A 57,186-nucleotide genomic window follows, 5' to 3' on the forward strand; every position below is an offset into this window, starting at 1 on the left:
AGACCACCCGCCACGGCGTCCGGATCACCGCGGACGACCCCTGGGGCTTCGGCCGCTCCCTGGAGTGGGCGACCTCCTCGCCGCCGCCGCGGCACAACTTCACGACCCTTCCGAAGATCCGTTCCGAGTCCCCCGCGTTCGATCTGCACCATCCGGAGGTGGGGAAGCAGCCGACGGCGGCGCCGCCAGTGCCCCGGAGAGCCGGTCCCTGATCTCCCGTATGCGGTCGAGCAGTTCCGGCGGCTCGCGGACCTCGAAGTCGAACCCCGTCAGCACGATGTGGAGCACCATCAGCTCCAGGCTGTGTGCCCCCGTACGCAGCAGACAGGACCGCTCGTCGACGGCTTCCAGCGTCCCGGCGGCCGGGCCGATGCGCTCCGCGGCCCGCTCCAGCGGCGCGTGCAGCAGCACGACGGCCTGCCGTGCGTAGACCCGGGTGGAGATGCCCTGGGAGACATACGCGGCGAGATCCGGGGCCGGCGGTGGGCGGGGCGTGAAGCGCGGCCCGTGCGGCGGGGTGGGGGTGAGGCGGTCGACCCGGTAGGTACGCCAGTCCGCGCGGTCCACGTCCCAGGCGACGAGGTACCAGTGGCGCCGGGCGCAGACGAGGCGGTGCGGCTCCACGATGCGGCGGGAGACCGTGCCGTCGTGGGTGGTGTAGTCGAAGCGGAACCGCCGGCAGTCCCGGCAGGCGTGCGCGAGCTCGGTGAGGAGGTTCGGGTCCACCCGGGGGCCGCCACCGCCGGACAGCGGGACCGTGAAGGCGTTCAGCGCACCGACCTGGCGCTGCAGCCGGTGCGGCAGCACCTGCTCCAGCTTGGCCAGCGCGCGTACGGAGGACTCCTCGATGCCCTCGACGCCGCCGACCGCGGCGGTGCGCAGCCCGACCGCGACCGCCACCGCCTCCTCGTCGTCCAGCAGCAGCGGCGGGAGCTCGGCACCGGCGCCGAGCCGGTAGCCGCCTGCCGTCCCCCGCGCGGAGTGCACGGGGTAGCCCAGCTCGCGCAGCCGGTCGATGTCCCGGCGCACCGTGCGCGGGGTGACCTCGAGCCGGTCGGCGAGCTCCGCGCCGGACCACTCCCGGTGGGCCTGCAGCAGCGAGAGCAGGCGGAGCAGACGTGCCGAGGTCTCCAACATGGCCCGAGTCTCGCAGCCTTTGCGGACAGCCGCGGTCCTCGATGCGTCACCGGGACCGCGGGCGCCGCTCCGTCAGCTCCCGTCAGGTCCCGCGACCCGGACGGCCAGGTCGTTGTCGAGCGTGTAATACGGGCCGATCCGCAGCTGTTCCGCCGCGGCCGGCACCGGCAGCGCGGGGTAGCTGAAGACCTGCTTCTTGTCGGCGACATCGTCCAGGAGGCGGGCGATACGCACCGGCCGGGCGCCCTCGGCGGGGCGCAGCCACAGGTCCCAGGGCTCGCTGCCCTGCTGCCACCGGCCGGCCAGCTCCTCGTAGGGCAGCGTGAAGGTGAACCGGGAGCCCTCGACGGTCAGCGGAACGGTGACCGTGACCGGTACGGCGTCCGGTGAGTCCGGGGCGCGGCGCGACCGTGCCTCGGCGTGGGCGCCGGAGCCCGGCACGGTGCCGTAGAGCCGGCCGGAGACGGTCATGCCGTCGGGCGCGACAAGGATGTCACCGGCTTCGGCATGCGGGCCGCGGAGCCAGCTGCGCAGCGCGAGGTTGCCGAACTTGGTCGCGTACGGGATGCGCACACCGAGCCGGCCGATGCCCGCCAGCGGCCGGCGGTCCACCAGTGACCGCAGGTCGTTGAGGCCTGGCAGCAGGCGTCGCGGGTCCCGGCCGTCGCCGAGGTCGGCGTAGGCGTTCCAGCGGCCCTCGGCGAGGGAGACGGTGCTGGGCAGCACGGCGCGCAGGCGTCCGGCGCCGTTCGGGCCGAGCGGCAGCCGCACCTCGTCGTCCGCGCCGTCGCCGCCGCGCAGCCGCAGCACCAGCGCCGCGCTCCAGGCGGTGGGGGTGTCCGGGGGGACGTTCAGGTCGAAGGTGAGGCCGCCCGCGGAGTCGGCGATGCAGTCGGCCCGCAGTTCCGCCGGCTCCGCCTCCGTCCTCCGCTCCCCCGTCCGTTCGGGGCCCGGGGTGTGCGCACTCACCGGAACTCTGGGTTCCTGATCGATGGCAGAGGACTCCTTCATCTCGTCTCCGGTCACGGTCAGCTCGCTCGACGCCGTCATACCGTCCGCACCCCTCTCATCGCGGCGCGGGCCGCATCCTTGGTGGCGTATGCGCCGCCGAGCAGGGCTCCCCGGGCGCGGTGCAGGCTGCCGTGCAGCCGGTGGCCCCGCCTGCGGGCGAGCAGTTCACCGAAGAGCTCTTCATAGCGTCCGGCGACCGTGGCGGGGTCGAAGCGGGCCGACGAGACCAGCGCGGCCCCGCCCATCCGCTTGCGGGCGGCGTCGTCGTTGATCAGCGTGAGCAGCGAGCCGGCCAGCGCCTCGGGATTGCCGACCGGCACCAGCTTGCCGTCCACCCCGTCGTCGATGATCTCGCCGGGACCGTGCGGGCAGTTGGTGGCGACGACCGGCAGACCGCAGCGCATGGCCTCGACGATGGTCATCCCGAAGGACTCCAGACTGGAGGAGACCGCCGCGATCGAGCCCTTGGCCCACTCGGGCTCGAGGGGGTTGGCCGGGCCCATCAGGAAGACGTGGTTGTACAGGCCGAGTTCGTCGATCAGGGCGCGCAGCGCGGCCTTCTCGGCGCCGCCGCCGTATATCCGCAGCCGCCAGTCGGGGCGCTCGGCGGCGACGTGGGCGAAGGCGCGGATGAGGACGTCATAACGCTTGACGCGAGTGAGCCGGCCGGCCGCGACGACCCACTTGCCGCTGCCGTCGGCGGGCGCAAGAGCGGACGCCGGCACGCTGTTGGGCACCGACTCGACCCGCACACCGGGCAGCCGCAGCGTGCGGCGGTAGGCACGGGCATCGGCCTCGGTGACGGTGGTGACCGCGTCGAGGCGCGGATAGGCGCTGCGCAGCGCGAGTTTGAGCGCCCGGCTGTGGGTGTCCAGGGTCAGGTGCTCCTGGCCTATCCGGACCGGGCCGCGGCGCGCCTGCTTGGCGATGTGCACATTGAGGCCGGGCCGGGTGCCGACCACCACGTCCGTCTCCATCCGGCGCAGATGCTGGGCTATCCGGCCGTCGGTGAGCTCGCTGTACTGGCCGGACCGGTTCTCGGCGGCGGGAAATATCCTGGCGGGGCGGGCGTGCGCGGGGTCCGCGCCCTCGTAGGCGGGGCTGTTCTCCCTGAGGTCCACGAGGTGCCGCAGCGCGACCCGGGGGCCGAGGTCGAAGACCGGGTCGTCGCGGTGGCGCAGTACGGACACGATCTCGACGTCGTGCTGCTCGGCGAGCGTACGCGCGAGGTTGAACGTCGTCCGGATCGTCCCCCCGATGCCGTAGGCATTGTGAATCAGGAATGAGATGTGCATCCGTCCCCGTGTCCCTGGTCTTTCGTTCCGGTCTCGCCGTGGGACGCGTCGCGCCCCCCTCCCGACGGCGCGACGCGTCCCCCTGCTGAACGGTAGGACCGCGAAAACGGGTTCCTGGTTGGGCCTTTCGCCAAGTTGTTCCGCAAAAGTTAGGTCATCGGTAGCCGGGTCATGGAACCTCCCGGACCCGGATCCCCTCCGCTCCTGCCGCGGGACCCCCGCTGCCGAACTCCCGCCACCCTCCCGTCAGTCGTCGTAAGCCGGACGGGAGTGCTTCTTCGGCGCCTCCGGGAGCCGCAGCTCGGTGCCGGCCAGCAGCTTGCCGGGGTCCGGTCCGATGGTCGAGCGGTTGGCGCTGTACAGCGCCTTCCAGCCGCCCTTCACCCGGTACTTCTCGGCGATCTCGCCCAGCGTCTCCCCGCTCCGTACGACATGGGTCCGCGCGGGGGCGAGCAGCCCGTAACGCCGGGCGCACACCGGCCAGGCGCCCCACCCCTGGGCGGCCTGCACCCGCTTCGCGATCTTGATCTGCTCCTTGCGGGTGGCGAGGTCGGCCCGCTCCGCGAAGTCGAGGCCGCCGAAGGCCTCCCAGGTGGGCTGCCAGAACTGCAGCCCGCCGTAGAAGGTATTGCCGGTGTTGACGTGCCAGTCCCCGCTGCTCTCGCACTCCGCGAGGCAGCCCCATGGCCACTGGTCGTCTGCGCAGGCGTGCGTGGCCTTGCCGCCGGGGCCGCCGCCGGTCCCGTCGGCGGCGGCATCGCCGGGCAGGCACAGCACCAGGGCCGCGGCCGCCGCGGTGAGCAGCCCGACGGATCCCACGAAGCGCCGAGGCGCCGAAGAGTTGTCCGACATAGCCGGTGACGGTAAGCAGCCGTCGGCCGCTGACCAGCGCGCCACGCCCTCAGGACCCCGCTCCCACCCGGTCCGGTGTACGGAACACCGCCGACTGCACCAGGTTCTGCGCAAGAGTTGGCGTTATGTGACCACTTCTGGGACGGCTTTCCACGGTTTTCCGCTGTGCGGGGATTGGTTCGATTCCGTTCCCGCCCTCGCGTGACTCCTGCCGCAGGTCACCCGTTGTCCTTGTACGAGCCGGGAGACCACCCGGCAGACGCACAGAGATCGAGGAGCCACCCGTGCCGCGCATGCTCGACGTCAGCGACGACGTTCGCGCCGAGATCGGCGACGAAGAAGCCGACCGCCTGCTGGCCGGTGGCGACGCCCCCGGCAACTACGACTGCACCTCCTGCCGGACCCCCGGCGACAGCGAGCAGGAGCGCACCAGCACCGTCCTGTTCGTGGGCGAGGAGACCGCGGTCCTCGCGTTCGCCCATGCCACCTGCATCCCCTCGCAGGTCGTCCCGGTGTCGGAGGAGCAGCTCCAGGGAGCCGTGCGCTCCATCACCGGCGAGGACGCCGCCCCCGCGACTCCCGCACCGGCCGTCCCGCTCCCCACCACCCCACGCCAGGCGACCCTCGGGATCACCTGCGGTCTGGTGCTGGTCGAGGGCGACCTGCGCCCGGCCCTGGTGGTCGAGCCGGACGGCCCGATCGCCCGTCCCGGCTCGGTCGGCCCGGACGACGACTTCCTTCCGCTGCTCCTGGAACAGGGCTTCCACCCGGTGACGGACATGAACCAGCTCCCCGGCCCGAACCCCGGCTGGTCCGCGCTGCTGGCCATGGGCAAACTGCACGCCGTCCTGCAGCCGGGCAGCACCGGCCAGCAGGCCGCCTGGTGGCAGGCCCACCAGCCGCTGGCCGTCTCCGACGGCTGGCGCGCCGCGGCCAACAAGGCGCAGTCGGTGCTGATGTACGCGGCGCCCGCGGGCTCCATCGGCCACCAGCCCCGCGAGGACCTGATGCGCGAGGCGCTGGAGAAGGCCGCGGCCAAGGGCACCCTGGTCGCCGCGGAGATGCCGCTGGCCGGCACCTGACGGCCCCCGGCACCCGATCGCGGGGGCGCGACCGCCATTCCGGACGGTCACACCCTCGCGATCAGCCATTTCCGCACGAAAGCCGCATCCCGCGGCCGTCGGGGTCGTTGGCACAGACGTGCACGCATACGACCCCTCCTCCCGCGCCCCGTACACCCACCCGATCCCCGGCATGCGTCCGTCCTACGAACACCGGACGACGCACACCCCGGACCACGGTTCGGCCACGCCGATCTACGACGCGCTGTACGCCGAGTACCGCCGCGCCTTCCGGGCCCTGCCCGGGGACCGTACGGACGAGCCGGAGCTCCCGGAGTCACTGCGCGGTGCCGTGAACTGGAACCGTACTGCGGCGTCCGCGGGCCACTGGGAGGTCGTGAGCCGGCAGCCGTACCACCCGCGGGGCCATGTCCCGGCGGCACTGCCACCGGGACAGCGGGACGCCCGGCCGCACGGACACTGAGCGGTCCGCGCGGCCCGGGCCGCCGCTACTACTTCTTCCTGCTGCGCTTCTCGCGCACCCGCACGGAGATGTGGATCGGCGTGCCGTCGAAGCCGAACTCCTCGCGCAGCCGCCGCTCGACGAAGCGGCGGTAACCGGCCTCCAGGAAGCCGGAGGCGAAGAGGACGAAGCGCGGCGGCTTGGTACCCGCCTGGGTGCCGAAGAGGATGCGGGGCTGCTTGCCGCCGCGGATCGGGTGCGGGTGGGAGGCGACGATCTCACCGAGGAAGGCGTTCAGCCGCCCGGTGGGAATGCGGGTCTCCCAGCCGTCCAGCGCTGTCTCGATCGCCGGGACCAGCTTCTCCATGTGCCGGCCGGTGCGCGCGGAGACGTTCACCCGCATCGCCCAGGGGATCTGCACGAGGTCCCGCTCGATCTCCCGCTCCAGGTAGTAGCGGCGCTCCTCGTCGAGGGTGTCCCACTTGTTGTAGGCGATGACCAGGGCGCGTCCGGCCTCCACGGCCATCGTGAGGATGCGCTGGTCCTGGACGCTGATGGATTCGGACGCGTCGATCAGGACGACCGCGACCTCGGCCTTCTCGACGGCCGCCGCGGTACGCAGCGAGGCGTAGTAGTCGGCGCCTTCCTGGAGGTGCACCCGGCGGCGGATACCGGCGGTGTCCACGAACTTCCAGGTCTTGCCACCGAGTTCGATCATCTCGTCGACCGGGTCACGGGTGGTGCCGGCGATCTCGTTGACGACCACCCGCTCCTCGCCGGCGACCTTGTTCAGCAGCGACGACTTGCCGACGTTCGGGCGGCCGATGAGCGCGATCCGGCGGGGGCCGCCGAGCGCGGTGCCGAAGGTCTGCGCGGGCGCCTCGGGCAGGGCGTCCAGGGCGGCGTCGAGCATGTCGCCGGTGCCCCGGCCGTGGAGGGCGGAGACCGGGTGCGGCTCGCCGAGGCCGAGCGACCACAGCATGGCGGCGTCGGCCTCGCCCGACGGGCCGTCCACCTTGTTGGCGACCAGGACCACGGGCTTGCCGGCCCGGCGCAGCAGCTTGACGACGGCCTCGTCGGTGTCGGTCGCGCCGACCTTGGCGTCGACGACGAAGACCACCGCGTCGGCGGCCTCGATGGCGAACTCGGCCTGCAGCGCCACGGAGGCGTCGATGCCGAGGACGTCTTGCTCCCAGCCGCCGGTGTCGACGACCTTGAAGCGGCGGCCGTTCCAGTCGGCCTCGTAGGTGACGCGGTCGCGGGTGACGCCCGGCTTGTCCTCGACGACCGCTTCCCGGCGGCCGATGATGCGGTTCACCAGGGTCGACTTGCCGACATTGGGGCGGCCGATGACGGCGAGGACGGGCAGCGGGCCGTGGCCGGCCGCGGCGATGTCGCCCCCGACCTCCTCGAGGTCGAAGCCCTCCTCCGCGGCGAGCTCCATGAACTCCGCGTACTCGGCGTCGCCCAGCGCACCGTGCTCGTCGCCGGCGGGGATCTGGTCGTTCATGAAGTCCGTTCCTCGTTCATCATCGTGATCGGTGGGCCGCTCGTCCGCGGCCCACTACTCAAGTCTGTTCAGCGCCCGGTCAGGCGCCTGGCCTGTGCCAGGTGGGCGGTCAGCCGCTCCTGGATCCGTACGGTCGCCTCGTCGAGCGCCTTACGGGTGCGCCGGCCACTGTTGTCGCCCGCCTCGAAGGCGTCCCCGAAGACGACATCGACGCGGGAGCGCAGCGGCGGCACGGCCGGGGTCAGCCGGCTGTGCCGCTCCGTGCTGCCGAGCACCGCCACCGGCACCACGGGGGCGCCGGAGCGCACCGCGAAGTACGCCAGGCCCGCCCGCAGGGAGGCGAAGTCGCCCTCGCCGCGGGTGCCTTCCGGGAAGATCCCCAGCACTCCGCCCTGGGTCAGCACCCCGAGGGCGTCGGTGATCGCCTTGCGGTCGACGGTGTCGCGGTCCACCTTCAGCTGCCCGATGCCCCGCAGGAAGGGGTTCAGCGGGCCGACGAAGGCTTCCTTCTTGATCAGGAAGTGCACCGGCCGCGGCGCGGTGCCCATCAGCATCGGGCCGTCGATGCCGTGCGAGTGGTTGACGGCAAGGATCACCGGGCCGGCCGAGGGCACCCGCCAGGCGCCCAGCACCCGCGGCCGCCACAGCCCGTACATCAGGCCGATGCCGATCCGCCGGCCGACCGCGGCGCCCGCCTCGCTCGGGGCCCCGCCGCTTTCGGTCACCGGGCGACCCGCCCTGCCTTCTCGGCGCCGGCGCCCTCGATGAGGGTGACCACGCACTCGATGACCTGCTCCAGCGTCAGCTCGGTGGTGTCGACCTCGACGGCATCGTCCGCCTTGGCCAGCGGGGAGGTCTTGCGGCCGGAGTCGGCGGCGTCCCGCTTGATCAGCGCCTCGCGGGTGGCGGCCAGGTCGCCGGCCTCCTTGCCCTTGAGCTCGCCGCTGCGGCGGGCCGCCCGCGCCTCGGGGGAGGCGGTGAGGAAGACCTTGAGGTCGGCGTCGGGCAGGACGGTGATGCCGATGTCCCGGCCCTCGACGACGATGCCGTTCGGCGCCTCGGCGGCGATGCTGCGCTGCAGATCGGTGATCAGGGTCCGCACCTCGGGCACGGCGCTGACGGCGCTGACCGCGGCGGTGACCTCCTGGGTGCGGATCGGGCCCGCGGCGTCCAGGCCGTCGACCGTGATGGTCGGGGCGGCCGGGTCGGTGCCGGAGACGATCACGGGCTTGGCGGAGGCGTCGGCCACCGCGGTCGCGTCGTTGACGTCGATGCCGTTGGTCAGCATCCACCAGGTGATCGCGCGGTACTGGGCGCCGGTGTCGAGGTAGCCGAGGCCCAGCTTGGCGGCGACGGCCTTGGACGTGCTGGACTTGCCCGTGCCTGCGGGGCCGTCGATGGCGACAATCACTGCTGCCGGGGCGGTCCGAGCGGCGGTTTCCACGGTGACGAACACCTTTCTTGTACACGGGGCGGGGGTCCAAGGCCACAAGGGCCTCGGACAAGGTTACTGGCTCACCCGCACCGCCCCGTCCACGGTCTCACTGCCGGATGGACCAGCCCCGCTCCCGCAGCTCCGCGGTCAGCACCGGCACGGCCTGCGGCTCGACCATGAGCTGGATGAAGCCCGCCTGCTGGCCGGTGGCGTGCTCGATGCGGACGTCCTCGATGTTGACCCCCACCCGGCCGGCGTCGGCGAAGATCCGGGCCAGCTCGCCGGGCTGGTCACCGATGTGCACGGCGACGATCTCATAGATGGCCGGGGCGGCGCCGTGCTTGCCGGGCACCCGCTCCCGCCCGGCATTGCCGCGGCGGAGCACGTCCGCGATGCCGCCGGCGCCCCCGCCGCGCTTCGCGTCGTCGGCGGACTCCAGGGCGCGCAGGGACCGTACCGTCTCGTCCAGGTCGGCGGCGATCTCGCCCAGCACATCGGCGACCGGGCCCGGATTGGCGGAGAGGATGTCGATCCACATCGCCGGATCGGAGGCCGCGATCCGCGTCACATCGCGGATGCCCTGGCCGCAGAGCCGTACGGCGGTCTCGTCGGCACCCTTGAGCCGGGCGGCCACCAGGCTGGAGACCAGTTGCGGGGTGTGCGAGACCAGGGCGACGGCGCGGTCGTGCGCATCCGCGTCCATCACCACCGGGACGGCCCGGCACAGGGCGACCAGCTCCAGTGCGAGATTGAGCACCTTGGTGTCGCCGTCGCGGGTCGGGGTGAGCACCCAGGGCCGGCCCTCGAAGAGGTCGGCGGTGGCGGCCAGCGGGCCGGAGCGCTCCTTGCCGGCCATCGGGTGGGTGCCGAGGTAGCCGGACAGCTCGCAGCCCATCGCCTCCAGCTCGCGGCGCGGGCCGCCCTTGACGCTGGCGACGTCGAGGTAGGCGCGGGCCGCCCCACGCCGTATGGCACCGGCCAGCGCCGCCGCGACATGGGCCGGCGGCACGGCCACGATGGCCAGATCGACCGGGCCCGGGGGCGCCTCGGCGGTGCCGGCGCCGAGCGCGGCGGCCGTCAGGGCCTGGGCCTGGTCGTGGTCCTCCAGGAAGACCTGGACGCCGCGGGCGCTCAGCGCCAGCGCGGCGGAGGTGCCGATCAGGCCCGTTCCGATGACGAGTGCGCTCCTCACTGCGCAATGTCCTTTCGCAGCGCCCCGGCCGCGCCGAGGTAGACATGGGCGATCCCGGCCTTGGACAGATCGGTCTCCACATGGGCGAGCACCCGCACCACGCGCTCCATGGCGCCGGTGATGTCCAGCTCCTGGGCGCAGATCAGCGGGACGTCCGTGATGCCCAGGGCGCGCGCGGCGGCTGCCGGGAAGTCGCTGTGCAGATCGGGGGTGGCGGTGAACCAGACGCTGATCAGGTCGTCCGCGCCGAGGCCGTTGCGTTCGAGGACGGCGGTGAGCAGTTCGCCGACCTGCTGCTGCATATGCTCCGCGTCGTCCCGCTCCAGCTGGACGGCCCCGCGGACCGCTCGTACCGCCACGTCGCTGCTCCCCTTGCGTTCTGTGCCGCGTCACGCACCTGTGCGCGCACTGATCAGCGTAACCAGCCGCACCGACAATCCGTACGCGGCGGCCGCCCTGCGGCCCTTATGCGACGGCGGCGGCGCGGCGGCCGAAGGCGCACGGGCCGCGGTCCCTGCGCGTCGCGACCGGCCGCCCACCGACAGTGAACAGGCCGCCGGAGTTCAACATTCCGCTTTCAAAACCTGGTGACATTCACCATCCCACCAGCGACAATCGCCGCCATGTCCGAAGCCGCCGAAGGTCACACCCTGGTCGCCGAGCACACCGTCTACGCCTGTGTGATGGGCTCGCGCGCCTTCGGTCTGGCCACGGAGACCAGTGACACCGACCGGCGCGGGGTGTATCTCGCGCCCACCCCGCTCTTCTGGGGCTTCGAGAAGCCGCCGACCCATGTGGAGGGGCCGCGCGAGGAGGAGTTCTCCTGGGAGCTGGAGCGGTTCTGCCATCTGGCCCTGCGCGCCAACCCCACCATCCTGGAGTGTCTGCACTCCCCCCTGGTCGAGCGGGTCGACGCCACCGGCCGGGAACTGCTCGCGCTGCGCGACGCCTTCCTGTCCCGGCAGGCCCACCGCACGTTCACGGGCTACGCCGGCGGTCAGCTCAAGCAGCTGCGGGCCGATGTACGCCAGCACGGCGCGCCCCGCTGGAAGCACGCCATGCATCTGCTGCGGCTGCTGGCCTCGTCCCGCGATCTGCTCCGTACCGGCCGGCTCACGCTGGACGTCGGCCAGGACCGGGAGGAGCTGCTGGCGGTCCGGCGCGGTGAGGTGGCCTGGGAGACCGTGGAGCGCCGGATGGCGCGGCTGGCCGAGGAGGCGGAGGCCGCGGTGTCCGGCTCGCCGTTGCCGGCCGAGCCGGACCGGGGCCGGGTGGCCGACTTCCTGTTCCGGGCCCGGCGGGCATCGGCACTCGGCTGAGGCCCGGCCGTCCCGGTCCCGGACGATGCGTCCTGGCCGGACGATTGGTTCCGGCCCGGACGGTCAGCCCCGGCCCGGACGGTCGGTCCTGGCCCGGACGACGAGGTCGTGCAGCGCCTCGCGGGCACCGGGGGCGTCCGGCAGGGCCGTCGCTTCCTGGGCGGCGTCGAGCCGGGCGTGCAGCGCGTCGACGTCCTCGCGCAGCCGCTCCGGGGCGACCACCTCGCCTGCCGTGCCGTGTTCGGCCTCCTCCTTGGCCGCTATCAGCTCCGGTATGTAGGCGGGCGCGGCCAACTCACCCACCAGCGTGGGCAGATGGGGCTGCACCCGGCCGCTGTCCATGAGGTGGATGCCGGTGAGCAGCACCCGCAGCGTGTACAGCAGCGGCTTCAGCTCACCGGTCTTCTCGAACAGCCGCCACTGGGTCCCGGCGAAGCCCCGGTAGTGGTGGGCGTGGTGGGAGGTGAGCAGGTCCGGCACCAGCGCGAGCAGTTCGTCGTGCACGGGAGTGGTGTGCACGACCAGGGGCGAGACCAGCTGCTCCAGCACGTAGCCGTTGCGCCGCAGCAGGAGCCGGGCGAACTTGCGCAGGTCGTGCGAGACCAGGTCCAGTTCGGTGCGGTCCTGCTCCCACATCCGGGTCCGCGACTCCTCGGGCTCGTGCAGGCCGAGGAGGGCGGCGGCCGGCAGGAGGTGGGCGCCGCGCAGGTCGACATCGGAGTCCCGGGACGGGAAGCCGTACAGGTGTGCGCCGGAGACCGTCGCGAAGACCAGCGGATCGTCCTGCCCGGCCACCACGGCGTCCAGGTCGACGGCGGGCAGCCCGGCCGCGCGGAGGACGGCCGCCCGCTCGGCGGCCGCACCGGGAGCGGTTCCGGGGCCCGCTCCGGCCGCCATAGAGTTCTCAGGCATCCCAGGCCTCCCCCAGTGCCAGCAGCTCCGAGCGGTACTCGATACGGGCAGCCCACTCCCCGGGCCAGGCGCCGGCACCCAGGTAGGCACCCGCGAAGGCGCCGGTGAGGCAGGCGATCGAGTCGGAGTCACCGGAGGTGCAGGCGGCCCGGCGCAGCGCGGTGAGCGGTTCGCCGGGGAAGAGCAGGAAGCACAGCAGGCCGGTGGCCAGCGCCTCTTCGGCGATCCAGCCGGCGCCGGTGGCCAGGCAGGGGTCGGCCTCCGGGTCCGGGGCACCGAGCGCCGCGTCCAGCCGGTCCAGGACACCGAGGCACTCGTCCCAGCCACGCGCGATGAAGGCCGCCGCGGAGCGGTCCTGGCTCCGCCGCCACAGGTCGCCGAGCCAGTCCTCCCGGTAGACGGTGCGGCGGCCCTGGGCGTACACCCGGAGCCGGCCGGGCAGCTCGGCGGGCGGCGTGCCGTCGGCGAGGGCGCGTACGGCGTAGGCGGTCAGATCGCCGGCGGCCAGCGCGGTCGGGTGCCCGTGGGTCAGCGCGGCCTGCAACTGCGCGGCGCCGGAGCGCTGCTGGGGGCTCAGCCCCGGTGCCAGCCCGATCGGCGCGACCCGCATATTGGCGCCGCAGCCCTTCGACCCCATCTGAGCGGCCCGGGCCCAGGGCAGGTCCCGGTCACTGAGGAGTTCACAGGCCCGCAGACACGTCCCGCCCGGTGCCCGGTTGTTGTCGGGCGAGCGCCACCAGGCGACGTACTCCTCGCGCACGGGACCCAGGAGGCCGGCCGGGGTGAGCTCGCCGCGCCCCATGGCGGTGCGCAGCCCGCGGCCCAGCGCCAGCGTCATCTGGGTGTCGTCGGTGACGAAGGCGGGTTCGGGCAGCGCCATCTGCTGCCACGGGCCGCACTTGGCCAGGATCGACGGCACATCGTTGAACTCGGTGGGAAAGCCGAGCGCGTCACCGAGAGCGAGCCCGATCAGCGAGCCGGTAGCGGCGGACCCCGTGGACACCATCAAAAAACCACCCCTTAATGTCATGGTGACATTAAGGGGTGGTGCGACGCCGCCGCAAGGGCTTTGTCTTCCCAGGGGGCCTCCCCCTGGTGACGACGACTAGAGCTCGACCTCGCGCATCAGCATGCCGACCTCGGTGTTGGTCATCCGGCGCAGCCAGCCCGACTTCTGGTCGCCCAGGGCGATCGGGCCGAAGCTCGTACGGACGAGCTTGTCGACCGGGAAGCCGGCCTCCGACAGCATGCGGCGCACGATGTGCTTACGGCCCTCGTGGAGCGTGACCTCGACGAGGTAGTTCTTGCCGGTGTTCTCGACGACCCGGAAGTGGTCGGCGCGGGCGTAGCCGTCCTCCAGCTGGATGCCGTCCTTGAGCTGCTTGCCCAGGTCGCGCGGGAGGGGGCCCTGGATCGCGGCCAGGTAGGTCTTTTTGACGCCGTAGCGCGGGTGCGTCAGACGGTGGGCCAGCTCGCCGTGGTTGGTGAGCAGGATGATGCCCTCGGTCTCGGTGTCCAGCCGGCCGACGTGGAACAGCCGCGTCTCACGGTTGGTGACGTAGTCGCCCAGGCACTGGCGGCCGTCCGGGTCCTCCATGGTGGAGACCACACCGGCCGGCTTGTTCAGCGCGAAGAAGAGGTAGGACTGGGTGGCGACCGTCAGGCCGTCGACCTTGATCTCGTCCTTCTCCGGGTCGACCCGGACGCCCTGCTCCATGACGATCTGGCCGTTGACCTCGACGCGCGCCTGGTCGATCAGTTCCTCGCAGGCCCGCCGCGAGCCCATACCGGCCCTGGCAAGCACCTTCTGCAGGCGCTCGCCCTCCTGGTCGCCGAACGTCTTGGGCGTCTTGACCTGCGGCTTGTTGTGGCGGGCGCGGTTGCGCTCCTCCACCTGGGCGTCGTACTCACGGGGCCGTGCGGGCGCCTGGCCGCGGCCGCGCTGCGGGCCGCCCTTGGCACCGGGGCCAGATCCCTTGGACGCGGCGCCGGCACGCGGGCCGCCCTTGGCCCCGCCACGGGCCGCCGCGCCACGGCTGCCGCCGCTCTTGGGGGCACCGCTCTTGGGGGCACCGCTCTTGGGACCACCGCTCTTGGCGCCGGCGCTCTTGGCGCCGCCGCTCTTGGCACCGCCGCGCCCGTCCTTGCCGCCCTGGTCACCGGGGCCGCCCACGTCGTAGCGGCGCTCCTCGGGACGGGGACGGCCGGCGCGCTGCTGCTTCTCGTCCCGCTTTCCCCCAGCCTTCGGCCGGGAGGGGCCCTCACTCGCACCGCGGTAGTTGCCCCGCCCGCTGTCGTTGTTCCTGCCGCTGCTTCGCATCAATGATCCGTCTGAGAGTCGCCGCTGTCGTCTACGTCGAACGACGGGATACCTTCCGGGGAGTCACCCTCCACCGCCTCCGCCTCCGGGAGGAACGGTGCGAGCTCAGGGAGCTCGTCCAGGCCGCGCAGGCCCATCCGCTCCAGAAAGTAATTCGTCGTCCTGTACAGGATCGCACCTGTTTCAGGTTCCGTCCCCGCCTCCTCCACCAGGCCGCGCTGGAGGAGTGTGCGCATCACACCGTCACAGTTCACGCCGCGTACGGCCGAGACCCGGGAACGGCTGACCGGCTGACGGTACGCGACCACGGCCAGAGTCTCCAAAGCCGCCTGGGTGAGCCGGGCCTGCTGCCCGTCCAGGACGAAGCTCTCCACCGCGTCCGCGTACTCGGCACGGGAGTAGAACCGCCAGCCCCCGGCCACCAGGCGCAGGTCGAAACCGCGCCCCTGGCGTGCGTAGTCCTCGGACAGCTCGCGCAGCGCCAGCGCGACCGCCCGGCGGGGCCGCTGCAACACCCTGGCCAGGTGTTCCTCGGTCGCGGGCTCGTCGACGACCATGAGGACCGCCTCCAGCGCGGGCTTCAGCGCCAGCTCGGCCACTCCCAGCGCCCCGGCCGGTGCCTCGGGCCGCTCCCCCGCGCTCTCCCCCGCGATCTCGCCCTGGCCGGACGCCGCCTCCGTGATGTCGTACGCCCCGTTCCCGGCCACGCCGCTCATTCCCGCTCCTCCGCTGGGTGCTCTCCCTGCCCCGCTGTGTCCTCTTCCGGCTCCGCCTCGGCGGCACTCTGCCCCGGTTCCCGGTCGAACTCGTCCGTGACCGCTGGCTCGGCCCCCTCCGCGCCCGTCCACCGGACCGTGAGCGCCCCCAGGGCCTCCTCCTGCTCCAGGACCACCACCCGCTCCCGGTAGAGCTCCAGCAGGGCCAGGAAGCGCGCCACGACGGTAAGGGTGTCCGGGGCGTCCGCGCACAGATCCTGGAAGCCGGCCTCGCCCGCCTCGCGCAGCCGCGCCATCAGCACCTCGGCCTGCTCCCGCACGCTCACCAGCGGCGCATGGATGTGGTCGACATAGACCTGGGGCCGGGCCTTGGGCTGCATCGCCTTCACCGCGAGCTTGGCGAACCCCTCCGCCCCGGTGCTGATGACCACCTCGGGCAGCAGCTCGGCGAGGCACGGCTCCAGCCCGACCGTACGGGGATAGCGCCGGGCCTCGTCGGCCAGCCTGCCGCTGAAGATGTCCGCGATGCGCTTGTAGGCGCGGTACTGCAGCAGCCGGGCGAAAAGCAGATCACGGGCCTCCAGGAGCGCGAGATCGGCCTCGTCCTCCACTTCGGCGGCGGGCAGCAGCCGGGCCGCCTTCAGATCCAGCAGCGTCGCCGCGACGACCAGGAACTCCGTGGTCTGGTCCAGGTCCCAGTCCGGCCCCATGGCCCGGATGTGCGCCATGAATTCGTCGGTCACCTTGGACAGCGCGACCTCGGTGACGTCCAGCTTGTGCTTGGAGATCAACTGCAGAAGGAGATCGAAGGGGCCCTCGAAGTTCTCCAGCCGGAGGGTGAACGTACCGTCGCGGGCCCCGGGGGAAGTCCCGCCGGGAGAGGCATCAGGGGCCCCCTCGGGGACGTCTCCAGGGGTGCCCTCGGGGGCGTCCCCGGCGGGGGCGTCCGCGCCGGGGACATCCGCGGGAGCAGCTACCGGTGGCCCGTCGGCAGCCTCCGGCGCCTCGGCCGACCCGGCAGCCCCGGGGCCGTCGTCCGGCCCCTCCGACCCCGCCGGCACATCCAGCACCTCCGGCCCCGCGGCGGCCCCGCGTCCGAGAGGTCTACGGGCGCGGGGCGCGGGGGCGTCATCGTTGGTCGTCGGCATCGCGGTCGGTCCATGGTGCTGTGGTCCCGTGCCGGGGGCGACGGGCTGGTCACGGGCGGGACAACCCGCCGAGGAGGCAGGCTATCCCGCGGCACCCGCGCGAGCGCCGACCCCGGCGCGGCCGGCCCCGCGCGGCGTGACGTTTCAGCACCCTCTCGGCACCACGGCAGCCGCCGGGAATGCACCGTCACAGGAAGGCACCGCCCCAGGGAGCACCGTCACAGGAAAGGCTCCGCCGCAGGAAAACTCCGCCACCACGGCGAGCGGCCACGACGCGGGCACCCGGTGGTGCCGGACCGGCCGCGCCCCGGGCATGCGCCGGGCCGGGCGTCAGCGCCCCCGCAGCCGCCGCACCAGAATGCTGGCGTCACCGCGCGACTCCAGGTCGGCGAGGACGACGGCGACCGCCTCGCGGACGATCCGGCCGCGGTCGACGGCGAGCCCGTGCTCACCGCGCAGTACCAGCCGGGCGTGTTCGAGGTCCATGAGCTCCTCGGCGGAGACATAGACGGTGATCTTCTCGTCGTGCCGCTCCCGGCCGCTCGGGCGGCGGTTGGCGCCGCGGGAGCCGCCGCGCCGGCGGCCCTGGCCACCGGCCTGTGCCGCCGCGGCGGCCGCGTCGGAGCCCGCCTGGCCGCCCTGGCCCGCCTGGGCCCGGTGGCCCTTGGCGGCATCGCCGTCGCTCTCCCGGCCGCCGTGCTCGGCCGGGGGGCCGACGGCGGGCACCCTCGGGGGTGTGGCCGGTCCGCCGTCACCGGCCGTCGCCGCCGGAGCGTCCCAGCCGCCGGCCCCGGACCGTCGCTGCCGTACCGCGGTGGCCGCCTCCGGCCCTTCCTCCGCCGTATCGGGCTCACCGGCCGGTGCCGGTACCCGGGGCGCCTCGGCGCCGGCCGTGGAGCCGTTCGCCGAGCGGCGGGGGCTGGAGGGCTGGAGCCCCCCTCCCCCGGTGGTGCGGAACAGTTCGTCGGCTCCCGGCAGACTCACTCGGCGTGACACCGGGCGAGCACCTCCCTGGCGAGCTGACGATAGGCGGCGGCGCCGACGGAGTTGGAGGCGTACGTGGTGATCGGCTCGCCCGCGACGGTGGTCTCGGGGAAGCGGACCGTACGGCCGATGACGGTGTGGTAAACGTGATCGTCGAAGGCCTCGACGACGCGCGCCAGCACCTCACGGCTGTGCACCGTGCGGGAGTCGTACATCGTCGCCAGGATGCCGTCCAGCTCCAGCTCGGGGTTGAGCCGTTCCTGGACCTTCTCGATCGTCTCGGTGAGCAGCGCGACACCGCGCAGCGCGAAGAACTCGCACTCCAGCGGCACGATGACCTTGTGAGCCGCCGTCAGGGCGTTGACGGTGAGCAGACCGAGAGAGGGCTGGCAGTCGATGACGATGTAGTCGTAGTCGGCCAGCAGCGGCTTCAGGGCACGCTGCAGGGTCGACTCGCGCGCGACCTCGCTGACCAACTGCACCTCTGCCGCTGACAAATCGATATTGCTGGGCAGCAGGTCCATGTTGGGGACCGCGGTCTTCAGGAGCACTTCGTCGGCCGCCATACCCCGCTCCATGAGCAGGTTGTAGACCGTCAGGTCGAGCTCCATCGGGTTGACGCCGAGTCCGACCGACAGGGCACCCTGGGGGTCGAAGTCGACGAGCAGCACCCGTCGTCCGTATTCGGCAAGTGCGGCGCCCAGGTTGATGGTCGAGGTGGTCTTGCCGACCCCGCCCTTCTGGTTGCACATGGCAATGATTTTGGCGGGACCGTGCTCGGACAGCGGTCCCGGGATGGGGAAATAGGGGAGCGGGCGTCCGGTCGGGCCGACGCGTTCGCGGCGCTGGCGCGCGGCGTCCGGCGCGAGCGTCGCGGCGTACTCGGGGTCCGGCTCGTACTCCGCGTCCGGATCGTAGAAGTGCCCCTGGGGCAGGTCGTCGTAGTCGGCGAGACGGGCGGGTTCTCCACTGCCCCGGTCGCCGGCCATGGCGTTCACGTGATGGCCGTCCATGCTCTGGTGGGCTGTCGTGGAAATGCTCTGGTGGTCTGCGAAGGTGTGGACCGCGACGGAGCCGACAGCCTCGCGCCCCGAGGGACCCTGGTCCCCTGCAACCGCTCCTGGTTGACCACCTCCGGGAGAAAATGTCGACTCATTCACAAGTCGTCTTACCTCCTTGGATGTGACCAGGAAACTTTATCGATAGGTCAGCGTGGCACCATGCCGACGGTTGGCGACTCTATGGCGTGTCGGGCGTCCGCAGCAACACAATCCACCGGACCCGGCACGATGTGTCGGTAACCGGACCCCCGATGTCAAGGGCGCAAGTGGCGTCGGACCGAAGTTTCCGGGGTGCGCGAAACGGCTAAAGGGTCACGTTCGCGGCGAGTTGGAGGCCACCGTTCCGGAACACGGCGTTCCGCGCACCACGCATGCAACCGGCCGGGCCTTGTCGACAAGGCCCGGCCGGATATGCAGCGTTGACGCGCTTCGTTGACGTCTCAGCCGAGGAGGGTGCGCAGTTCGACGTGCTCCAGGCCGTGCGCCTCGGCGACGGGGCCGTAGACGACCTTGCCGTCGTGCGTGTTCAGGCCCTTGGCCAGCGCCGGGTCACGGCGCAGCGCCTCGACCCAGCCACGGTTCGCCAGCTCCACGATGTAGGGCAGCGTGGCGTTGGTGAGGGCGTGGGTGGAGGTGTTCGGCACCGCGCCGGGCATGTTGGCGACGCAGTAGAAGACCGAGTTGTGGACCGCGAAGGTCGGCTCGGCGTGCGTGGTGGGACGGGAGTCCTCGAAGCAGCCGCCCTGGTCGATCGCGATGTCGACAAGAACACTTCCGGGCTTCATCTTGGCGACGAGCTCGTTGGTGACCAGCTTCGGCGCCTTGGCGCCGGGGATCAGGACGGCACCGACGACGAGGTCGGCCTCGACGACGGCCTTCTCCAGCTCGTAGGCGTTGGAGACGATCGTCTGCACCTTGGTGCCGAAGATCTTGTCGGCCTCGCGGAGCTTGTTGATGTCCTTGTCGAGCAGGGTGACGTGGAAGCCGAGGCCCACGGCGATCTGCAGCGCGTTCCAGCCGGAGACGCCACCGCCGATGATGACGGCCTTGCCCGCGTGGACACCGGGGACACCGCCGGGCAGCACACCGCGGCCGCCGGCCTGGCGCATCAGGTGGTAGGCGCCGACCTGCGGGGCGATCCGGCCCGCGACCTCGGACATCGGGGCGAGCAGCGGCAGCTGGCGGCCGGCCGTCTCGACGGTCTCGTAGGCGATCGCGGTGGTGCCGGACTCCAGCAGCGCGTCGGTGCACTCCCGGGAGGCGGCCAGGTGCAGGTAGGTGAAGAGCGTCTGGTCCTTGCGGAGACGGTGGTACTCCTCCGCGATCGGCTCCTTGACCTTCAGCAGCAGGTCAGCGGTGCCCCAGACCTCGTCGGCGGTGTCCAGGATGGAGGCACCGGCGGAGACGTACTCCTCATTCGTGATGGAGGAGCCGGCGCCGGCGTCCTTCTCGATGAAGACCTGGTGGCCGTGGCGGACGAGTTCGTTCACTCCGGCGGGCGTGATAGCCACGCGGAACTCGTTGTTCTTGACCTCGCGGGGGATGCCGACCTTCACGTCGATCACGGTCCTTGAAAGAGAGGGTGCAGGAGGAATTATCCCCTCATGCGATGCATGACGGAACTGACCGCGCCGAACGCGGCCCGGCCAGTCTATTGAAGGAGCTCTCGTTGTCTAGCCTTGCAAAGCATTAATTCTTGCGAGAAGCACCACCGATTTCGCAGGCTACTGGGAGTGATCTTCAAGGAGACGTTCCCCCACGGCCCGGTGGAGCCGTGCCGCCGCCGGATCCCCGAGCCGGTCGAGGGTGTCCGCAATCCGTAGTTGCAGTGCCGCCTCCAGTCGTCCGTCGCCCGCTTTCCTGGCGATGCCGAGAGCTTCGAGGCAGGTCCGCAGCGCCTCCTCGGGCCGTCCCGCGTACTCCTGCACCCGGGCCAGCTCACCGGTCGCCCGCGCCTGGCCGGCCACATCGCCGGTCCTGCGGTAGGTGCCGACCGCCGCCCGCCAGGCCTTGAGCGCTTCGCCCCACCGGCCCGCATAGGTGTGCGCCCCGCCGATCCGGCCCTGCAGCCGCGCCGCGTCCCCGCTCTCGCCGCGGGCCAGCCGCAACTCCAGCGCCCGGCCGTACCAGTCGGCGGCCCGCTGCCAGTCACCCAGCGTGGTGTACGTACCACCCAGCGACTCCAGCGCCCGGCCGGTCGCCACCGGGTCCTGCACCGAGCGGGCAGCCTCCAGCGCACCCCGGTAGCGGGTGAGCGCCTGGTCGGTGCGGCCCGCCTGCCCGTCCAGGTCCGCGAGGTTCAGCAGGGCGGCGGCTTTCTCCCGTGGCAGCTCGCGCCGCTCGGCGACCTGGAGCACGAGCCCGTGCAGCGCATAGAGGTCCGGCGCGGCCGCCTCGGGGCCCTGGTGCGCGAGCAGCGTGCGGGTCAGCGCGGCCATCAACCGGCGGTCCAGCGTGTCGAGTTCGCCGTCCGCGACGGCGATCCCGGCGGCGTCGAGCAGCGCACCGCGGCGGGTGTGCAGCCAGTGCGCGGCAGCGGCCCTCGAGGAGAAGCGCAGCGAGCGCGGCAGCCCGGCGACCTTGTGCCGCGCGGGGGAATCGGCCGGCTCGGCCATCGCCCGGCAGGACTGGAGCAGCCGTACGGTCCGCTCCAGCATCCGGGCGCGGGCCAGCTGGATGTCGGCCGGGCGCTCGTGTTCCGGGAGCAGGTCGCGCGCCAGCGGGGCGAGGCAGCCGGGCAGGCGGTACTGCGGGCGCAGGGCCGGGTCGGGCGCACCGTCGGCGGCGGCGGGCCCGTCGTCCCCGGCGGCGGCCGGGCGCAGCAGGCCGAGCGCGGTGAAGTCGCCCAGCGTCGTGGCGGCCGCCGCCACCGAGCAGCCGGCCAGGGCGGAGGCGATATGGGCGTCCACGAGACCGCCGGGCGCCAGAGTGATCAGCCGCAGTATGCGGGCGGCGGGCGGCGGCAGGGCATCGTGGACGAGCCGGAAGGCGCGGTAGAGCGGTCGGGCGCCGGTGGGCAGGTCGTCGGGCAGCGGGACGGCGTGCAGTGCCTGGTACAGATCGGCGACCGAGGACATGGGGCGGGCGGCGAGCCAGGCACCGGCCAGCACCAGCGCGGCGGGCTGGCCGCCGCACTCCTCGGCGACGCTGTCGGCGGTGCGCGGGTCGACGGTGATCCGGGTCGGCCCGGCGTACCGGCTGAGCATGTCGACACCGGCCGCGCTGTCCAGGCCGCCCAGGGCACACGGCCGGACGTCCGAAATGCCGGTCAGCGGCCCCTGCGAGACCACCACGACCAGGCAGTCGGGGGCGTCCGGGAGCAGCGGTCCGACCTGCTCGGCGCCCGGTGCGTCATCCAGGAAGAGCAGCGCGCGACGCCCGGCGAGGGCATCGCGCAGCTGCTCGGCCAGCTCGTCCTCGGCGGCGCCCGGCACCGCGTCGAGGCCGAGCGCGGCCAGCAGCTCCCGCGCGGTGCGGCCGGTGTCGGCCGGTTCGCCGCCCGGGCCGGTCAGCGTGGCCCGCAGCACTCCGTCGGGGTGGTCGTCCGCCAGTTCGCGCAGCAGCTCCTCGGCCAGGGCCGTACGCCCGGACCCGGGGCGGCCGGCGATCAGCAGCACCCGGCTGCGGGCGCCCTTGCGGCCGGAGAGGGTGTCCAGGCCGGCCCGGGCGATATCGGCGTGCAGCGCCTTGAGTTCGCGGCGGCGTCCGGCGAACCCGGCGGCGGGGGCGGTGGCGGTCGCACGGGCGGCGGGGCGGGCGGCGGCGCCGTCTCTGCGGACCCCCGGCGCCCGCCGTCCGGGTGCCGCCGTGGCAGGCCCGTCCGCCATCTCCGGCGGGAGGTGCCCCCCGCCCACCGCCTGATCCGTCACCGGTCACGCTCCCGTCCACCTGCGCGTACGTGTCCGCCGCCGGGACGGAACGTTGCCGAGCGTAGTTCACGGGCCGTCACCTCCCCTGCAGAGCAGGGCGGTTGCGTCACCCGATCGGATCGGTGGATCATCCGACCGGCTCGTGGCGGGACGGCGGCGGGCCCGGCGGCTCAGGCCTCGAAGGGGCGGGCCGGCCACGGGGCATCGGCCGGCCGCAGTGCGTCCAGGCCCTCCCCAACCCGGGCTGCGGTCAGCGCCAGCACCCCCACGACGAGGCAGTTGTTGTGCAGATCACCGGCGAGTACCAGGCGGACCAGCTCGTCGTGCGGCACCCGCGCCAGCTCCATGTCGGCCTCCTCCTCGGAGACCTCGAACCGCTCGCCCTCTGCCTCGGACAGATCACGGGCGAGGAAGATCCGTACGGCCTCGTCGCAGCCGCCGGGCGTGGTGTAGACATCGGTCAGCACCCGCCAGTCCGCGGCCTTGACGTGCGCCTCCTCGTACAGCTCGCGCTGCGCGGCGTGCAGCGGGTTCTCACCGGGGACGTCGAGGAGCCCGGCGGGGATCTCCCACAGCTTCTGGCGTACGGGGTGGCGGTACTGGCGCAGCACCAGCACCCGGCCCTCGTCGTCGAGCGCGAGGACGGCCACGGAGCCGGGGTGGACCTGGTAGTCGCGGGTGACGGTGGAGCCGTCCGGCATCACGACCGTATCGGTGCGCACGCTGGTCTTGTTCCCGGTGAACGGCGTCGTGGTCGCGGTGACCGTCCACTCCTCCGGGGTGTCCTTGATCGCCATGGCGCGTCCTCCTGTGTATTGCCTGTGCCAACGCAGAAACCGGGGCACGACCTCGAAGAGGCCGTACCCCGGCAACCGTATCCGTCGCGCTGTCCCTTACTTCGCGGTGCCCGTCTTGCGCGCGACCGCGGCCTTCACCAGCCCGGCGAAGAGCGGGTGCGGGCGGGTCGGACGGGAGCGCAGCTCGGGGTGCGCCTGGGTGGCGACGAGGTAGGGGTGCACCTCGCGCGGGTACTCGACGTACTCGACGAGCTTGTTGTCCGGGGAGGTGCCGGAGAACTGCAGCCCGGCCTTCTTCTCCAGCTCACCGCGGTAGGCGTTGTTGACCTCGTAGCGGTGGCGGTGGCGCTCCTCGACGTACGGCTGGTCGTCGTAGACCTCGCGGACGATGGAGCCCTCGGCGAGCTTGGCCGGGTACATACCCAGCCGCATCGTGCCGCCCATATCGCCCTCACCTGCGACGATGTCCATCTGCTCGGCCATCGTGGAGATCACCGGGTCGGCGGCGGCCGGGTCGAACTCGGTGGAGTTCGCGCCCTCGATGCCGGCCAGGTTGCGGGCCGCCTCGATGACCACGCACTGCAGGCCCAGGCACAGGCCGAGCAGCGGGAGCTTGTTCTCCCGGGCGTAGGTGATCGCGCCGACCTTGCCGTCCACGCCGCGGTCGCCGAAGCCGCCGGGGATGCAGACGGCGTCGCAGTCGTCGAGCTGCTGGGCGGCGCCGGCCGGGGTCTTGCAGTCGTCGGAGGTGACCCACTTCAGCTTCACGCGGGTCTTGTTCGCGAAGCCGCCGGCCCGCAGCGCCTCGGTGACCGAGAGGTAGGCGTCCGGCAGGTCGATGTACTTGCCGACCAGCGCGACCTTGACCTCGTGGTCGGGGTTGTGGACGCGGTCGAGCAGGTCCTCCCACTGGGTCCAGTTCACGTCGCGGAACGGGAGGTCCAGCTTCCGTACGACATAGGCGTCCAGGCCCTCGGTGTGCAGCACCTTGGGGATGTCGTAGATCGACGGGGCGTCGATCGCGGCGACGACCGCGGCCTCGTCGACGTCGCACATCAGCGAGATCTTGCGCTTGATCGCGGTGGGCACCTCGCGGTCGGCACGCAGCACGATCGCGTCGGGCTGGATACCGATGTTGCGCAGCGCCGCGACCGAGTGCTGGGTCGGCTTGGTCTTCAGCTCACCGGAGGGGCCGATGTAGGGGAGCAGCGAGATGTGGACGACGAAGACGTTGTCCCGGCCGACCTCGTGGCGGACCTGGCGGACGGTCTCCAGGAACGGCAGCGACTCGATGTCGCCGACGGTGCCGCCGACCTCGGTGATGACGACGTCGACGTCCTCGGTCGCCATCCGCCGGATGCGGTGCTTGATCTCGTTGGTGATGTGCGGGATGACCTGCACGGTGTCACCGAGGTACTCGCCGCGCCGCTCCTTGGCGATCACGGTGTTGTAGACCTGGCCGGTGGTGACGTTCGCGCTGCCGTCGAGGTCGACGTCGAGGAAGCGCTCGTAGTGGCCGATGTCCAGGTCGGTCTCGGCGCCGTCGTTGGTGACGAAGACCTCACCGTGCTGGAACGGGTTCATCGTTCCCGGGTCGACGTTCAGGTACGGGTCGAGCTTCTGCATCGTGACCCGCAGGCCCCGCGCCTTGAGGAGAGCACCCAGGCTGGAGGCGGTGAGCCCCTTGCCCAGCGAGGAGGCGACGCCCCCCGTGACGAAGAGGTGCTTGGTCGTCGTGGATTTGGGCGGCATGGCCAAGAGGGAACTCCCGTGGTCGCGAGGTGGAGAGGTGCGAAGCGGCGTGGGGCCTGGGATTCAGGTGCCGTCGCTGCGGTTCGGGGGTGCCGTGACTTCTGCCGTGACATCTATCTGCGTCCCACCGGTCCACGGGGTACCAGGCTATCAGCGACCTGGCATGGTCGTGCCCGGCCGCACAGCGGAACCTGGAAGTGACCGCTCCGGATGACGCTGTCACGTGACGGAGGCCACCCGTTTGGACCGCTTCACTCGTCGCGAGGGTCGCGCGGATCACCCACGTGCGTCGTATCCTGCTCGGACACTCGCAACGAGCCGTCCGGGAAGGCACCACCCCCGCCGCCCGATTTCCGGTCCCGCTGCTCGGCGACGTTTCATGGGCAGGACGGACAGATCACAACGTCCCATGGGGGGCGTGACTCCAGTTCGACGGGAGATGCACGTGGCCGGGCGCATCGAGGACTACGCACTCATCGGCGATATGCAGACCGCCGCTCTAGTGTGCAGGGACGGCACGGTCGACTGGCTGTGCCTGCCGCGCTTCGACTCCCCGGCGGTCTTTGCAGGACTGCTGGGCACGGAGGAGCACGGATTCTGGCGGATGGGGCCGGTCAACGGCCCCGGGGGCCGGCCCGCACCGGCCGACCGCCGGCGCTACCGGGGCGATTCGCTCGTCCTGGAATCGGAGTGGGACACCCCGCGCGGCACCGTCCGGGTGATCGACTTCATGCCCCCGCGCGATGGCGCGCCGCAGCTCATCCGCATCGTGGAGGGCGTCAGCGGCCGGGTGCCGATGCGCTCGGAGCTGCGGATGCGGTTCTCCTACGGCTGGGTCGTGCCCTGGGTGCACAAGATCGACGACCGTACGGTCGCGGTGGCGGGCCCCGATTCGGTGTGGCTGGACACCGAGGCGGAGACGTACGGCAAGGACCTGACGACGTTCTCCGACTTCACCGTTTCGCCGGGTGAGCGGATCGCGTTCACGATCAGCTGGGAGCCCTCCCACAAGCCGCCGCCGGCGGTGGCGGAGCCCGAGGCGTCGCTGGAGGCGACCGAGGAGTTCTGGCGCGAGTGGGTCGAGCACTGCACGTACCACGGCCCCTACCGCGATGCGGTGGTGCGTTCGCTGATCACGCTGAAGGCGCTGACGTACGCGCCGACCGGCGGGATCGTGGCGGCGCCGACGACCTCGCTGCCGGAGTGCATCGGCGGCGTGCGCAACTGGGACTACCGCTTCACCTGGCTGCGGGACGCGGCGATCACGCTGTCCTCCCTGCTGCGCACCGGCTACCGCGAAGAGGCGCGGGCCTGGCGGGAGTGGCTGCTGCGGGCGGTGGCCGGCGATCCGGAGAACCTGCAGATCATGTACGGCATCGCCGGTGAGCGCGAACTGGGCGAGAACGATCTCACCTGGCTTCCCGGGTACGAGAATTCCCGTCCGGTGCGGGTCGGCAACGGCGCCGCCGGACAGCTCCAGCTCGATGTCTACGGCGAGGTCACCGAGGCGCTGCATCTGGCGCACATGACGGGCCTGGCCCGTAACGACTACGCCTCGCTGCTCCAGCTCAAGCTGATCCAATGGGTGGAGAAGCACTGGGACGAGCCGGATGAGGGCATCTGGGAGGTCCGCGGCCCGCGCCGGCACTTCGTGCACTCCAAGGTCATGACCTGGGTCGCGGTCGACCGCACGGTCAAGCTGATCGAGTCCGGGGATGTCGACGGGCCGCTGGAGCGCTGGAAGGACCTGCGCGAGACGATCCACCGCGACGTCTGCGAGAACGGCTACGACAAGGAACGCAACACCTTCACCCAGTCCTACGGCTCGCAGGAGCTGGACGCCTCGCTGCTGCTGATCCCGCAGATGGGGTTCCTGCCGCCGGACGACAAGCGCGTGATCGGCACGATCGAGGCGATCCAGCGGGAGCTGTCCACCGAGGACGGCTTCGTGCTGCGCTACCCGACGTCCGGTGCGCACGATCTCGGGGTGGACGGCCTGGAGGGTGAGGAAGGTGCCTTCCTGGCGTGCTCGTTCTGGCTCGCCGACGACCTCGCGATGATCGGCCGGGTCGACGAGGCCCGCAAGCTCTTCGAGAAGCTGCTCTCGCTCCGCAACGACCTGGGCCTGCTCGCGGAGGAGTGGGACCCCAAGGGCCAGCGGCAGGTGGGCAACTTCCCGCAGGCGTTCAGCCACGTTCCGCTGATCGACACGGCACTGCGGCTGACGGCCAGCGGGGCTTACGGAGGCTGAGGTGCTGTAGGGCCTCATTTTCCGTGTCGGAATCTCACAGTCGATGTCGTACGGATGTCGGATACGACATCACCGTGAGACTGGCTAGATGTGTTGTCCCGGGACGTTGGTGACAGGCGACATGCCTCTCAGGGTGCTTGAAAGAGGGAGGGCCTTCTGGTTTCGGTGTGGATTGCGAAGTCTGCACCGATGCCAGGAGACCCTCGTGATCCACCGTAACGCCCCGCTGACGCCGACCGGCAGGCTGCGTCTGGCCCGGTGCGTCGTCGATGACGGCTGGCCGTTGCGCCGGGCCGCGGAACGGTCCCGGGACGCCATGTTTCGCCCTCCGTGAGTCGCACCTCAGCATGTCACCCCGCAGGTCAGCGGCCCCGCCTCAGCAAGATCTAATGAGACCGGACACCGACCGTTGTTTCGCTCAAACGTGTGAGTACCTCCGGCTTTTCTGGAGGGGGCGCGGATGTCTGCTCCAGGCTGTCATCCACTGCTTGATCGCATCGAGCCTGCTGCAGGGGCGGGGGTGGCTGGTGTCCGTTGAGTCGGCCGTGGTGAGTTTCCGTACGCCGGACCAGGTGGTCGAAGGCGAACCATGGGAGAGCACCGGTAGTGCCACGTTGGCGGCGGTGACTCCGCGGAGAACCTTCCGTTGGTACAACGGCCAGAAGCACTTCTCGGGGCGCCGCGCCGATCTCGACAGCGTTCCGATCGGGGAGGCTGCTGAGCCGGACCTTCCCCGCAACCACGGCCTTCAGCAGAAACGGCTGAGCCACATGCGGTAGGCGGCGAGCGCGGCCAGGCCCACGGCTGTCAGGGCACGGTGATGACGATCTTGCCGCGCGCGTGGCCGGTGGCGCTGGCGTCGTGAGCTGTGGCGGTCTCCTTCAACGGGAACACGGCGTGCAGCGGGACGGTGAGGCGTCCGCGGTCGGCGAGATCGGCCGCCAGTGGCAGTCCTGCCCAGCCCGGCGACTCTCCTGCTTGGGAGCGGGAGTACCGCACTCCGTGTCGGCCGGCGTCGAAGTCGGCGATGGTCACCACGCGGTGCGGGTCGCCGGCGATGGCCACCAGTTCGCCAAGAGAGCCCTTACCGGCCGCGTCCAGAACCACGTCGACCCCGTGCGGAGCCAGTGGGGCAAGGCGATCGGCCAGCCCCGCCCCGTAGGTGACCGGAACGACGCCGAGCTGGTCGAGGAAGCCGTGGTTGCCTTCGCTCGCGGTGCCGATCACGTCGAGGCCGCGAGCCTGGGCGAGTTGCGCGGTGATGGTGCCGACGCCTCCGGCGGCACCATCGATCAGCAAGGTCATGCCCTCGGCGGCTTCCAGGGCTTCCAGTACACGCATGGCTGTGTCGATGTTGCCCGCGGCGCCACCCGCTTCCTCGAAAGACCACGACTGAGGCTTGGATGCCCATGCCTCAAGGACGGCGTACTGGGCCGCGGCGCCTCCCTGGTCCACGAAGGGGACGAGGCCGAAGACCTCGTCTCCCACGGCGGTGCCGGTCACCCCCTCTCCCACCTCGTCGACTATTCCGGCGGCATCCATGCCGGGGATGTGGGGGAAGTCCAGGGTGGCGATGTCCCGCAGCATCCCTGAACGCAGGTACCAGTCAACCGGGGTGACGCCGGTGGCACGCACCGCGATGCGGACCTGACCGGGCCCGGCGTGCGGCTCTTCGACCTCCTCCATGCAGAGGACTTCGGAACCGCCGTAGCGGTGGTATTGCATAGCAAACACGGACAACCTCCGTATGCGTAGTAAGTCGTTCAGCAGGAGAGCTTTCAGTCGCTCACCTCTGCGGGACTGTCAGATTCCCGCTTGGTCTCGGTCGGTGAAGAAATTGATCACGTCCTGGGGTGTGGGGTTGTGGGCGACTTCGGCGGCGGCCGCGGCGCTGCGGGGGAACAGCGCTTGTTCGTATGAGGTGAGGGCGGTCTCGATGTCGTCGGGGTGTGCGGCGAGGGCCTTTCCGAGTTCGGCACCGTCCTCCATGGCCAGGTTGGCGCCTTCACCGTTGGGGGTTGAGAGGTGGGCGGCGTCGCCGAGCAGGGTCACTCCCGGCACCCGGTCCCAGCGGTGCCCGACCGGCAGGGCGTGGAGGGGGCGCAGGACCGGCGCGGTCTGGCCGGCGGTGATCAGGGCGGTGAGTTCCGGTGCCCAGCCGTCGTACTCCTCCGCGATCCGCTCGGCGGCTGCGGCGGCATCGGTGAAGTCGATGGCGGCGAACCAGTCCTGCGGCCTGGTCACGGTGATGTAGGCGTGGAGGGTCCCGCCCTTCTCGCGGTGAGCCACGAGCCACTTGCCGTTCGTGTCCGGGTCGAGCGCGACGAGCGTCCCGCCGCCCACCGCTTTCGCGGTGGCCGGGTGCCCGGTGTCGGCGTCGTGCAGAGAGGTCTCGACGAAGGACCGGCCGACGTATTCGGGTGTGGCGTCGGAGAGCAGCGGCCGGACGCGTGACCACGCGCCGTCCGCGCCGACCAGCAGGCTCGTGACGGTGGTGGTGCCGTTCGCGAAGGTCACCTCGTGACGGCCCCCGGTGAGGGCGCGAATGCCGGTGGCCTTGTGGCCCCATCGGATGGTGCCATCGGGGAGTGCGTCAAGGAGCAGCTGCCGCAGCTCGCCGCGCTGCACCTCAGGACTTTGGCCCGTACCGTCGTCGGCCCTGTCGAACAGGACGGTCCCGTCCCGACCGAGGAGCCGTATCGCTTGGCGGCCCTCCAGGACGATGCCGCGGAACTCGTCCATCAACCCGGCTGCCTGGAGGGCGAGTTGACCGTTGTGGCCGTGGATGTCGAGCATCCCGCCCTGCGCACGTGCCGTCGGGGAGGACTCCGCCTCGTACAACGTGAACGGGATGCCGTGGACATGCAGGACGCGGGCCAGGACGAGGCCGCCGAGTCCGGCGCCGATGATCGTGACAGGGGCGTGCATGGGGCTCCTTGGATGCCGAAGGGAGGGTGCCGGGTCGGCAAGGTGCCGACCCGGCACCCCACCGGGAAAGGGCTCAGAGGGCGATGACCCGGCGCCCGCGCGTGTGACGGGCCTTGCTGTCGATGTGCGCCGCCGCGGCCCCGGTGAGCGGGTACGACTTCTCGACCGGGATGTGGAGCTTCCCGCGCGCGATGAGGCCGGCGGCCGCGGCGAGGGCTTCCGGCACGTTCCCGGTCACGCCGGAGAAGCGGGCGCCGAGGTCCGGCGCGCCGAGGTCGGCGATGGAGATCACCTGCTGCGGGTCCCCGGTCAGCTCGACGAGTTCGCGGATCACGCCCGAGCCGGCCAGATCGAGCGCCGCGTCGATCTGGCCGAGCCGCCGCACTCGCTCGACCCAGCCCTCGCCGTACGTCGTGGCGAGGGCGCCCAGGCCGCGCAGATAGTCCTGGTTCGCAGGCCCTGCGGTGCCGATCACCGTGATGCCGCGCTCGCGGGCGATCTGCAGTACCGCCGATCCCACTCCCCCCGACGCGCCGCTGACCAGCAGCGTCTGCCCGGGCTCCACACCGGCCTGGCGGATGATGCGCAGCGCGGTCTCCACCACGGAGGGGTATCCGGCCGCCTCTTCGAAGGTCAGCCCCTCGGGCATGTGGGCCCAGGCCGACAGCACGGCGAACTCGGCATACGTACTTGAGCCTCGCCCGAACACGCGGTCACCGACCTCGACCCCTTCGACGTGCTCGCCGACCTGGTCCACCACCCCGGCGGCGTCCTGCCCGACTCCGGCAGGCAACTCGACCGGGCGGACCTTCTGGAACTGGCCTTCACGGATCCGCCAGTCGACCGGGTTCACGCCCGCCGCCCGCACGGCGACGCGTATCTGGCCGGGGCCCGCGTGGGGCTCCTCGGCGTCTTCGAGGTGGAGAACGTCGGGACCGCCGAACTCGGCGAAGCTCACTCTCTTCATACGGCCGACCGTAACACTAACGGTTATGGTTTAGAAACTGCTATTCCTTTGGATTTGGTAGTGTCAGCGGCATGACCGTGCCGACGACCGGACGCCGTGAACGCAAGAAGGCCGCGACCCGCCAGAAGATCGCCGACACCGCCCTGCGGCTCTTCCTGGAGCGCGGGTACGACGCGGTGGGCATCCGTGACGTGGCCGCCGAGGCCGACGTGGCCGTCACCACGCTCTTCTCCCACTTCGCCTCGAAAGAGGCCCTGGTGTTCGAGCAGGACGAGAACTTCGAGCAACGCCTCACGCAGGCGGTCACCGGCCGGGAGCCGCACGAGCCACTCATCCCCGCGCTGCGCCGCGAGATCCAGGCCATGGTCCGGCACTGCACGGGGGACGGCGCCGCCCCGATCTACCGCATGATCGACGCGTCACGTGCCCTGCGGGAGTACGAGGAGTCGATGCGGCTGCGCCACGCGGAGTCGCTGGCCACGGCCCTCGTCGCCGATCCCGACCTGTCACAGAGCACAACGGCCTGCCGGACGATCGCGAGGTTCGTGATCGACGCCTATGCGCTGGTCCGCGAGGCGGCCGACCCGGACGCCGCGCTGGACGAGATCTTTCAGATGATCGAGGCGGCCTGGGAAGTCACCCGACCTTCTGGGTGAGGCTGCTGGCGAGCAGTGAATCCAGAGCCGGACGGGGCCTCAGCACGAACTCTGGTTCCGCACGAGCCAACTCGTCTCGGAATGACATCCGATCCGATCAAGACGGACCGTCGAGGAAACGACACGAGGTTGAGACTCCGACGTCCGACACGACGTGATACTGCGGAAGAACCTGCAGGTCACGAGGGCGATTTCCGACACCAGCCGCGAGACCCTACAGGTACGGCTGTGACGGTGCCGCCCCGGGAGACCGGGGCGGCACCTTTTGCGTGGGAAGGGCCCCGGGTTGCGCGCCCGAAGGGGGCCGGGGTGGGCGTCAGAAGGGGGTCAGGGTGAGGGTGATCTCCTTCGGGGCGCCGTCCTCGATGTAGGAGGCGAAGCCGGCGACGTCGTCGAAGGCGAAGCCGTAGGCCTTGCCGTCCCGCGTCGCGGCGTGCATGGCCTTGGCGTAGTGGTTGGTCAGTTGCTGCCGGTAGAAGGCGGCCGGATCGGTGGTGGGCTGCTGCGCCTGCGTGGTGAGGGTGGAGCGGTTGAGGGCGGCGCCCAGGATGGCGGCGATGGGGCCGCGGGTGCTGTCATTGGGGGCCGCGAGGGTGCCGTCGCAGAAGAGGACGTCGCGGGTGGACGGCTTGTCGAAGGAGACCGTCCCGGTGGGGGCACTCCCGCCCCGGCCTCTGAGGCCTTGAGGGACGGCGAAGGAGAGCTTTCCGCCGCTGACCCGGCCGGTGAAGGTGCCCGCGGCGGTGGTGACGGTCAGGTCCTTGGCCGCGTAGGCGGACCAGGCCTCGTCGATGGCCGGGGCGAGGTAGTCGGTCGCGAACAGCCCGGTGTCCAGGCCGTGGCCGGGGGCGATCACGCGCCGGTCGCCGATGACCAGGCGGTCGAAGCCCTCGGCGGCCTTGACGTCGGAGAAGACCGTGGCGCGGGCCCCGTCCTCGAGCTCGCCGGTGGTCTGCTCCCTGGCCCCGGTGAGCTTGATCGCCAGCGGGACGCTGAACATGTCGACCATCGTGGTGTTGCAGAACATTCCACCGGAGTTGTACGTGAACTCGGCGCAGTCGTGGAGGACGTCGTAATTGGGGTCGGAGGAGACCCAGCCCGCCGGGTAGGCGAGCGCGGCCTTGCCGTTGCCGTCCTCGACCGCCTTGAACTTGAGCTTGCCGCCCAGCGCGGTGTAGATCCGGCCGGACATCTGTGGCAGCTGAAGGGTGGTGGTGCCGCTCGCGGCGAGCGGTATCGCGTAGTCGGTGTAGCCGTCCGGGCCGTTGTCAGCGAGCGCGACGGGCCGGAGTTCGCCGTCCGGGGTGACGTGCACCTGCTGGGTGCCGTCGTTGCCGACCAGGTAGATCCAGACCGAGGAGTTGGCGTAGGCGCCGGAGCGGTTGACGACGTGCAGGGGCATCGAGGCGGCGCTCCGGGCGGGCCGGGTGGCCGACGCGAGGGCGTGGACGGGGGCATGGACGGGGGCGGAGGCGCCGAGGGCACGGCCGGCCGACGCGAGGCCGGAGGCGGTGGCGGCGCCGGCGGCGAGGCCGCCGAGCAGGCTGCGGCGAGTGATCACGAGGCGGCTCCCTGCGGCTGTTGCCGCTTCGCCGCCGCTTGTGCGCAGGACTTCCCGGGCCGATATCTCATGCTCATGGCACTCTTTCCGGCAGTGGGGGGTGGGGAGTTCCTTAAAGCCATCCAGCGTGAGAGCGCTCTCATATCGTGCGCAGTGAACCCTGCCGACTCGGCGGAACACCGTCAAGTCATCGCGAGGTAAAAGGAGTTGAAGAAGTGGAGAGAGAGCGGAGAGGAGCGGTGGGGAGAGGGGTGGATGGTGGCTGAGCCGAAGAGCCCGGGGCCGCGCCCGACGCTGGAGGCGGTCGCCGCGTTCGCCGGGGTCTCCCGCGCCACGGTGTCCCGCGTGGTCAACGGCGGTGCGGGCGTACGGGCCGCGGTCCGCGAACGGGTCCGCGAGGCGGTCGCCGCGCTGGGGTACGTACCGAACAGCGCGGCCCGCTCCCTGGTCACCCGCCGCACGGGAGCGGTCGCCGTGGTCATCGCGGAGCCCGAGGCCCGGGTCTTCAGCGATCCGTTCTTCGGACGCCAACTGCGGGGCATCAGCCGCGAACTGTCCGCGGCCGACACCCAGCTCCTGTTGATGTTGGTCGAGCAGCGCGCCGACTACGACCGCATCGGCCGCTATCTGTCGGCCGGGCATGTCGACGGCGCGCTGATGTTCTCGCTGCACCGCGACGACCCCCTGCCGGCCATGGCCGAGCGCGCCGGGCTGCCCACCGTCTACGGCGGCCGGCCCGGCTGGGCGGGCGCCGACCGCGCACCCCGGCCGCTGTACGTCGACACCGACAACCGCGACGGCGCCCGGCAGGCCGTACGCCATCTCCTCGGCCGCGGCCGCCGCCGGATCGCCGTGATCACCGGACCGCTCGACCAGACGTCCGCGGTGGACCGTCTCGACGGCTACCGCGAGGCGCTCGGCACGCCGGAGCCGGACCCGCGGCTGATCGCGGACGGCGGCTTCACGGCGCAGGGCGGTGAGCGGGCCATGGCCCGGCTCCTCGATGCCGTACCGGACCTGGACGCCGTCTTCGTCTGCTCCGACCTGATGGCGAGCGGCGCGCTGCGTACGCTCCGGGCCCGCGGGCGGCGGGTGCCGGACGATGTGGCGGTGGTCGGCTACGACGATCTGGAGCCGGCGGCCTGGGCGGATCCACCGCTGACCACGGTGCGGCAGGACGTGGAGGAGATGGGGCGGCTGATGGCCCGGTTGCTGCTGCGGGTGCTGGATCCGCGGAAGTCGACGGGGGCGAACGGGGCGAACGGGATGGATGGGACGGATGCGGCCGGCGCAGACGCGGGGGATGGGGCGGACGCGGCGGACAGGGCTGGCAGGGCGCTGGGAGGGCAGCGTGGGCCGGGGGCCGGTCCGGCGGAGCTCGCGCCGGTGATCACCGAGGCGCGGCTGGTGGTGCGGGAGTCGGCATGAGAGCGGCGGTGGGGGCGGTCCTGGTCAGCGGCCGCGCCTCTGCCCTGCCCCGGTGCGGCGCGGCACCGCCCGCCGACCACACACCTCCGCCCCCGCGCGGCACGGCACCGCCGTCCGGACCGCCCTGCTCCGCACCGCGGAATACGGGTACCGTTCCTGGTCATGGGGCCGGAAGCGAAGATCGAAGCCGAGATCACGGTACGCAGGGCACTGGAGCTGCCCGCGCTGCGACGCGGCCTGCCGGAGGTCCTGGCCGGCGAGGACCGGCTGGACCGCCCGGTGCGCTGGGTGCACGCGGGCGAGGTCCCGCATATCGCCTCGCTGCTCAAGGGCGGCGAGCTGCTGCTGACCACCGGGCTGGGACTGGGTGCCCGGCCGTCCGAACAGCGCGCCTTCATCCGTAAGCTCGCGGACCGCGAGATCGCCGCTCTCGTCGTGGAGCTGGGCTCCCGTTTCGCGTCCCTGCCGGCCGCGCTGGTCGACGCCGCACGGGACTGCGGACTGCCGCTGATCCAGCTGCACCGCGAGGTCCCGTACGTCACGGTCACCGAAGCGATCCACACCGAGATCATCAACAGCCACTACGCGCTGCTGCGGCGGGCCGACGAGATCCTGCGGCGCTGCACGGATGTGCTGCTGCGGGGCGGCGGCGCTCCCGAGGTGCTGCGGCTGCTGGCCGTCTTCACCGGAAATCCGCTCTGCCTGGAGGCCCCCGACGGCAGCCCGCTGTACGCGGCGGGCCCGGACGCCGACGACGGCCCGGCGGACGCCGACCCGCTGCTGGCCTGGGAGGGCCTGCGCGACACCGGCGTACGCATCGACGTGCCCGGATGGGGGTCCCCCCGCGCATGGGGGTCCCCCCTGGTCGAGCGGAGCCGAGAGCTTGGGGGAGGAGCCGAGAGTGGGGGAGGCCCCGGCCCCGACGCGGTCCGTGCCCGCCTCGTCCTGCTGCCCGTCAACACCCCCTTGGCGCCGGTGCACCGGATCGCCGCCGAGCGCGCGGCCGACCTCCTGGCCGTCGTCATGCTCCAGTCCCGCCAGGAGGAAGTGCTCGCCGCCCGTGGCCGCGGCGACTTCCTCGCCGACCTGGCGGAGGGCCGGATCTCCGCCGCCGAGGCACCCGGCCAGGCCCGTCTGCTGGGCTTCCGCCCCGGCACGGACCCCGTGCTCCCGGTGGTGATGAGGCTGCCCGCGGGCCTCCCCTCCCCCGGCAGCTGGGCGCTGCTCGCCCAGGCGCTGCGCGAGGAACTTGCCACCCCTGGGGTGCCCGTGCTCCTCGGCGTACGCCCCGTGGAGGGCCGGGTTCCGATGCTCGTCGCGCTGCGCGGGGGCCAGGACCGCGATGCGCTCGCCGACCGGATCGCCGACGCGCTGCGTGCCGGAGTCGTCCGCACGGGCCTGGACCGGCCGGCCGCCCACCGTCCAGTGGTCGTGGTCGGCGCACCCGGCGACTGGGCGGCGGCAGGCCCCGGCCTGCGGCATGCCACGGAGGCGTCGGCCGCGGCCCAGGGGCTGCCGGAAGCGCCCTGGTACGACGCGCGCCGCCTGGACATCGAGCTGCTGTTGTGGCGGATGCGCGAGCACGGCGAGCAGGGGGTGCTCACCGACTTCGTGGAGCGCGCCATCGGCCCACTGCTCGCCCATGACCGGGGTGCCCGTCAGCCGCTGCTGCCGACGCTGGAGGCCTATCTGGCCAGCGCGGGCCGCAAGGCCGAGACCGCCCGCGACCTCAATGTGAACCGGCAGACGCTGTACGACCGGCTGGCCCGTATCGCCCAGCTGCTGGGCACGGACCTGGACGATCCGCAGACGGTCCTGGGCCTGCGCCTGGCCCTGCGCGCCAGGCGTCATACGGACAAGCCGTAACGGGCGCGGCGGGCCCGGATGCGGGTGGACGGCGGCCGGACGTGCCCGGCCGCCGCGAGGACTCGCTGCCTTGACGACTCGACGACTCGACGCCGCAGCGTCTCGGCTACGCGGGCTGGACCGGCTGGGTCAGTTCGTCGTAGACGCTGAGGACCTGGGTCACGGTGTCGTTCTCGCTGGGCCAGCCGGCGGCTTGGTCGCGGCCCGCCGCGGCGAGTGCATCCCGCCGTACCGGATCGGCAAGGAGCGCGAGCACCGTACGGGCCAGGGCAGCCGCATCGCCGTAACGCACCAGTTCCGCGGCGCGGCCGACCAGTTCGCGGGTGCCTCCGGTGTCGGTGGCGACCAGCGGCACCCCGGCGCGCAGCGCCTCCTGGGCGATCAGCGAGCGGGCCTCCCACCTGCTGGGCAGCACCACCAGGTCGGCGGCGGCGAGGAGTTCGGGCACATCGTCACGGCGCCCGAGCAGCTGGACGGGCAACTGCTCGACGTCGATCCGCCGCTGCAGCACCGCCCGCTGCTCGCCCTCCCCCGCGATGGCGACCAGCGGCTGCGGGTCGAGCGCACACCAGGCGTGCGCCGCGTCCAGCAGCAGGTCATGACCCTGGCTGGGGTCGAGACGGCCGACCGCGAGCAGCAACGGGCGGTCCACCGCGCCGAGTTCGGCCCGCTCCTTGCGGAACATCCGGTCGTGGCTCCCGGGCTCGGCCGGAGCGCCGCCCGACCGGGGGCGGGGAATCGCGACCGGCGCGAGCCGGGCATCGCGCGCGCCCCGCTCACGCGCCCGGTCGACAAGGTCGGAGCACGCTCCCAGCACCACGGCCGCCGCCCGCGCCACCCGCCGCTCCATCAGATGCACCAGCCCGGCCCGCGCGCCCTCGATGTGCGCCTTGGTGTGCCAGGTGATGACCAAGGGCACCCGCCGTCCGCCCCGGGGGCCGCGCAGTCCGCGCAACGCCATCGAGGCACGCAGCCCGGCCCGCAGGCCGTGCGCATGCACCAGGTCGGCATCCCAGCAGGCACTGCGCAGCGAGGCCACGCTCGCCGGATCCGTACGCGGAGGGACATGTACGAACCGCGCGCCCGCGCCGGTGAAGTCGTAGGCCTCCTCGGACTCCGGTGTGGCGCACACGGTCACCCGCACCCCGCGTGCGACGAGCCCTTCGGCCAGCGAGCGGACGTGCGCGGCGCTGCCGGCGCTGCCGTGCCCCAGCACCTGGACCGTGCGCAGCGGCGACAGCCCGTGCGCCGAGGTCGGGGTGCTGATCACGTGGTCCGGGCTCCTGTATCGGTCGGGACGGGCCGTACCGGCGGGTCGGTCCGTTTGCTGCGGGGTGCCGCGACGCGCACAAGCGGCCGCCCGCCTGTCCCGGCGGACGGGCAGGACGGGCAGGACGGGTGAGCACACCCGACAGGGCGGGGCGAGCACGCCCGCGACTGCGCACCGCGCCCAGGATGCCAGCCCGGCGATGTCAATTCGGCACCGTCAGCCCGCCGTTCCGGTGGGAAGTCTCACCCCGGCACCTACCAGATCACCCACATGGGCGACAAACCGCCCGCGCGGGTTAACGGCTCGTTCGAGTGAGTCCACTCCCCGGAGTGCGCCTGCGCCCCGGTTAGGGGCGCGTACGCCGATGCGGGAGCGCAGGGGGCGCATGAGTGTCAATCCGCGGTCGTCCGGCTGGCGCGGTCCCCCGCGGCCGCCCGGCTGACCCGGTCCCCCACGGCCGCGGCGGCAACCAGCCCCGCGGCGTGTGCGGCCAGTCCCCGGCGGCCGTTGCCCGTGACGATGGCAAGGCCGAGGGCCGCGCCGAGGGCGTGCGCCCCGGCGTCCCCGAGCATCGTGCGCTCCCCGAGGTCATCGCCGATGACGGCCGCCGCGGCCCCCATGGGCGCCGCGGACAGCAGGCCCGCCGGACCGCGGCGCAGCAGCCCGGGTGCTCCGATGGCCAGGACGGCGCCGGCCGCCCGGCCCGGCCGGACGTCCAGGAGGTTCACCAGGTGGGCCGAGCCGGCGATCACCACACCGGCCAGGAGCTTGTCGGCCGGGCGCTCCTTGATGAGAGCCCCCGCAGCGAGCCCCGCGGCGCCGATCCCGAACAGCTTCACGGCGCCGCTGGTGACTTCCTTGTCCCGGAGTGCCGAGAGGTGCGCCCGGAATCCGCGGCGGGGGTCCTCGGCACCGCACACGTCGTCGTACGCCCCGCAGCCCCCGGCGGCCAGTACGGCCAGCGCCGCGGCGGTCCGGGTCCGGGCGGGCAGCCCCGGTGCGGTGGCGGCGGCGAGCGCGGTCCCGGTGGCTGTGGCGAGCCCGGCGTGCAGGTCGACGATCCGGCCCGCGTAGTTCTTCCGCTCCCACCGGGCGGCACCACCCGGCGGCCGCTTCCGGAGCGCCGTACAGGCCGCCCTGGTCACCCCTGCCGCCCCCAGAAACGCCGAAATCTTCCCCAGCACCCTGTTGCCTGCCACCGCCGCCATGTCGCTCCCCTCGCCCGGCACCGTGCCGCGCTCAACTGCCGTCACCCTAAGTGCGGCACCCGGCACCCTCGTGCCGGGACGGCCCGCGTAAGGGGAGGCGCCTTCTAGCCCTTCGCCCCGGCCGTCACCGGCTGATCGTCGTGCAGTTCCGCGAAGAGCTGCTTCGCCCGCGGCAGGTCCCACTTCACGGCGCTGCCCTTGGGGGTCTTGAAGCCGAGGCTGGAGACGGGGACACGGACGCGGGCGCCGTGGCCGGCCGAAACGCTCTTCATCGCTTCGAAGAGCGAGGTGAGGTTCCACAGGCTCATGCTCTTGTCGACGATGAGCGTGCCGAGGCCCGCGTTCATGGTGGGGTAGATCTTGGACGGGTTGAGCAGGGTGCCGGGTGTGGCCGCCTTGTGGGAGAGCGCGGCCAGGAATTTCTGCTGGTTCCGGCTGCGGCCGAGGTCGCCCTGGGCCTCCTGGTGGCGCTGGCGGACGAACGCGAGCGCGGCGCGGCCGTCGAGGGTATGGCAGCCCTTGGTGAGGTTTTCGCCGGACTTCTCGTCCTTGACGGCCTTGTCCAGGCACATCGGCACTCCGCCGACCGCGTCCACGATGCCGACGAAACCCGCCAAGCCGATCTCCGTGTAATGCCCGATCTGCAGGCCCGTGTTGTGCTCGATGGTCCGTACGAGCAGTTCGGGACCGCCACGCGAGAACGCCGCGTTCAGCTTGTCCTTCGACGCGGCGTAATGCTTGCCGGTCTCGGGCCGGGTATACGGCGGGATGGTCACCCAGGAGTCGCGCGGCAGGCTCATCATCGTGGTGCCGTGGGCGCCGATGTGCAGCAGGATCATCGAGTCGGTGCGGCGGCCCGCGGCCGCCGAGCCGCCGGTGTGCAGGTCCTTGAGCTGTTTTCCGGACAGGCCCTGGCGGCTGTCGGAGCCCACGATCAGATAGTTGGCACCCTTGCCCGGTGACGGCCGGCCGGCGAGCTTGCCGAGGTCGACGTCGCGCTCCAGCTTGGTGTCGGCCCAGGTGTAGGTGCCGACGGAGGCGAGCAGGGCCACCGCGATCAGGAGGCCCGAGAGCCGCAGGATCCGACGGCGCCAGGTGGGGCGGGTGGCCGCGGGCCGGGTGCTCCTGCGCACGGGCCCGCCGCGCCCGCCGTACGGGCCGGCCGGCCGTGGCTCGATGACCGGCTGCGGTGGAGAGGGGTCGTGCTGCCGTATCTGCCCGCTGACGGGATGCACCGGCTTCCCCGCACCACCCTCACGGTTGGCGCCAGGGAACCCGTCCGGCCAGTCGCTCATGGGCGGACAGTCTGCATGCTCACGTGCCCTTCACCAAATATTCCGCCATTCCGCACGACCGGAATGCCGACCAGAGGGGAGAAAGCGGACTTTGTGCGTGATGGGGCATTTGCGCGCATACGGTCCTCACACCCCGGCCCGCACCCTGCCCGCTCCGACCCGGTCCCGGCCCGCTCGCTCACCTCGACGACAGCCTCCGATTCGTGACCGGCTGCCCGATCTGCTGTGCCGCCGTCCCCGAGCGGTGCATCCGGTGCCACTTCAGGCGGGTGCCGAGCAGGAAGGCCACCACGGACTGGATGACGACGAGGTACATCAGCTGCCGGTAGACCAGGAGCTGGAACGGCATCGCCCACAGCGACCGCAGCTTCTCCCCGTCCAGTCGCAGCGCATATCCGGCGCAGAGCAGTTGCACGAGCAGGAAGCCGCACCAGACGCCGGCCGACTGCCAGGGGCCGAGGAAGAGCATCCCGTACAGCGCGAAGATGTCGACGACCGGGGCGAACAGGGGCAGCGCGACCTGGAACAGGACGAGGTAGCTCAGTCCGCGGCGGCCGGAGCGCCCGGCCGGACCCACCTGCGCGACGACCCCGCGGTGCTTCCACATGGCCTGGATCGTGCCGTAGCACCAGCGGTAGCGCTGCCGCCACAACTGCCGCAGCGAGGTGGGCACCTCGGTCCAGGCGATCGCTGACTCCTCGTACAGCACCCGCCAGCCCGCCTGCCACAGGGCCATCGTCAGGTCGGTGTCCTCGGCGAGGGTGTCCTCGCTGACGCCGCCGACGCCCATCAGTGCATCCCGGCGGAAGGCCCCGATGGCGCCGGGGACGGTCGGCATGCACTCCAGCACCTCGAACATCCGCCGGTCGAGGTTGAACCCGAAGACGTACTCCAGGTGCTGCCACCTGCCCAGCAGCCGGCGGCGGTTGCCGACCTTGGTGTTGCCGCTGACCGCCCCCACGGCGGGGTGGGCAAGCGGCTGGATGAGGTGGTGGATGGCGTCCCGTTCGAAGACGGTGTCGGCATCGACCATGACCACGATCTCGTACCGCGCATGGGCCAGTCCGTTGTTGAGGGCCGCCGCCTTGCCCGCATTGGCCTGGCGGATCACCCGCACCCGCGGATCGCCGATCCGGGCCGCGAGGTCCGCCGTCCGGTCCGTCGACCCGTCGTCGATCACGATGACCTGCAGCTGCCGGTGGGTGGAGGCGAGCAGCGAACGGACGGTGGACTCGATGCCCGCCTCTTCGTTGTACGCGGGGACCAGCACCGTCACCGGGTCGGTGACCTCCCGCAGCCAGGTCGATCCGGGGCGGATACGGGTCAGCCGCCGGACATGGGTACGGGCGAAGAACACCAGCATCGCCAGCCGCAGCAGCCCCAGCCCGCCCGCGATGGCGAGCACCCAGGCCATCGCGCCGATGAAGGCGTGCCCCAGGGCCCTGGCCCAGATCAGGGCCATACCGGACCAGCGCTCGACACGGGAGGCCGGCTCGTCGGGCGAGGGCTGCCCGACTCCGGCCGTCACGGTGGTGAACCTGTCGACCTTCGGGTTGTCGAGCAGTTCCTTGGTGCCCAGGTACGCGAGATCGTTCTGACCGAACTGCCGGATCACACCCTGCGACGGATTACGGAACCACCGGTCGGCGGCGACCAGGGTGTACCCCTCCGCGCCGGCCTTCTGAGCGGCCTTCCATTCGGCGCCGCACATGGTGTCCACCGCGGTGGTCTGCGGCAGCCGCAGCAGCTTGGTGTTCAGGCCCGCACTGCCCGCCAGCACCTTCTGCGTGAGCGACTGCTCCAGCGAGGCGCGCAGCGGCGAGGAGGCGCCCATCGCGGCGCCGGTGTAGGTGTTCGAGCCGATCTCATGACCCTCGTCCCTGATCCGCCGCACCAGGTCCGGGTGCTGGGCCGCCTGCGCGCCGCGGAGGAAGAACGTGGCGTGGGCGTGGTACTTGCGCAGCAGGTCGAGAAGCCGGGGTGTCCACACGGGGTCGGGCCCGCCGTCGTAGGTGAGCGCCACCGTACGGGCCGGCACCGCGGACGAGACCGCCTTGCCGTCGTGGAACCGGAGCACCGGACCGCCCTTGTCGACGGACCTGGGCACGGGGCTGGTGCAGTCCTTGCGCGTCTTCGCGGCATCCACCTCATGGGTGGTCCAGCCCTCGAAGAGCAGGGCGCCGAACATCACCGGGAGGATCAGGATCAGCAGCAGCCAGTGACCGCGCGGGTCACGGGACTGCCGGTGCCGGCCTCGGTTCGCGCGACGTCTCACACGGCCCCCGGGGTGCCGGCGGCCGGCACGGAGGGGGAGCCGGAGACCGGCCTTGATGGGGTGCGGCTACGGACGGCGGAGGTCCGGTCCGGGCCAGGTGTGACGGTGGCGAGCAGGTTCCGCGCAGCCCTCGGACGCCCGGCAAAGGCATCGGCGCCCGGCCGGCCGCCGCCTGTCTTGTGCCGGTTTGCATACCGTCTGGGCTCGCACATGGTGGGCGAGTGTACTCATGAGCGAAGGGGGATCCGCCACGAAGATCATCAACGCCCGGACCACTGCCGGGGGCGTCTGACCAGCGAAAACGGCGGCGGGGAGAGAGCGGTCGGCCGACGTCATGGTGGGCACGCCGTGAGCGATACCACTCCCCAGGAGACACCCCCTAGCTCCCCGTGCGCGCCGTCTCCAGCAGTTCTTCGGCGTGCGCGCGGGCCGTTTCGGAGTCCTCCTGGCCGGCCAGCATCCGGGAGAGCTCGCGGACCCGCTCCTCACCCTCCAGGACCGTGACGCCGCTCCTGGTGACCGACCCGTCGTTCGTCTTCGCCACGAGCAGCTGGCGGTCCGCGAAGGCCGCGACCTGCGGGAGGTGCGTGACGACGACAACCTGCGCCGACTTCGCGAGCCTGGCCAGCCGCCTGCCGACCTCGACGGCCGCCTTGCCGCCGACCCCCGCGTCGACCTCGTCGAAGAGGTAGGTCGGTACGGGGTCGGAACCGGCGAAGACCACCTCGACGGCGAGCATCACCCGGGAGAGCTCACCACCGGACGCCCCCTTGGCGATCGGCCGGGGCGGTGCGCCCGGGTGCGGGGCCAGCAGGAGTTCGACCTCGTCGGCACCGGCCGGTCCGTAGGCGACGGTGCGGCCGCCGACCTCGATGCCGTCGGCGTCCTCGGCGACCTCGGTCTGGCGGATCTCGACGGTCACCCGGGCGTGCGGCATCGCGAGTTCGGCGAGCTCGGCGGTGACCGCGTCGGCGAAGCGCTTCGCCGATACCGTACGGGCATCCGTCAACGTTTGTGCCAGTTCGCCCAGTTCTGCGCGCAAGGCGTCCCGCTCGGCGGCCAGCTCACCGATCCGGTCGTCGTCGCCGTCCAGTTCGGCGAGCCGGGCGGCGCTCTCCTCGGACCAGGCCAGCACGGCCGCGATGTCCTGGCCGTACTTGCGGGTCAGGTGGTTCAGGGCGGCGCGACGCTCCTCGACCGCGGCGAGCCGCAACGGGTCGGCGTCCAGGCCGTCCGCGTAACTGGCCAACTCGCCCGCCACGTCCGCCATCAGGATGCCGATCTCGCCGAGCCGTTCGGCGAGCGCGGAAAGCTCCTGGTCGTGACTGCGTACGGCCTCCAGCGCACGGTGGGCGCCGGCGACCAGGGTCGTGGCGTCGACGCCCTCGGGGTCCTCGGGATTGCCGGCCAGCGCGGCGTGCGCGACGCTCGCGGCGGAGGCCAGCGCCTCGGCGTGACCGAGCCGCTCGGCCTCGGCGGCGAGGTCGGTGTCCTCGCCGGGCTGCGGCTCGGCCTCCGCGATCTCGTCGAGGCCGAAGCGCAGCAGGTCGGCCTCCTGCGAACGTTCACGGGCCTGCGTCGTCAGCTCGTCCAGCTCGGCGGCGACGCCGCGCAGCCTGCGGTGGGCGGCGGTGTACTTGGCGAGCGGCACAGCGACCGCGTCCCCGGCGTAGCGGTCCAGCGCCTGGCGCTGGCGGGCCGGCCGCAGCAGGCCCTGCTGGTCGGTCTGGCCGTGCACGGCGACCAGCTCGTCGGCCAACTCCGCCAGCAGGCCGACCGGTACGGAGCGGCCGCCCACATGGGCGCGCGAACGGCCCTCGGCGGAGAGCGTGCGGCTGATCAGCAGCGCCCCGTCGTCCAGCTCCGCGCCGGCCTCCTCCGCCCGTACGGCAGCGGGAGCCCGGGGGCCGACGCCGATCCTGCCCTCCACGACCGCCGACTTGGCGCCGATCCGCACCAGCGCGGGGTCGGCGCGCCCGCCGAGCAGCAGGCCGAGACTGGTGACGACCATGGTCTTGCCCGCGCCCGTCTCGCCGGTCACCGCCGTGAAGCCCGGGGACAGCTCGACAACGGCGTCGTCAATGACACCCAGGGACCGGATCCGCATCTCCTCCAACACGGATACGACCTTACGAGGTCCGGGGCCGCCCCGCGACGGCCCTCCCCTCACTCCTGCCACCGGCACCGCGGAAAACCCCGTCCCGAAGCGGAGGAATTCGCCCCGGTGCGCGCTCACGCTCTGCCGCCGGGATGGTCACAGACCGGAACGAAAGGTGCGCTCAGGCCGGGACGCCGTCACGCATGCGGCGCCGCGTGGCCGACGTCCCGTATTCACCGACACGAGGCCCGCATTCGCCTCGAAGAGGGACCACCTGGTGCCGGTCGCCGGTGCCGGTTGTCCGGTGCCGGTTGTCCGGTGCCGGTTGTCCGGTGCCGGTTACGCCGCGACCGTGCGGCGCAGCAGCGCCGTCCACAGGAAGGGTTCGCCGAAGCACGCGGATTCCGGCCCCTCGTCGTGCATGCGGCGCAGTTCCACCTCCGACAGATCGGAGAAGATCCAGCGCAGCGACTCCGCGGTGTAGGCGAGGCCGCCGTGGAGGCGGGCCTGGCGGTAGAAGTCGGTATCACCGAGTTCGGAGCCCATCCCGCCGGCCGCGAAACAGGTGAGGGCGAGGTGCCCGCCGGGTGCCAGGGCCCGGTCGAGGAGGGCGAGGTAGCTGATGCGGCGGTGCGGCGGCAGATGGTGGAAGCAGCCGGAGTCGTAGATCAGGTCGTACGGGCCGGTCAGTGCGGTCTCCGCGAGGGCGAAGGCATCACCGCACAGGAACCGGACGTCGGCCCCCGCTTCCTGGGCACGGTCCTCGGCCCAGGCGATGGCCGCCGGCGAGAGGTCCACGGCGTCCACCGCGAAGCCCGCGGCGGCGAGGTGCAGTGCGTTGCGGCCCGGGCCGCACCCGAGGTCGAGGGCGCGTCCCGGGACGATCAGTCCGCGTTCGAGGCAGGAGACCAGGTTCTCGTCGGGCTTCGCCACGAAGAACGGCACCGGCTTGGAGCGGTCCGCGTAGAAGTCGTCCCACCACGAGGCCCCTTCGGCCGTCCAGCGGTCGGCCTCCGGCGCGAACAGGCCGTCCAGAAGCCTGAGTACGTCCTCCGTACTGCGAATGTTCCGGTCCATCCGCTCTCCCTTCCCCATCCGCTGCCCCTCCCCGTCCGCCCCGGCTTCCCGTTCCGGGGATCTTAGGACCGGATGTCACCGAGGCCTGGATCCAGAGGTATGCCCGGATGCCGTGACGGACCGCGTGTGCGGCGCGGGCGGGGATGGGAAGGTCCCCCTCACGACTGGGGGCGAAGTACCGTCCGCACCCCCAACCAAGGGCCGTACGGGGGCATTCCCGGCCGCGCCTGCCCCTGTTTCTCAGCGTCCGCACGCCCCCGCGTCCGCCGGGCACTTCCTAGTGCGGCGCTCCCCGCCACCCCGCCACCGGGAGCGCGAACTTGGCGACCAGACGGTCCGTGAAGGAGGCGTGATGCAGACGGGCCAGGCGTACGGGCACGGCGCCGCGGCGGACCTCGACCCGGGCGCCGGCCGGGAGTTCGGTGCTGCGGCGGCCGTCGCACCACAGGACGCCGTGCGGGGTCTTGGGCTGTACCTCGACCGCCAGGACGGAGCGCGGCGAGGTGACCAGCGGCTTGGCGAACAGGGCGTGGGCGCTGATCGGGACCATCAGCAGGGCCTCGACCTCGGGCCAGACCACCGGGCCGCCGGCCGAGAAGGCATAGGCGGTGGAGCCGGTCGGCGTCGCGCAGACCACCCCGTCGCCGCCGAAGCGCGAGACGGGCCGGCCGTCGACCTCGGTTACGACCTCCAGCATCCGCTCCCGGGCGGCCTTCTCCACCGACGCCTCGTTCAGGGCCCAATCGGTGTAGACGACACTGCCGTTGTTGCGGACGAGGACATCGAGCGTCATCCGCTCCTCGACCTCGTAGGCGCGGGTGACGACCCGGTCGACGACCTTGTCGAGGTCATCGCGTTCGGCCTCCGCGAGGAAGCCGACCCGGCCGAGGTTGACGCCGAGCATCGGGACACCGGACGTCCTGGAGAAGTCCGCACCACGCAGCAGCGTGCCGTCCCCGCCCAGGACCACCAGCAGTTCGCAGCCCTCGGCCGCGCACTGCTCCGACTCGACGCGCTCGACCGACGGCGGCAGCGGCAGGTCCGCGGCCTCCTCCGCCAGCACCCGCACTCCGATGCCGCAGCGCAGCAGCCCCTGGACGACGAGCTCGGCGCTGCGGATGGCCGCGGGGCGGCCGGTGTGGGCGAGCAGGAAGACCGTCCGCCCGGCTCCGGTGTTCCCGTGTGCTGCGCTGCCTTCAACTGCCTGGGTAGTGGTCAACGAGGCCCCTCCGCCACTGCACGGTCGACGTCCGCCGGGTCGAGTGCAGGCGCCCCGGCGCGGAGCCACAGAAAGTACTCGACATTCCCCGAGGGTCCGGGCAGCGGGCTCGCAGTTACGCCAAGTACGCCAAATTCCAGTTCCGCGGCCCGTTGCGCGACCGCCCGTACCGCGTCGGCGCGCAGCTCCGCGCTGCGCACCACCCCGCCGCTGCCCAGCCGCTCCTTGCCGACCTCGAACTGCGGCTTGACCATCAGCACCAGGTCCGCGTCGGGCGCCGCACAACGGGCCAGCGCGGGCAGGACGAGCCCCAGCGGAATGAACGAGAGATCGCCGACGACGAGATCGACGGGCCGGGAGTCGATCTGTTCGAGGGTCAGCTCGCGCACGTTGGTGCGGTCCTTCACGGTGACCCGCTCATCGCTCTGCAGCGACCAGGCGAGCTGTCCGTAGCCGACGTCGACGGCCACGACGTGCCCGGCACCGGCCCGCAGCAGGACATCGGTGAAGCCGCCGGTCGAGGCGCCCGCGTCCAGCGCCCGCCGGCCCTCGACCTTCAGGCCGAGCGGTACGAAGGCGGCGAGGGCGCCGGCGAGCTTGTGCCCGCCGCGCGAGACATAGTCCGGATCGCTCTCGTCCTCGCGTACGACCACGGCCGCGCTGGTCTCCACCTGGGTGGCCGGCTTGGTTGCGGTCGCCCCGCCGACGGTCACCCGGCCCGCGGCGATCAGCTGGCTCGCGTGCTCGCGGGAACGGGCCAGCTTGCGGCGCACCAGCTCCGCGTCGAGTCGGCGTCGTGCCACTCCTGCCACCTGTGGTTCAGCTCCTGTTGTCGTGCGTCGTGTCGCGCGTCGTCGGGGAAGGGGCGGGCGGCCCGGGGTGCTGGTCGAGACCGGCCAGCACATCGCGCAGCCCACGGTGCACATCCTCGTACACCTGCAGGTGTCCGCTCGCCGGGAGGTGGTCGGCATCGGCGAGGCGCCGCAGCGTGGTGTCGACCGCGGCGTCTCCGGTCGGGGTCGTCCCCACGCCGATCGGCTGGGGCTCGGCATCACCGGCCGGCGCGGCTGCCCCGGCTCCCGCGGCGCTCGCGCCCCCGTTGCCCTCCTGCTGTTCCCCGGACGGCACGGGCTCCGCCGCCGCGGCTGCCACGGGCGCCTCCGGCTCCGGGCCGGACATCGGCTCTTCCATGCCCCCGACGCTACCTTGGCGAAGGCTGACAAGGACGAACGAGCCGTCCCCGACCTGGCGTATCGTCGCTCACGATGGCAACCCTCGACCAGTGCCGCGCCGCTCTCGACCGGCTGGCCCAGAATCTGTCCTCGGCGGATGGCAACGTCCGGCGCGCGGCCGCGTTCGACCGTTCGCTCAGCTGCCGCATCACCGACCTCGATGTGACCTTCCTCGGGCGGCTGTCCGACGGCTCCATCCAGGAGGTGACCCATGTCCCCGGCCCGCCTCCGCACAAGGCCGAGATCCGCCTGTCCATGGCCGGCGACGATCTGGTCGCCCTGGTGGACGGCAAGCTGAACTTCGCCAAGGCCTGGGGCAGCGGTCGCGTCAAGCTGGAGGCCGGCCTGCGCGACCTGCTGCGCCTCAGGACGCTGCTGTAGTCGCCGCCTCGCCCTTCGCTTTCCCGGCGGCCGGGCTCCCGTCTGCCGGACTCTCGTCCTCCGGGCGTCCGTCAGCCGGAGCCCCGCCCGTCGCAGCAGCCCCGTCGGCCCGGACTCCGCCCTGCCCGTTGCGCGGCTTCCGCTCCGGGCCCCGGCCCGCTCCGCTCCCGCCGTGACGGGGCTTGCGTGCGGCCGGGACGACCAGGGGGGTGCCGGTCTCCGGGTCCTCGATGATCTGGCAGCTGAGCCCGAAGACCCGTTCCACCAGCTCCGCCGTGACGATGTCGCCCGGCGCGCCCTCGGCGAGGACAGCGCCGTCCTTCATGGCGATCAGATGGGTCGCGTAACGGGCCGCGTGGTTGAGGTCGTGCAGCACCGCGACCAGCGTCCGCCCCTGCTCCTCGTGCAGCTCGGCACACAGGTCCAGGACCTCGATCTGGTGTTGGATGTCCAGATAGGTCGTCGGCTCGTCGAGCAGGAACAACGGCGTCTGCTGGGCGAGCGCCATCGCGATCCACACCCGCTGCCGCTGCCCGCCGGACAGCTCGTCGACATAGCGGTCGGCCAGCTCGCCGACCCCGGTGGCCGCCATCGACTCCCGGACGATCCGCTCGTCGTCGGCCGACCACTGCCGCAGCAGCCCCTGGTGCGGATAGCGGCCGCGCGCCACCAGGTCCGCCACGGTGATCCCGTCGGGGGCGATGGAGGACTGCGGCAGCAGCCCCAGCGTCCTGGCGACCTTCTTGGCCGGCAGGGAGGAAATCGCGGAGCCGTCCAGCAGCACCGATCCCGAGGCCGGCTTGAGCATCCGCGAGAGCGCGCGCAGCAGGGTGGACTTCCCGCAGGCGTTCGGGCCGACGATGACCGTGAAGGAGTGGTCGGGGATGGCCACCGAGAGGTTCTCGGCGATCACCCGCTGGTCGTAGGCGAGGGTGACCTTCTCGGCCGTAAGACGGCTCACTTCGGAACTCCTGAGGTTGTCGTGTCTCTGCTGTTGCCCGGCGCGTCCGTCCGCCGCGCCCGCCGTCTCATATCCGGCCCGCCCTGCGCTCGGTGGCCAGCAGCCACAGCAGATAGCCACCGCCGAGGACACCGGTCAGCACGCCCACCGGCAGTTGGTCGGCGCCGAAGAGCCGCTGGGCGGCCCAGTCCGCGGCGACCAGCAGCACGGCACCCATGAGGGCGGACAGCAGCAGGTTGGGGCCGGGCAGGGGTGCGCCGCGCCCCGCGCCCTTGAGGAAGCGCGGGAGGGACAGCCGCCGGGCCAACTGGGGCGCGGTCAGCGCCACGAAGGAGATCGGCCCGGCCGCCGCGGTGGCGGCGGCGACGAGCACGACGGCCGCCAGCAGCGCGACGATACGGACCCGCTCGACCCGTACGCCCAGGGCGCTCGCGGCGTCGTCGCCCATCTCCAGCATGCGCAGCGGACGCCCGTGGAACAGCAGCAGCGGGACGAGGACGACGCAGACGGCGGCCAGCGGCCACAACTGGTCCCAGTCGCGGCCGTTGAGGGAACCGGTCATCCAGGTGGTGGCCCGGGTCGCGTCGACGATGTTCGCCTTGGTCAGGAGGTAGAGCACCATCGCGTAGAGCATCGCGCTGGCTCCGATGCCGACGAGCACGAAGCGGTAGCCGTGGATACCGCGCTTCCAGGCGAGCAGGAAGATGGCGACGCCGGTGATCACACCGCCGACGACCGCTCCGGCGGCGACCGCGAAGGTCCCGGCCTGGAAGTAGACGATGGCGACCAGCGCGCCGACGGACGATCCCTGGGCGAAACCGAGGACGTCCGGGCTGCCCAGCGGATTGCGCGAAACGGTCTGGAAGACCGCCCCGGCGATCCCGAACGCGGCGCCGACCAGCAGCCCCACCAGCACCCGCGGCAGCCGCAGGTCCTGCACGATGAACTCCTGTCCGGCATCGCCGCCGCCGGTCAGGGTGGCGATCACCTCGGCCGGGGTCATCGGGTAGTCGCCGGAGCCGATCAGGGCGATGGCGGCCGCCAGCGCGACGGCCAGCAGCACCAGCCCGGCCACCACGGCGGGCACGTCCAGGCGCACCGAGAGCCCGCCCCTGGTCCGCACCACCGTGCCCCGCCGGCCCGTCCCCGCCCGGCCGCGGGCGGCACCGGCCTCCGCCGCCGCCCCGGCGCTCTCCTCGCCACTCGGCCCGGCGCTCTCCTCGACGCGCTGCTCGTTGTTCTCCTCGGTGCCCTTCCCGGGCCGCACACTCGCGCTCACAGCTGGGCCATCCTCCGACGCCGTACGAGATAGATGAAGACCGGGCCGCCGACGACGGCCGTGACGATGCCGACCTGCAGCTCACCGGGCCGCGCCACCACCCTGCCGAGCACATCGGCGCCGAGCAGCAGGACCGGCGAGAGCACCGCGGAGTACGGCAGGATCCAGCGCATGTCGGGCCCGGTGATGGCCCGTACGACATGCGGAACCATCAAGCCCACATAGACGATCGGGCCGCAGGCGGCGGTCGCCCCGCCGCACAGCAGGGTGACCGAGAGCATCGCCAGTACCCGGGTGCGGGTCAGCCGGGCGCCCAGCGCCCGCGCCTGGTCGTCGCCGAGCGCAAGGGCGTTCAGCGGCCGGGCGAGCAGCAGCGCGAGGACACCCCCCACGGCGAGAAATGGCGCGATCTGGCCGACCGTCGGCAGGGTGGCCGAGGCCAGCGAACCCACCGTCCAGAAGCGCATCTTGTCCAGGGCCGCGGTGTCCATCAGATTGACGGCGTTGATGTAGCCGACGAGGACGGCGGTCAGCGCGGTGCCGGCGAGGGCGAGCCGTACGGGTGTGGCGCTGCGGGTGCCGCCGAGGACGTACACCGCCACGGAGACCACCGCGGCGCCGGCGAACGCGAACCACACATAGCCGGTCAGCGAGGTGACGCCGAAGAAGCTGATGGCGGAGACGACCGCGGCCGAGGCGCCGGCGTTGATGCCGAGAACTCCCGGGTCCGCCAGGGGATTGCGGGTCAGCGCCTGCATGACCGTGCCGGCCAGGCCGAGCGCGGCCCCGATGATCAGGCCGAGCAGGGTGCGGGGGAAGCGGACGTCGCGGATGACCACGTCGGTGTCCGAGCCGGAGTAGTGGAACACCCCGTGCCACACCTGGTCGAGGGGGATCTGTTTCGCGCCGACGGCGATGCCCAGGACGGCGATCACGGCCAGTACGGCAAGGGAGGCCACCAGCCCCGCGGAGCGCAGGAGATGCCGTCTCCTGGGGGTCACGGGGGCCGGGGCCGCTGCTGCTTCGGGGGGACTGTCAACCAACACGATAGTTAGGTTAGCCTACCCTCACATTGACTAGCTGCCCCTCCCAGAGAGAAGCACAGCCATCATGAGCACCTCCCGTAGCGTCACCCCGTCCCGTCGCGGCATCCTGGCCGCGGGCGGTGCCCTCGGCATCGGCGCCCTGCTTGCCGCGTGCGGCGGGGGCAAGGACTCGGGCGGCACCAACAGCGGCGCAAAGACGGGCCCTTGGTCGTTCACCGACGACCGTAAGCAGAAAGTCTCCCTGAGGAACACCCCCCAGCGCATCGTCGCCTTCACCGGCACCGCGGCCGCCCTGCACGACTTCGGGATCGACGACCAGATCGTCGGTGTCTTCGGCCCCACCAAGCTCAAGAACGGCAAGGCCGACCCGCAGGCCGGTGACCTGGACGTCGACAAGGTCACCATCATCGGCAACGCCTACAACCAGTTCAACGTCGAGAAGTACGCGGCACTGCGCCCCGATCTGCTGGTCACCAACATGTACGAGCCGGGCGCGCTGTGGTTCGTGCCGGACGACAGCAAGGACAAGATCACCAAGCTCGCCGAGTCCGTCGCCATCACCTCCTCCCGCGTCCCACTCATCAAGATCATCGAGCGTTATGCCGAGCTGGCCGGGTCACTCGGCGCCGATCTGAAGGCCAAGAAGGTCACCGACGCCAAGGCCCGCTTCGAGAAGGCCTCCGAGGCGCTGCGCAAGGCCGCCACGTCGCACCCGGTCAAGGTGCTCGCCTGCTCCGGCAGCCCCGACCTCTTCTACGCCTCCAACCCCGGCATCAACGCCGACCTCATGTACTACAAGTCCCTCGGCGTGGATCTGATCGTCCCCGACCACCTGGACAAGGGCGGCTACTTCGAGAGCCTGAGCTGGGAGAACGCCGACAAGTACCGGGCCGACGTGCTCCTGCTGGACAACCGGACCGCGACCCTCCAGCCCAAGGACCTGGCCGCCAAGCCCTCCTGGTCCAAGCTGCCCGCCGTCAAGGCCGGCCAGATCACCCCCTGGTCGAGCGAGCCGCGCTTCTCCTACGCGGGCGCCGCGCCGCTCATCGAATCGCTCGCCAAGGCGATCGAGGGCGCCAAGAAGGCCAACTGACCCGCGGCCGCGGCGCTCGGCGGCCGCCCGGCCGGAGCCGCCCGCCGGCCGGCGGGCCCGTCCTAGACGTCGCGGCTGCCTCGCGGCGCCCGGCCACGCACGCCCGCCGCGGCCTCACCCGCCCCCACCACCGTTCCGGGAGGTTCCCGTATGACCACGACCGTCGCCCCGTCCACCGCACCGTTCCGCTTCTTCGATGTGCACGTCGTCCGGTCCCAACGGCTGAGCCCCTCCATGGTGCGGATCACCTTCGGCGGCGAACGGTTCGCGGAGCTGGCCTCCGGCGGTCGCGACCAGCGCTTCAAGCTCTTCCTCCCGCAGCCCCACCAGGACCGGCCGGTCTTCGATGACACCGGCGACGGCTGGTACACCGCCTGGCGGGCGCAGGATCCGGCCGAGCGTGCGGTGATGCGCTCGTACACGATCCGCGAACAGCGCCACGATCCGGCGGAGTTCGACGTCGACTTCGCGCTGCACGGCGCCGGTCCCGACACCGCCGCCACGGCGGGCGGCCCCGCCTCCCGCTGGGCCGCCCGGGCCCGGCCCGGCGACCGGCTGACCGTCCTCGCCCCGGCCGTCGAGGACAACGGCGGCGTCGACTTCCGGCCGCCGGCCGGCACCGACTGGATTCTGCTGACCGGCGACGAGACGGCGCTGCCCGCGATCGCCGGCATCCTGTCCTGGCTCTCCCCCGGCACCCGGGCCGAGGTCTGGATCGAGATCGCGCACGAGAACGACCGGCAGCGCCTCTCGACCTTTGCCGATGCCGACATCCGCTGGCTCGTCCGGGACGAGGCGACCGCCGCGCGCAGCGAGCCGGTGCTCGACGCGCTGCGCGCCGCCGAGCTGCCCGACGGCGTCCCGTACGCCTGGATCGCCGGCGAGGCCGGGACCGTCAAGGCGGTGCGCAGGCACCTCGTCCGCGAGCGCGGCATCGACCGCAGGGCGGTGAAGTTCACCGGCTACTGGCGCCGCGGCGCCACCGAGGAGGATCTGATCGCGGAGCTGACCGCCGCGGCCGCGGCGACGACGACGGCGGCGGCGGCGGCGGCCGAGGCGAACTGACGGCGACGACTGAGGGCGGGTCCTGAGGGTGGGGCCTGAGGGTGGGGCCTGAGGGTGGGGCCTGAGGAGGAAATGACGGCGAGGGCCGACGGCGGGAACCGGCGGCGAGGGCCGGCGAACCCGCCAGGGGCGCGAGACGAAAGACCCGGGCCGCCGCACGGCCCGGGCCCCGCCTCACTTCCCGATCCTCCCGATCCGCCCCAGCGCCTTCCCCGCGTCCGCCCCGCAACTGCCGTCCCCGGCAGCCGTCCAGGCCGCCGCGCACAGCGCCCGCAGCCCGTCCAGCGGCGTCCCCTCTCCCGTCACGGCCAGCGCGTCACCGGCCACCTCGGCCCGCCAGCCGCCGCACCGGAACCCGCCGCCGTCCGTGGTCACCTCCGGCTGTGGTGTCAGCAGGCCGCGCAGATCCTCGTCCACATACGCGGGACGGTGTTGCGGCGGGGCGGCCAGCAACTCGGCGGGGGTGGTGACGCCGGTGAGCACCAGCAGCGAGTCGACCTCGCCGCGAGTGGCACCCTCGATGTCGGTGTCGAGCCGGTCGCCGATCACCAACGGCCGCTGCGCACCGGTGCGCAGCACCGTCTCCCGGTGCATCGGCGGCTGCGGCTTGCCCGCCACCTGCGGCGAGCCGCCCGCGGCGGTCCGCACCACCTCCACCAACGCACCGTTGCCGGGGGCGATCCCGCGTTCCTTGGGGATCGTCAGATCGGTGTTGGACGCGAACCACGGCACCCCGCGCTGCACCGCGTACGCGGCCTCCGCCAGCCGCTCCCAGTCCAGCGTGGGGTCAAAGCCCTGCACCACCGCCGCCGGGTCGTCGTCCGCGGAGCTGACCGGTTCGAGACCGCGCTCGCGCAGCGCCACCCACAGCCCCTCGCCACCGACGGCCAGCACCCGCGCGCCCGCCGGCACCTGCTCGGAGATCAGCCGCGCCACCGCCTGCGCCGACGTGATCACATCCGCCGGGCCGGTCGGCAGCCCGAAACCGGACAACTGGTCGGCAACGGCCTGCGGGGTCCGCGCGGCATTATTGGTCACATAGGCGAGGTGCATCCCGCCGTCCCGTGCGTGCGTCAGCGACTCCACGGCATGGGCGATGGCCTGCCCGCCGGCGTAGACGACCCCGTCCAGATCCAGCAGCGCCGTGTCGTACGCCTCGCTCAGCGGGCGCCGGCACCCGTCGGGCCGCCTGCGAATCTGCTCGTTCATGCCGTCTCGCTCCTCGCTCCCGCACACCGCACGAGGAGATCCGCCGGGGCATCGGGCGGGCGCTCGCCGCGCCGCCGGATACACCGTTTCTCCCCTCGCGCCTACCGATATTTCCAGCCACGCACGGGCTGTCCCCCGATCTTCCCTCATCGGCCCGGCGGCATAGCATTCTTCAATGACCAGTACCGACGGCCTCCGCCTCCTCCCGTTCCGCGGGCTGCGATACGACCGCGACCGGGTCAGCAGCCTGACCGCTGTGATGTCCCCGCCGTACGACGTGGTGGTGCGGCCGGATGGCGTGCGCCACCTGGAGACCGCCGACCCGTACAACATCGTCCGGCTGATCCTGCCGCACGCCGCGGACCCCACCACCCGCCACCGCCAGGCCGCCGACACCCTGCGCCGCTGGCGCGCCGAGGGCGTGCTGAGGCAGGACGCCGAGCCCGCGCTGTACGTCTACGAGCAGCGCTCCGGCGAGGTGCTGCAGCGCGGACTGATCGGGGCGCTGGGCCTGGACGGCCCGGTGCTGCCGCACGAGGGCGTCATCCCGGAGGTGGTCGAGGACCGGGCCGCCCTGATGCGCGCGGCGGCGGCCAACTTCGAGCCGCTGCTGCTCTCCTACCGCGGCCAGGGCACCGCGACCGGCGCCGCCGCGGTCATCGAGCGCACGGTGGAGCGCGACCCGCTGCTGGCCACCACCACCGAGGACGGCTTCGCGCACCGCCTGTGGGCGGTCACCGACCCCGCCGATCTCACCGCCGTCGACGACGATCTCACCTGCCGGCAGGCGCTGATCGCCGACGGCCACCACCGCTGGGCGACCTATCAACGGCTGTACGAGCAGCAGCCCGGCGCCACCGCCGCCTCGCCCTGGGCGTCCGGCCTGGTGCTGCTGGTGGACACCGCCCGCTACCCGCTCCAGGTCCGCGCGATCCACCGCGTACTGCCGCATCTGCCGCCCGCCAAGGCGCTGGCGGATCTGGCCGGCGCCTTCCGGGCCCGCACCCTGCCGGGCGAGCTGTCCGCCGCCCTGGAGGCACTGGAGGAGACACCCGGCACCGCCTTCGTCCTCGCCGGCGGGCCGGACTCCTTCCACCTCCTGGACCGTCCCGACCCCTCCCTGCTGGACCGTACGATCCGCCGGGACCGGCCCGAGGCCTGGCGGCAGCTGGACGCCACGGTGCTGCACTCCGTCCTGCTGGACGAGGTCTGGCACATCCCCGACCACCCGTCGGACATCAGCTATCTGCATCACACCGCGGCCGCCGTCGAACAGGCCGCCCGGCACGGCGGCACCGCGGTCCTGATGCGCGCCACCTCCGAGGAGACGGTCCGTCAACTCGCCGAGCACGGCGTGACGATGCCGCGGAAGTCCACCTCGTTCGGCCCCAAGCCCGCCACGGGTCTGGTCCTGCGCGTCCTGGAGGACCACCGGAACTGAATCCTCCGGGCGCCGCCCTCCACGGCACCTCCCATCCCTCCCGAGGCGGAATTAGGTTAGCCTTACCTAACCACGTCGCACGGGCGGGTCTCCCTGCCCCTGCGCGCACCTCAGCCTGCGCTGGACGTGGTCAAGTCCGCACCAGGGAGGACACCTTCATGGATCTCCTCGCGCGCCCCGCCGAGGACCCGGCCGACAGCCGGACATACCTGCTCAACGAGAAGACGGCCCAGCGCTACCACAGCGCGGTCACCGAGAGCGTCACACGGATCGGCGCCAAAATCGCCGGCACCACCCGCCCGTTCACCGGCATCACCGTCGACGACCTCACCCCCGCCGTCATGGGCGTCGACCTCGACGCACCACTGCACGACGCGGCCGCCGCACTCGACGAGCTCGAAGAGGTCTACCTCCGCGACGCCGTCTACTTCCACCACCCGCGCTACCTGGCGCACCTCAACTGCCCCGTGGTGATCCCCGCCCTCGTCGGCGAGGCCGTGCTCTCCGCCGTCAACTCCTCCCTGGACACCTGGGACCAGAGCGCCG

General features: G+C 72.2%; 51 protein-coding genes and 1 pseudogene (2 of these 52 cut by a window edge). 15 read left to right on the forward strand and 37 right to left on the reverse strand.

Annotated elements, in window-relative coordinates; genetic code table 11:
* On the forward strand, nt 1-212 hold the 3' end of the coding sequence (ctaD, locus tag ABR737_RS11780) for an aa3-type cytochrome oxidase subunit I (RefSeq protein WP_350250136.1). 1,471 nt of this gene lie to the left of the window's left edge; 212 of the gene's 1,683 nt are visible here — the last part of the coding sequence; the start codon falls outside the window, past its left edge; it ends in the stop codon at nt 210-212.
* Here ctaD and ABR737_RS11785 read toward each other — a convergent pair.
* The 4 genes from ABR737_RS11785 to ABR737_RS11800 all read right to left on the reverse strand — a co-directional run bounded on the left by ABR737_RS11785 (nt 100) and on the right by ABR737_RS11800 (nt 4,295).
* Nucleotides 100-1,137 (reverse strand): helix-turn-helix transcriptional regulator, encoded by a 1,038-nt coding sequence (locus ABR737_RS11785; RefSeq protein WP_350250137.1) that lies wholly within the window; start codon nt 1,135-1,137, stop codon nt 100-102. The genes ctaD and ABR737_RS11785 overlap by 113 nt on opposite strands.
* Nucleotides 1,138-1,209: 72 nt before the next feature.
* The gene (locus tag ABR737_RS11790; protein WP_350250138.1) at nt 1,210-2,187 is read right to left on the reverse strand and encodes a hypothetical protein; all 978 of its coding nucleotides are present in this window, start codon (nt 2,185-2,187) and stop codon (nt 1,210-1,212) included.
* A complete protein-coding gene (locus ABR737_RS11795) occupies nt 2,184-3,443 on the reverse strand; it encodes a glycosyltransferase family 4 protein (RefSeq protein ID WP_350250139.1) in 1,260 nt (419 codons plus the stop codon). The genes ABR737_RS11790 and ABR737_RS11795 overlap by 4 nt, the downstream gene beginning before the upstream one ends.
* Nucleotides 3,444-3,689: 246 nt before the next feature.
* Complete coding sequence (locus ABR737_RS11800) at nt 3,690-4,295, reverse strand: transglycosylase family protein (protein WP_350250140.1); 606 nt, start codon at nt 4,293-4,295, stop codon at nt 3,690-3,692.
* Between the two features lie 284 nt (nt 4,296-4,579).
* Between ABR737_RS11800 and ABR737_RS11805 the strand changes: the two genes are divergently transcribed.
* Together ABR737_RS11805 and ABR737_RS11810 are read left to right on the forward strand one after the other, a co-directional pair.
* On the forward strand, nt 4,580-5,377 hold the full coding sequence (locus ABR737_RS11805) for a DUF8842 C-terminal domain-containing protein (RefSeq protein WP_350250141.1): 798 nt from the start codon (nt 4,580-4,582) through the stop codon (nt 5,375-5,377).
* A gap of 118 nt (nt 5,378-5,495) precedes the next feature.
* Entirely contained in the window at nt 5,496-5,840 is a 345-nt protein-coding gene (locus tag ABR737_RS11810) for a hypothetical protein (protein ID WP_350250143.1), read from the forward strand.
* Nucleotides 5,841-5,868: 28 nt separating this feature from the next.
* Here the strand turns inward: ABR737_RS11810 and der are convergent, their stop codons facing one another.
* From der to aroH, 5 genes are all read right to left on the reverse strand, one after another.
* Nucleotides 5,869-7,329, reverse strand: a complete 1,461-nt coding sequence (gene der, locus ABR737_RS11815; RefSeq protein WP_350250144.1) for a ribosome biogenesis GTPase Der — start codon at nt 7,327-7,329, stop codon at nt 5,869-5,871.
* A 68-nt stretch (nt 7,330-7,397) separates the two neighbouring features.
* Nucleotides 7,398-8,054, reverse strand: coding sequence for a lysophospholipid acyltransferase family protein (locus tag ABR737_RS11820; protein ID WP_350250145.1), 657 nt, complete (start codon nt 8,052-8,054; stop codon nt 7,398-7,400).
* Nucleotides 8,051-8,785, reverse strand: a complete 735-nt coding sequence (cmk, locus tag ABR737_RS11825; protein WP_311625739.1) for a (d)CMP kinase — start codon at nt 8,783-8,785, stop codon at nt 8,051-8,053. The genes ABR737_RS11820 and cmk overlap by 4 nt, the downstream gene beginning before the upstream one ends.
* Before the next feature lie 85 nt (nt 8,786-8,870).
* Nucleotides 8,871-9,956, reverse strand: a complete 1,086-nt coding sequence (locus tag ABR737_RS11830) for a prephenate dehydrogenase (RefSeq protein ID WP_350250146.1) — start codon at nt 9,954-9,956, stop codon at nt 8,871-8,873.
* Nucleotides 9,953-10,315, reverse strand: coding sequence for a chorismate mutase (aroH, locus tag ABR737_RS11835; RefSeq protein WP_350250147.1), 363 nt, complete (start codon nt 10,313-10,315; stop codon nt 9,953-9,955). The genes ABR737_RS11830 and aroH overlap by 4 nt, the downstream gene beginning before the upstream one ends.
* 264 nt (nt 10,316-10,579) lie before the next feature.
* Here aroH and ABR737_RS11840 point away from each other — a divergent pair, with 264 nt between their 5' ends.
* On the forward strand, nt 10,580-11,275 hold the full coding sequence (locus ABR737_RS11840; protein ID WP_350250148.1) for a nucleotidyltransferase domain-containing protein: 696 nt from the start codon (nt 10,580-10,582) through the stop codon (nt 11,273-11,275).
* A 63-nt stretch (nt 11,276-11,338) separates the two neighbouring features.
* On the opposite strand, the gene ABR737_RS11845 is transcribed toward ABR737_RS11840, so the two are convergent.
* From ABR737_RS11845 to pyrG, 11 genes are all read right to left on the reverse strand, one after another.
* Entirely contained in the window at nt 11,339-12,187 is an 849-nt protein-coding gene (locus ABR737_RS11845) for a nucleotidyltransferase domain-containing protein (RefSeq protein WP_502964307.1), read from the reverse strand.
* Nucleotides 12,180-13,193, reverse strand: coding sequence for an ADP-ribosylglycohydrolase family protein (locus ABR737_RS11850; RefSeq protein WP_350250149.1), 1,014 nt, complete (start codon nt 13,191-13,193; stop codon nt 12,180-12,182). Before ABR737_RS11850 ends, ABR737_RS11845 begins: the two co-directional genes overlap by 8 nt.
* Before the next feature lie 99 nt (nt 13,194-13,292).
* Nucleotides 13,293-14,507 (reverse strand): pseudouridine synthase, encoded by a 1,215-nt coding sequence (locus tag ABR737_RS11855; protein ID WP_350250150.1) that lies wholly within the window; start codon nt 14,505-14,507, stop codon nt 13,293-13,295.
* Complete coding sequence (scpB, locus tag ABR737_RS11860) at nt 14,507-15,223, reverse strand: SMC-Scp complex subunit ScpB (RefSeq protein ID WP_350250151.1); 717 nt, start codon at nt 15,221-15,223, stop codon at nt 14,507-14,509. Before scpB ends, ABR737_RS11855 begins: the two co-directional genes overlap by 1 nt.
* Nucleotides 15,220-16,371 carry a segregation and condensation protein A gene (locus tag ABR737_RS11865; protein ID WP_350250152.1) on the reverse strand — a complete coding sequence of 384 codons (1,152 nt, stop codon included), beginning with the start codon at nt 16,369-16,371 and terminating at the stop codon, nt 15,220-15,222. The genes scpB and ABR737_RS11865 overlap by 4 nt, the downstream gene beginning before the upstream one ends.
* Before the next feature lie 330 nt (nt 16,372-16,701).
* Nucleotides 16,702-17,367 carry a hypothetical protein gene (locus ABR737_RS11870; RefSeq protein WP_350250153.1) on the reverse strand — a complete coding sequence of 222 codons (666 nt, stop codon included), beginning with the start codon at nt 17,365-17,367 and terminating at the stop codon, nt 16,702-16,704.
* A complete protein-coding gene (locus ABR737_RS11875) occupies nt 17,352-18,368 on the reverse strand; it encodes a ParA family protein (RefSeq protein WP_350250154.1) in 1,017 nt (338 codons plus the stop codon). Before ABR737_RS11875 ends, ABR737_RS11870 begins: the two co-directional genes overlap by 16 nt.
* A 488-nt stretch (nt 18,369-18,856) precedes the next feature.
* Nucleotides 18,857-19,972, reverse strand: coding sequence for an alanine dehydrogenase (ald, locus tag ABR737_RS11880; protein ID WP_088801953.1), 1,116 nt, complete (start codon nt 19,970-19,972; stop codon nt 18,857-18,859).
* 168 nt (nt 19,973-20,140) lie between these two features.
* The gene (locus ABR737_RS11885) at nt 20,141-22,285 is read right to left on the reverse strand and encodes a tetratricopeptide repeat protein (RefSeq protein WP_350250155.1); all 2,145 of its coding nucleotides are present in this window, start codon (nt 22,283-22,285) and stop codon (nt 20,141-20,143) included.
* 170 nt (nt 22,286-22,455) lie between these two features.
* Complete coding sequence (locus ABR737_RS11890; protein ID WP_350250156.1) at nt 22,456-23,082, reverse strand: NUDIX domain-containing protein; 627 nt, start codon at nt 23,080-23,082, stop codon at nt 22,456-22,458.
* A 96-nt stretch (nt 23,083-23,178) separates the two neighbouring features.
* Nucleotides 23,179-24,834, reverse strand: a complete 1,656-nt coding sequence (pyrG, locus tag ABR737_RS11895) for a CTP synthase (protein WP_350250157.1) — start codon at nt 24,832-24,834, stop codon at nt 23,179-23,181.
* Nucleotides 24,835-25,273: 439 nt separating this feature from the next.
* Between pyrG and ABR737_RS11900 the strand changes: the two genes are divergently transcribed.
* The 3 genes and pseudogenes from ABR737_RS11900 to ABR737_RS11910 all read left to right on the forward strand — a co-directional run bounded on the left by ABR737_RS11900 (nt 25,274) and on the right by ABR737_RS11910 (nt 27,864).
* Nucleotides 25,274-27,085: a glycoside hydrolase family 15 protein gene (locus ABR737_RS11900; protein ID WP_350256754.1), complete on the forward strand. Its 1,812-nt coding sequence runs from the start codon at nt 25,274-25,276 to the stop codon at nt 27,083-27,085.
* A 205-nt stretch (nt 27,086-27,290) separates the two neighbouring features.
* Nucleotides 27,291-27,389 (forward strand): annotated as a pseudogene (locus ABR737_RS11905) (IS481 family transposase); the annotation flags it as partial.
* A 184-nt stretch (nt 27,390-27,573) separates the two neighbouring features.
* On the forward strand, nt 27,574-27,864 hold the full coding sequence (locus ABR737_RS11910; protein WP_350250158.1) for a hypothetical protein: 291 nt from the start codon (nt 27,574-27,576) through the stop codon (nt 27,862-27,864).
* Between the two features lie 28 nt (nt 27,865-27,892).
* Here ABR737_RS11910 and ABR737_RS11915 read toward each other — a convergent pair whose 3' ends face one another.
* From ABR737_RS11915 to ABR737_RS11925, 3 genes are all read right to left on the reverse strand, one after another.
* On the reverse strand, nt 27,893-28,819 hold the full coding sequence (locus ABR737_RS11915; protein WP_350250159.1) for an NADP-dependent oxidoreductase: 927 nt from the start codon (nt 28,817-28,819) through the stop codon (nt 27,893-27,895).
* Between the two features lie 69 nt (nt 28,820-28,888).
* Nucleotides 28,889-30,013: an FAD-dependent oxidoreductase gene (locus ABR737_RS11920; protein ID WP_350250160.1), complete on the reverse strand. Its 1,125-nt coding sequence runs from the start codon at nt 30,011-30,013 to the stop codon at nt 28,889-28,891.
* Between the two features lie 73 nt (nt 30,014-30,086).
* Nucleotides 30,087-30,980 (reverse strand): NADP-dependent oxidoreductase, encoded by an 894-nt coding sequence (locus ABR737_RS11925; protein WP_350250161.1) that lies wholly within the window; start codon nt 30,978-30,980, stop codon nt 30,087-30,089.
* 71 nt (nt 30,981-31,051) lie between these two features.
* On the opposite strand from ABR737_RS11925, the gene ABR737_RS11930 reads away from it, so the two are divergent.
* Entirely contained in the window at nt 31,052-31,636 is a 585-nt protein-coding gene (locus tag ABR737_RS11930; RefSeq protein WP_350250162.1) for a TetR/AcrR family transcriptional regulator, read from the forward strand.
* Nucleotides 31,637-31,952: 316 nt separating this feature from the next.
* On the opposite strand, the gene ABR737_RS11935 is transcribed toward ABR737_RS11930, so the two are convergent.
* Nucleotides 31,953-33,197 carry a beta-1,3-glucanase family protein gene (locus tag ABR737_RS11935; protein WP_350250163.1) on the reverse strand — a complete coding sequence of 415 codons (1,245 nt, stop codon included), beginning with the start codon at nt 33,195-33,197 and terminating at the stop codon, nt 31,953-31,955.
* 255 nt (nt 33,198-33,452) lie between these two features.
* Between ABR737_RS11935 and ABR737_RS11940 the strand changes: the two genes are divergently transcribed.
* Nucleotides 33,453-34,625 carry a LacI family DNA-binding transcriptional regulator gene (locus ABR737_RS11940; protein WP_350250164.1) on the forward strand — a complete coding sequence of 391 codons (1,173 nt, stop codon included), beginning with the start codon at nt 33,453-33,455 and terminating at the stop codon, nt 34,623-34,625.
* A gap of 162 nt (nt 34,626-34,787) precedes the next feature.
* Complete coding sequence (locus ABR737_RS11945; protein ID WP_350250165.1) at nt 34,788-36,491, forward strand: PucR family transcriptional regulator; 1,704 nt, start codon at nt 34,788-34,790, stop codon at nt 36,489-36,491.
* 106 nt (nt 36,492-36,597) lie between these two features.
* Here ABR737_RS11945 and ABR737_RS11950 read toward each other — a convergent pair whose 3' ends face one another.
* The 9 genes from ABR737_RS11950 to ABR737_RS11990 form a co-directional block, all read right to left on the reverse strand.
* Complete coding sequence (locus ABR737_RS11950; protein WP_350250166.1) at nt 36,598-37,761, reverse strand: glycosyltransferase family 4 protein; 1,164 nt, start codon at nt 37,759-37,761, stop codon at nt 36,598-36,600.
* A gap of 392 nt (nt 37,762-38,153) precedes the next feature.
* On the reverse strand, nt 38,154-38,969 hold the full coding sequence (locus ABR737_RS11955; RefSeq protein WP_350256755.1) for a hypothetical protein: 816 nt from the start codon (nt 38,967-38,969) through the stop codon (nt 38,154-38,156).
* Nucleotides 38,970-39,073: 104 nt separating this feature from the next.
* The gene (locus ABR737_RS11960) at nt 39,074-40,264 is read right to left on the reverse strand and encodes an LCP family protein (protein ID WP_350250167.1); all 1,191 of its coding nucleotides are present in this window, start codon (nt 40,262-40,264) and stop codon (nt 39,074-39,076) included.
* Between the two features lie 178 nt (nt 40,265-40,442).
* Nucleotides 40,443-42,539: a bifunctional polysaccharide deacetylase/glycosyltransferase family 2 protein gene (locus ABR737_RS11965; protein ID WP_350250168.1), complete on the reverse strand. Its 2,097-nt coding sequence runs from the start codon at nt 42,537-42,539 to the stop codon at nt 40,443-40,445.
* A gap of 379 nt (nt 42,540-42,918) precedes the next feature.
* The gene (gene recN / locus ABR737_RS11970; RefSeq protein WP_350256756.1) at nt 42,919-44,646 is read right to left on the reverse strand and encodes a DNA repair protein RecN; all 1,728 of its coding nucleotides are present in this window, start codon (nt 44,644-44,646) and stop codon (nt 42,919-42,921) included.
* Nucleotides 44,647-44,976: 330 nt separating this feature from the next.
* Complete coding sequence (locus tag ABR737_RS11975) at nt 44,977-45,714, reverse strand: class I SAM-dependent methyltransferase (protein WP_350250169.1); 738 nt, start codon at nt 45,712-45,714, stop codon at nt 44,977-44,979.
* Between the two features lie 277 nt (nt 45,715-45,991).
* Nucleotides 45,992-46,933 (reverse strand): NAD kinase, encoded by a 942-nt coding sequence (locus tag ABR737_RS11980; RefSeq protein ID WP_350250170.1) that lies wholly within the window; start codon nt 46,931-46,933, stop codon nt 45,992-45,994.
* Entirely contained in the window at nt 46,930-47,745 is an 816-nt protein-coding gene (locus tag ABR737_RS11985) for a TlyA family RNA methyltransferase (protein ID WP_350250171.1), read from the reverse strand. Before ABR737_RS11985 ends, ABR737_RS11980 begins: the two co-directional genes overlap by 4 nt.
* Before the next feature lie 7 nt (nt 47,746-47,752).
* Nucleotides 47,753-48,124: a hypothetical protein gene (locus ABR737_RS11990; RefSeq protein ID WP_350250172.1), complete on the reverse strand. Its 372-nt coding sequence runs from the start codon at nt 48,122-48,124 to the stop codon at nt 47,753-47,755.
* A gap of 74 nt (nt 48,125-48,198) precedes the next feature.
* Here ABR737_RS11990 and ABR737_RS11995 point away from each other — a divergent pair, with 74 nt between their 5' ends.
* Entirely contained in the window at nt 48,199-48,546 is a 348-nt protein-coding gene (locus ABR737_RS11995; RefSeq protein ID WP_088797020.1) for an SCP2 sterol-binding domain-containing protein, read from the forward strand.
* On the opposite strand, the gene ABR737_RS12000 is transcribed toward ABR737_RS11995, so the two are convergent.
* The 3 genes from ABR737_RS12000 to ABR737_RS12010 form a co-directional block, all read right to left on the reverse strand.
* Nucleotides 48,530-49,507 carry an ABC transporter ATP-binding protein gene (locus ABR737_RS12000; RefSeq protein WP_350250173.1) on the reverse strand — a complete coding sequence of 326 codons (978 nt, stop codon included), beginning with the start codon at nt 49,505-49,507 and terminating at the stop codon, nt 48,530-48,532. The genes ABR737_RS11995 and ABR737_RS12000 overlap by 17 nt on opposite strands.
* Before the next feature lie 67 nt (nt 49,508-49,574).
* The gene (locus ABR737_RS12005; protein ID WP_502964308.1) at nt 49,575-50,786 is read right to left on the reverse strand and encodes a FecCD family ABC transporter permease; all 1,212 of its coding nucleotides are present in this window, start codon (nt 50,784-50,786) and stop codon (nt 49,575-49,577) included.
* Complete coding sequence (locus ABR737_RS12010; protein WP_350250175.1) at nt 50,783-51,832, reverse strand: FecCD family ABC transporter permease; 1,050 nt, start codon at nt 51,830-51,832, stop codon at nt 50,783-50,785. Before ABR737_RS12010 ends, ABR737_RS12005 begins: the two co-directional genes overlap by 4 nt.
* 64 nt (nt 51,833-51,896) lie before the next feature.
* Here ABR737_RS12010 and ABR737_RS12015 point away from each other — a divergent pair, with 64 nt between their 5' ends.
* A complete protein-coding gene (locus ABR737_RS12015) occupies nt 51,897-52,925 on the forward strand; it encodes an ABC transporter substrate-binding protein (protein ID WP_350250176.1) in 1,029 nt (342 codons plus the stop codon).
* A gap of 150 nt (nt 52,926-53,075) precedes the next feature.
* Nucleotides 53,076-53,990: a siderophore-interacting protein gene (locus ABR737_RS12020; RefSeq protein ID WP_350250177.1), complete on the forward strand. Its 915-nt coding sequence runs from the start codon at nt 53,076-53,078 to the stop codon at nt 53,988-53,990.
* A 174-nt stretch (nt 53,991-54,164) separates the two neighbouring features.
* Here ABR737_RS12020 and ABR737_RS12025 read toward each other — a convergent pair whose 3' ends face one another.
* Nucleotides 54,165-55,199 carry an HAD-IIA family hydrolase gene (locus ABR737_RS12025; RefSeq protein ID WP_350250178.1) on the reverse strand — a complete coding sequence of 345 codons (1,035 nt, stop codon included), beginning with the start codon at nt 55,197-55,199 and terminating at the stop codon, nt 54,165-54,167.
* 175 nt (nt 55,200-55,374) lie between these two features.
* Here ABR737_RS12025 and ABR737_RS12030 point away from each other — a divergent pair, with 175 nt between their 5' ends.
* The gene (locus ABR737_RS12030; protein ID WP_350250179.1) at nt 55,375-56,640 is read left to right on the forward strand and encodes a DUF1015 family protein; all 1,266 of its coding nucleotides are present in this window, start codon (nt 55,375-55,377) and stop codon (nt 56,638-56,640) included.
* Between the two features lie 158 nt (nt 56,641-56,798).
* Nucleotides 56,799-57,186: the start of a pyridoxal phosphate-dependent decarboxylase family protein gene (locus ABR737_RS12035; protein ID WP_350250180.1), read on the forward strand. It continues 1,184 nt past the right edge of the window; the window shows 388 of its 1,572 coding nt (coding positions 1-388); its start codon is at nt 56,799-56,801; its stop codon lies beyond the right edge, outside the window.

The sequence above is a fragment of the Streptomyces sp. Edi2 genome (assembly GCF_040253635.1).
Lineage (GTDB): Bacteria > Actinomycetota > Actinomycetes > Streptomycetales > Streptomycetaceae > Streptomyces.

Excerpts from the sequence above, each read along its gene's own strand:
- ABR737_RS11785 (WP_350250137.1), bottom strand. The coding sequence starts at position 1,137 with ATGTTGGAGACCTCGGCACGTCTGCTCCGCCTGCTCTCGCTGCTGCAG.
- ABR737_RS11790 (WP_350250138.1), bottom strand. The coding sequence starts at position 2,187 with ATGACGGCGTCGAGCGAGCTGACCGTGACCGGAGACGAGATGAAGGAG.
- ABR737_RS11795 (WP_350250139.1), bottom strand. The coding sequence starts at position 3,443 with ATGCACATCTCATTCCTGATTCACAATGCCTACGGCATCGGGGGGACG.
- ABR737_RS11800 (WP_350250140.1), bottom strand. The coding sequence starts at position 4,295 with ATGTCGGACAACTCTTCGGCGCCTCGGCGCTTCGTGGGATCCGTCGGG.
- der (WP_350250144.1), bottom strand. The coding sequence starts at position 7,329 with ATGAACGACCAGATCCCCGCCGGCGACGAGCACGGTGCGCTGGGCGAC.
- ABR737_RS11840 (WP_350250148.1), top strand. The coding sequence starts at position 10,580 with ATGTCCGAAGCCGCCGAAGGTCACACCCTGGTCGCCGAGCACACCGTC.
- ABR737_RS11845 (WP_502964307.1), bottom strand. The coding sequence starts at position 12,187 with ATGCCTGAGAACTCTATGGCGGCCGGAGCGGGCCCCGGAACCGCTCCC.
- ABR737_RS11850 (WP_350250149.1), bottom strand. The coding sequence starts at position 13,193 with ATGGTGTCCACGGGGTCCGCCGCTACCGGCTCGCTGATCGGGCTCGCT.
- ABR737_RS11855 (WP_350250150.1), bottom strand. The coding sequence starts at position 14,507 with ATGCGAAGCAGCGGCAGGAACAACGACAGCGGGCGGGGCAACTACCGC.
- scpB (WP_350250151.1), bottom strand. The coding sequence starts at position 15,223 with ATGAGCGGCGTGGCCGGGAACGGGGCGTACGACATCACGGAGGCGGCG.
- ABR737_RS11865 (WP_350250152.1), bottom strand. The coding sequence starts at position 16,371 with ATGCCGACGACCAACGATGACGCCCCCGCGCCCCGCGCCCGTAGACCT.
- ABR737_RS11875 (WP_350250154.1), bottom strand. The coding sequence starts at position 18,368 with ATGGACGGCCATCACGTGAACGCCATGGCCGGCGACCGGGGCAGTGGA.
- ABR737_RS11890 (WP_350250156.1), bottom strand. The coding sequence starts at position 23,082 with ATGGCGATCAAGGACACCCCGGAGGAGTGGACGGTCACCGCGACCACG.
- pyrG (WP_350250157.1), bottom strand. The coding sequence starts at position 24,834 with ATGCCGCCCAAATCCACGACGACCAAGCACCTCTTCGTCACGGGGGGC.
- ABR737_RS11900 (WP_350256754.1), top strand. The coding sequence starts at position 25,274 with ATGCACGTGGCCGGGCGCATCGAGGACTACGCACTCATCGGCGATATG.
- ABR737_RS11920 (WP_350250160.1), bottom strand. The coding sequence starts at position 30,013 with ATGCACGCCCCTGTCACGATCATCGGCGCCGGACTCGGCGGCCTCGTC.
- ABR737_RS11925 (WP_350250161.1), bottom strand. The coding sequence starts at position 30,980 with ATGAAGAGAGTGAGCTTCGCCGAGTTCGGCGGTCCCGACGTTCTCCAC.
- ABR737_RS11930 (WP_350250162.1), top strand. The coding sequence starts at position 31,052 with ATGACCGTGCCGACGACCGGACGCCGTGAACGCAAGAAGGCCGCGACC.
- ABR737_RS11940 (WP_350250164.1), top strand. The coding sequence starts at position 33,453 with ATGGTGGCTGAGCCGAAGAGCCCGGGGCCGCGCCCGACGCTGGAGGCG.
- ABR737_RS11945 (WP_350250165.1), top strand. The coding sequence starts at position 34,788 with ATGGGGCCGGAAGCGAAGATCGAAGCCGAGATCACGGTACGCAGGGCA.
- ABR737_RS11955 (WP_350256755.1), bottom strand. The coding sequence starts at position 38,969 with ATGGCGGCGGTGGCAGGCAACAGGGTGCTGGGGAAGATTTCGGCGTTT.
- ABR737_RS11960 (WP_350250167.1), bottom strand. The coding sequence starts at position 40,264 with ATGAGCGACTGGCCGGACGGGTTCCCTGGCGCCAACCGTGAGGGTGGT.
- recN (WP_350256756.1), bottom strand. The coding sequence starts at position 44,646 with ATGCGGATCCGGTCCCTGGGTGTCATTGACGACGCCGTTGTCGAGCTG.
- ABR737_RS11975 (WP_350250169.1), bottom strand. The coding sequence starts at position 45,714 with ATGGACCGGAACATTCGCAGTACGGAGGACGTACTCAGGCTTCTGGAC.
- ABR737_RS11990 (WP_350250172.1), bottom strand. The coding sequence starts at position 48,124 with ATGGAAGAGCCGATGTCCGGCCCGGAGCCGGAGGCGCCCGTGGCAGCC.
- ABR737_RS11995 (WP_088797020.1), top strand. The coding sequence starts at position 48,199 with ATGGCAACCCTCGACCAGTGCCGCGCCGCTCTCGACCGGCTGGCCCAG.
- ABR737_RS12015 (WP_350250176.1), top strand. The coding sequence starts at position 51,897 with ATGAGCACCTCCCGTAGCGTCACCCCGTCCCGTCGCGGCATCCTGGCC.
- ABR737_RS12020 (WP_350250177.1), top strand. The coding sequence starts at position 53,076 with ATGACCACGACCGTCGCCCCGTCCACCGCACCGTTCCGCTTCTTCGAT.
- ABR737_RS12025 (WP_350250178.1), bottom strand. The coding sequence starts at position 55,199 with ATGAACGAGCAGATTCGCAGGCGGCCCGACGGGTGCCGGCGCCCGCTG.
- ABR737_RS12030 (WP_350250179.1), top strand. The coding sequence starts at position 55,375 with ATGACCAGTACCGACGGCCTCCGCCTCCTCCCGTTCCGCGGGCTGCGA.